This window comes from Metabacillus malikii (assembly GCF_030813355.1).
Classification (GTDB): domain Bacteria; phylum Bacillota; class Bacilli; order Bacillales; family Bacillaceae; genus Metabacillus; species Metabacillus malikii.
In genome coordinates this window covers 57,672-99,518 of record NZ_JAUSUD010000018.1, presented here as the reverse complement: position 1 = coordinate 99,518, position 41,847 = coordinate 57,672, and the positions used below count along the sequence as shown (strand labels likewise).

Annotated in this window: 35 protein-coding genes and 1 pseudogene; 21 read left to right on the top strand and 15 right to left on the bottom strand. The window is 37.2% G+C overall.

What is annotated here, in order from left to right; all coding sequences use genetic code 11:
• Positions 1-644 precede the first annotated feature (644 nt).
• Entirely contained in the window at positions 645-1,016 is a 372-nt protein-coding gene (locus J2S19_RS16285) for a DUF423 domain-containing protein (protein ID WP_307344218.1), read from the top strand.
• Positions 1,017-1,078: 62 nt separating this feature from the next.
• Here J2S19_RS16285 and gerQ read toward each other — a convergent pair whose 3' ends face one another.
• The 3 genes from gerQ to hemQ all read right to left on the bottom strand — a co-directional run bounded on the left by gerQ (position 1,079) and on the right by hemQ (position 3,031).
• Positions 1,079-1,582, bottom strand: a complete 504-nt coding sequence (gene gerQ / locus J2S19_RS16280; protein ID WP_370875160.1) for a spore coat protein GerQ — start codon at positions 1,580-1,582, stop codon at positions 1,079-1,081.
• A gap of 17 nt (positions 1,583-1,599) precedes the next feature.
• Positions 1,600-2,022 carry a cell wall hydrolase gene (locus J2S19_RS16275; RefSeq protein ID WP_307344217.1) on the bottom strand — a complete coding sequence of 141 codons (423 nt, stop codon included), beginning with the start codon at positions 2,020-2,022 and terminating at the stop codon, positions 1,600-1,602.
• A 259-nt stretch (positions 2,023-2,281) separates the two neighbouring features.
• Positions 2,282-3,031 carry a hydrogen peroxide-dependent heme synthase gene (gene hemQ / locus J2S19_RS16270; protein ID WP_307344216.1) on the bottom strand — a complete coding sequence of 250 codons (750 nt, stop codon included), beginning with the start codon at positions 3,029-3,031 and terminating at the stop codon, positions 2,282-2,284.
• A 291-nt stretch (positions 3,032-3,322) separates the two neighbouring features.
• Between hemQ and pta the strand changes: the two genes are divergently transcribed.
• Entirely contained in the window at positions 3,323-4,291 is a 969-nt protein-coding gene (gene pta, locus J2S19_RS16265) for a phosphate acetyltransferase (protein ID WP_307344215.1), read from the top strand.
• Positions 4,292-4,746: 455 nt separating this feature from the next.
• The gene (gene lipL, locus J2S19_RS16260) at positions 4,747-5,601 is read left to right on the top strand and encodes an octanoyl-[GcvH]:protein N-octanoyltransferase (protein ID WP_307344214.1); all 855 of its coding nucleotides are present in this window, start codon (positions 4,747-4,749) and stop codon (positions 5,599-5,601) included.
• 75 nt (positions 5,602-5,676) lie between these two features.
• Here the strand turns inward: lipL and J2S19_RS16255 are convergent, their stop codons facing one another.
• Both J2S19_RS16255 and J2S19_RS16250 read right to left on the bottom strand, forming a co-directional pair.
• Positions 5,677-6,489 carry an EcsC family protein gene (locus J2S19_RS16255; protein WP_307344213.1) on the bottom strand — a complete coding sequence of 271 codons (813 nt, stop codon included), beginning with the start codon at positions 6,487-6,489 and terminating at the stop codon, positions 5,677-5,679.
• Positions 6,490-7,074: 585 nt separating this feature from the next.
• Positions 7,075-7,836 carry an RsfA family transcriptional regulator gene (locus tag J2S19_RS16250; protein ID WP_307344212.1) on the bottom strand — a complete coding sequence of 254 codons (762 nt, stop codon included), beginning with the start codon at positions 7,834-7,836 and terminating at the stop codon, positions 7,075-7,077.
• 334 nt (positions 7,837-8,170) lie between these two features.
• Here J2S19_RS16250 and J2S19_RS16245 point away from each other — a divergent pair, with 334 nt between their 5' ends.
• The 4 genes from J2S19_RS16245 to J2S19_RS16230 all read left to right on the top strand — a co-directional run bounded on the left by J2S19_RS16245 (position 8,171) and on the right by J2S19_RS16230 (position 11,898).
• Positions 8,171-8,395, top strand: a complete 225-nt coding sequence (locus tag J2S19_RS16245; protein WP_307344211.1) for a YuzB family protein — start codon at positions 8,171-8,173, stop codon at positions 8,393-8,395.
• A 291-nt stretch (positions 8,396-8,686) separates the two neighbouring features.
• On the top strand, positions 8,687-9,988 hold the full coding sequence (locus tag J2S19_RS16240) for an HD domain-containing protein (protein WP_307344210.1): 1,302 nt from the start codon (positions 8,687-8,689) through the stop codon (positions 9,986-9,988).
• A gap of 44 nt (positions 9,989-10,032) precedes the next feature.
• On the top strand, positions 10,033-10,554 hold the full coding sequence (locus J2S19_RS16235; protein ID WP_307344209.1) for a YwgA family protein: 522 nt from the start codon (positions 10,033-10,035) through the stop codon (positions 10,552-10,554).
• Positions 10,555-10,755: 201 nt separating this feature from the next.
• The gene (locus J2S19_RS16230) at positions 10,756-11,898 is read left to right on the top strand and encodes a family 8 glycosyl hydrolase (RefSeq protein ID WP_307344208.1); all 1,143 of its coding nucleotides are present in this window, start codon (positions 10,756-10,758) and stop codon (positions 11,896-11,898) included.
• A gap of 54 nt (positions 11,899-11,952) precedes the next feature.
• On the opposite strand, the gene thmT is transcribed toward J2S19_RS16230, so the two are convergent.
• Positions 11,953-12,138: a 2-hydroxymuconate tautomerase gene (gene thmT, locus J2S19_RS16225; RefSeq protein ID WP_307344207.1), complete on the bottom strand. Its 186-nt coding sequence runs from the start codon at positions 12,136-12,138 to the stop codon at positions 11,953-11,955.
• Between the two features lie 150 nt (positions 12,139-12,288).
• Here thmT and J2S19_RS16220 point away from each other — a divergent pair, with 150 nt between their 5' ends.
• Both J2S19_RS16220 and J2S19_RS16215 read left to right on the top strand, forming a co-directional pair.
• Positions 12,289-12,963, top strand: a complete 675-nt coding sequence (locus J2S19_RS16220; protein ID WP_307344206.1) for a site-2 protease family protein — start codon at positions 12,289-12,291, stop codon at positions 12,961-12,963.
• A gap of 84 nt (positions 12,964-13,047) precedes the next feature.
• Entirely contained in the window at positions 13,048-13,563 is a 516-nt protein-coding gene (locus J2S19_RS16215) for a YwhD family protein (RefSeq protein WP_307344205.1), read from the top strand.
• A gap of 144 nt (positions 13,564-13,707) precedes the next feature.
• Here the strand turns inward: J2S19_RS16215 and J2S19_RS16210 are convergent, their stop codons facing one another.
• Positions 13,708-15,783: a transglycosylase domain-containing protein gene (locus tag J2S19_RS16210; protein ID WP_307344204.1), complete on the bottom strand. Its 2,076-nt coding sequence runs from the start codon at positions 15,781-15,783 to the stop codon at positions 13,708-13,710.
• 228 nt (positions 15,784-16,011) lie between these two features.
• Between J2S19_RS16210 and speE the strand changes: the two genes are divergently transcribed.
• Positions 16,012-16,842 (top strand): spermidine synthase, encoded by an 831-nt coding sequence (gene speE, locus J2S19_RS16205; RefSeq protein ID WP_307344203.1) that lies wholly within the window; start codon positions 16,012-16,014, stop codon positions 16,840-16,842.
• A gap of 66 nt (positions 16,843-16,908) precedes the next feature.
• A complete protein-coding gene (speB, locus tag J2S19_RS16200) occupies positions 16,909-17,790 on the top strand; it encodes an agmatinase (protein ID WP_307344202.1) in 882 nt (293 codons plus the stop codon).
• Between the two features lie 1,459 nt (positions 17,791-19,249).
• Here the strand turns inward: speB and J2S19_RS23745 are convergent.
• Together J2S19_RS23745 and J2S19_RS23740 are read right to left on the bottom strand one after the other, a co-directional pair.
• Positions 19,250-19,918: a methyl-accepting chemotaxis protein gene (locus J2S19_RS23745; RefSeq protein WP_370875162.1), complete on the bottom strand. Its 669-nt coding sequence runs from the start codon at positions 19,916-19,918 to the stop codon at positions 19,250-19,252.
• A gap of 108 nt (positions 19,919-20,026) precedes the next feature.
• Positions 20,027-20,548 (bottom strand): annotated as a pseudogene (locus J2S19_RS23740) (protoglobin family protein); the annotation flags it as partial.
• Between the two features lie 343 nt (positions 20,549-20,891).
• On the opposite strand from J2S19_RS23740, the gene J2S19_RS16190 reads away from it, so the two are divergent.
• Positions 20,892-21,323 carry a YwiB family protein gene (locus J2S19_RS16190; RefSeq protein WP_307344200.1) on the top strand — a complete coding sequence of 144 codons (432 nt, stop codon included), beginning with the start codon at positions 20,892-20,894 and terminating at the stop codon, positions 21,321-21,323.
• Complete coding sequence (gene argS / locus J2S19_RS16185) at positions 21,320-22,990, top strand: arginine--tRNA ligase (protein WP_307344199.1); 1,671 nt, start codon at positions 21,320-21,322, stop codon at positions 22,988-22,990. The genes J2S19_RS16190 and argS overlap by 4 nt, the downstream gene beginning before the upstream one ends.
• Before the next feature lie 55 nt (positions 22,991-23,045).
• Here the strand turns inward: argS and J2S19_RS16180 are convergent, their stop codons facing one another.
• From J2S19_RS16180 to cls, 5 genes are all read right to left on the bottom strand, one after another.
• On the bottom strand, positions 23,046-23,810 hold the full coding sequence (locus J2S19_RS16180; protein WP_307344198.1) for a hypothetical protein: 765 nt from the start codon (positions 23,808-23,810) through the stop codon (positions 23,046-23,048).
• Between the two features lie 498 nt (positions 23,811-24,308).
• The gene (locus J2S19_RS16175) at positions 24,309-25,040 is read right to left on the bottom strand and encodes a CPBP family intramembrane glutamic endopeptidase (protein ID WP_307344197.1); all 732 of its coding nucleotides are present in this window, start codon (positions 25,038-25,040) and stop codon (positions 24,309-24,311) included.
• A 16-nt stretch (positions 25,041-25,056) separates the two neighbouring features.
• A complete protein-coding gene (locus J2S19_RS16170) occupies positions 25,057-25,494 on the bottom strand; it encodes a MarR family winged helix-turn-helix transcriptional regulator (protein WP_307344196.1) in 438 nt (145 codons plus the stop codon).
• A gap of 126 nt (positions 25,495-25,620) precedes the next feature.
• Positions 25,621-26,577: a UV DNA damage repair endonuclease UvsE gene (gene uvsE, locus J2S19_RS16165; RefSeq protein ID WP_307344195.1), complete on the bottom strand. Its 957-nt coding sequence runs from the start codon at positions 26,575-26,577 to the stop codon at positions 25,621-25,623.
• 23 nt (positions 26,578-26,600) lie between these two features.
• Positions 26,601-27,794, bottom strand: a complete 1,194-nt coding sequence (gene cls / locus J2S19_RS16160; RefSeq protein WP_370875161.1) for a cardiolipin synthase — start codon at positions 27,792-27,794, stop codon at positions 26,601-26,603.
• Between the two features lie 291 nt (positions 27,795-28,085).
• Between cls and J2S19_RS16155 the strand changes: the two genes are divergently transcribed.
• The 3 genes from J2S19_RS16155 (at position 28,086) to pyrG (ending at position 33,114) form a co-directional block, all read left to right on the top strand.
• Positions 28,086-30,179: a (Fe-S)-binding protein gene (locus J2S19_RS16155; RefSeq protein ID WP_307344193.1), complete on the top strand. Its 2,094-nt coding sequence runs from the start codon at positions 28,086-28,088 to the stop codon at positions 30,177-30,179.
• Positions 30,180-30,503: 324 nt separating this feature from the next.
• The gene (gene rpoE / locus J2S19_RS16150; RefSeq protein WP_307344192.1) at positions 30,504-31,055 is read left to right on the top strand and encodes a DNA-directed RNA polymerase subunit delta; all 552 of its coding nucleotides are present in this window, start codon (positions 30,504-30,506) and stop codon (positions 31,053-31,055) included.
• A gap of 457 nt (positions 31,056-31,512) precedes the next feature.
• A complete protein-coding gene (gene pyrG, locus J2S19_RS16145) occupies positions 31,513-33,114 on the top strand; it encodes a CTP synthase (protein WP_307344191.1) in 1,602 nt (533 codons plus the stop codon).
• Positions 33,115-33,213: 99 nt separating this feature from the next.
• On the opposite strand, the gene J2S19_RS16140 is transcribed toward pyrG, so the two are convergent.
• A complete protein-coding gene (locus J2S19_RS16140) occupies positions 33,214-33,753 on the bottom strand; it encodes a DUF2529 family protein (RefSeq protein WP_307344190.1) in 540 nt (179 codons plus the stop codon).
• Positions 33,754-34,161: 408 nt separating this feature from the next.
• Between J2S19_RS16140 and J2S19_RS16135 the strand changes: the two genes are divergently transcribed.
• From J2S19_RS16135 to rpmE, 5 genes are all read left to right on the top strand, one after another.
• Positions 34,162-34,533 carry a response regulator gene (locus J2S19_RS16135; protein WP_307344189.1) on the top strand — a complete coding sequence of 124 codons (372 nt, stop codon included), beginning with the start codon at positions 34,162-34,164 and terminating at the stop codon, positions 34,531-34,533.
• A gap of 437 nt (positions 34,534-34,970) precedes the next feature.
• On the top strand, positions 34,971-35,828 hold the full coding sequence (locus J2S19_RS16130) for a class II fructose-bisphosphate aldolase (protein ID WP_307344188.1): 858 nt from the start codon (positions 34,971-34,973) through the stop codon (positions 35,826-35,828).
• Positions 35,829-36,633: 805 nt separating this feature from the next.
• A complete protein-coding gene (gene murA, locus J2S19_RS16125) occupies positions 36,634-37,923 on the top strand; it encodes a UDP-N-acetylglucosamine 1-carboxyvinyltransferase (protein ID WP_307344187.1) in 1,290 nt (429 codons plus the stop codon).
• 601 nt (positions 37,924-38,524) lie between these two features.
• Positions 38,525-39,796, top strand: coding sequence for a transcription termination factor Rho (gene rho, locus J2S19_RS16120; protein WP_307344186.1), 1,272 nt, complete (start codon positions 38,525-38,527; stop codon positions 39,794-39,796).
• 184 nt (positions 39,797-39,980) lie between these two features.
• Positions 39,981-40,193: a 50S ribosomal protein L31 gene (gene rpmE / locus J2S19_RS16115; protein ID WP_307344185.1), complete on the top strand. Its 213-nt coding sequence runs from the start codon at positions 39,981-39,983 to the stop codon at positions 40,191-40,193.
• Positions 40,194-41,847 lie beyond the last annotated feature (1,654 nt).

The following is a 41,847-nucleotide window of genomic DNA, read 5'->3' as shown; positions in this document are numbered from 1 at the left end:
TCTTACCGGTAAATAAAAACACAGCTAATTTCCCTTTGAACTGATTTTCAAGCTCCTGCGGTAAATAAGAATACGTCTAATTTCCCTTTGCTCCGTTTTTTTAGTCTTACTGGTAAATAAAAACACAGCTAATTTCCCTTTGAACTGATTTACAAGTTGTTGCGGTAAATAAGAATACGTCTAATTTCCCTTTGCTCCGCTTTTCTAGTCTTACCGGTAAATAAAAACACAGCTAATTTCCCTTTGAACCGATTTTCAAGCTCCTGCGGTAAATAAGAATACGTCTAATTCCCCTTTGCTCCGCTTTTTTAGTCCTACCGGTAAATAAAAACACAGCTAATTTCCCTTTGGACCGAATTTCAAGCTCCTGCGGTAAATAAGGATATGTCTAATTTTCTTCTGCTCCGATTTTCTAGTCTTACCGGTAAATAAAAACACAGCTAATTTCCCTTTGAACCGAATTTCAAGCTCCTGCGGTAAATAAGAATACGTCTAATTTCCCCTTGCTCCATTTTTCCAGCCTCTATGGTAAATAAAGATCCTGCTATTTTCCCACAATTCTTTTTCCTGAGTCTTAAACAGTCCCGCAACTTCCACCGACATTCAATCTAGGGTATGATGGTAGTGGAGGAGGTGTAGGATAAGTGAAATTATTTCTGATTTTAGGAGCAATTAATGGATTTTTGGCAGTTGCGTTAGGTGCTTTTGGCGCACATGGATTGGAAGGGAAAATACCTGAAAAATACATAAAAACGTGGCAAACTGGAGTTACGTATCAGATGTTTCATGCTGGGGGTTTATTTGTTATTGCCTTCTTAATCGACAAGCTAGGAAACATCGGGCAATTAACAGCGGCTGGATGGCTATTTTTTATTGGGATTATTCTTTTCTCAGGAAGCCTATATGTGTTAAGTGTTACACAAATTAGTGTCTTAGGTGCAATCACACCATTGGGAGGATTGTCATTCTTAGGAGGATGGCTCCTTATAGGGTATATTGCAATTCGTCATTTATAATGATGAGGACAGGCCAACAATTCAATCATTGGCCTATACTCATCATTTTTTTTTGGAATAATCTATCTTGGTTGATAAGATGCTAAATTAAATTGAAGGTCATATTGAAGCTCCTCGTCAAATGTCACATAGTCAAGGTATACCATAAGCAGTAAATAGCGCATACCTGTTTGTGGATCACTTAAGATTAAATGGTCACGCCCCGCTGCCTCAATAACCCCTTTGAATATTTTCGCATTCCACTCACGGTTATTTTCAAATGTCATATAGACAGTTGCAACTTTACCGCGATTTAAACGTAAAATATTTTCAATATATGATTCCTCGAGTGGGAGCATACCTGGGATATTTTGAGCCACACCTTGTTGTGGTTGTTGCTGTGGTGGAAAACCTTGCATTGGAAAGCCAGGTTGTTGTTGGCTAAACTGACCTGGGTAAGGATATGTAGCATAAGGTTGGAAGCCACCTACACCTTGCATCATTTGTTGCTGCTGTCCACCACCTTGAGCACCTTGTGGATTAAATCCGAATGTTTGAGGCTGAGTTTGACGCTTTTCATTTGCCATTTGTATCCCTCCTTAAATTAATAAACCCCTGGACAAGCTGATTGAGCGGGAGAATAAAAGCAATGTGATTTATATCGACCTGAGTTCCATTGGTTGAACCATTGGGCAGGACAAGTCCCAGATGGCTTGAAAAACCATAGTGCGAAGCTTGCAGGATGATGCCTTTGACCTTTGATTACCTTTCGAGCAAGATTTATTTCGTTTTCTCGTGCACGTTGATAAAAGTAACCTTTTTGAGTTGCTTCAAAACCACCAGGTGATTGAAACACCATTTTGCGAATTGTTGTAATATCTTTAAAATCTAAACAACCAGCTCGGACACGATTTACACCAGTATTTCCGACCATAAGCATGCCGAGATTACCATCACCCTCGCCCTCTGCACGTAATAGTCGAGCAAGTAATTTAACATCTTCTTCTGTATAAGGAATAACCCCCATTTTTCCTCACCTGCCTCTTTTTAATAAAATTCTCAGTTGACTGGTAGTAAAATGAAAAGGGAATCCTTTACTCAATCTTTGCTCATTTATAGGTATGTATAGAGAAAGAAACTTATGACTATGAGTGACAATTATGTGTGTGAAACTAGTAACGGAAAACGAGAACTTCGGGATAAAACTTTTTTGTATAACAGAAAAAAGCTAATTTCCTCAACATCGTGGTTGAAAAAAATCAGCTTTAAATAGTAGATAAAATTTATTAAATTTCGAAGAATGGTTGTAACTTATCAGCATCTAAATGAGTACCAACAAAAAATGCACCAAATTCTCCGTATCGAGCACTTACTTCATCGAAACGCATTTCGTATACTAATTTTTTGAATTGTAAAACGTCGTCTGAGAAGAGAGTGACACCCCACTCATAATCATCAAAGCCGACAGAACCAGTAATGATTTGTTTAACCTTACCAGCATAGGAACGGCCAATTAAACCATGACTTTTCATTAATTCACGGCGCTCATCCATCGATAAGGAATACCAGTTGTCATTTCCTTGACGGCGTTTATCCATAGGATAGAAACAAGCATATTGGGATTGTGGAAGCTTAGGATATAATCTTGCTCGAACATGTGGATTTTGATAAGGATCTTCATTGCTTTCCCCAGCTAAGTAATTGCTTAGTTCCACAACAGATACATATGAATATGTAGGAATCGTAAACTCTGCAAGCTTTGTTTTGTTAAATTCTAGTTCAATTTGATTTAATTCATCCATCGTTGGACGTAAAATCATCATCATGAAATCTGCCTTTTGGCCAACAATTGAATAAACTGCATGACTTCCTTTTTCCTCAGCTTCTGTTGTTGTCCATTTAGCAAGTAGTCCATTAAATTCCTGTAGTGCTTCTTGGCGCTCTTCATTCGTTAATAGCTTCCATGCAGACCAATCAATTGAACGAAAATCATGCAAACAATACCAGCCATCTAAAGTTTGTGCTGCTTCACTCATATATTATCCACTCCTAATAGTAATGTTCAATTTAGTACATGTTAACTATATCATAGTTTGTCCGATCGCCAATATGGATAAAGCTTGAACATTTTGAAATTGATAAGAGTAGGCACTTGGCTGAATGGAAAGAATATTTGCTGTAATAGACTAACATAAATATGTGAATATTTAGAAAGTAAAAACTTTTAACTGTAAGCGTTATATTGTTAGTCAATAGTTTGATTTTACTAGTAAGTGGAGTATGCTTAAAGTAGAATATTTTCTTTTTAAATCCAAGGAGGTTTTATTGTGTCAGATTTATTTACGACATTAAAAGATAAAGTGAGCGGACAACAACTTAAGATTGTGTTTCCAGAAGGTACGGACGAGCGAATTTTGACTGCTGTACATAGACTAGCGAGTGAACATATTTTACAACCGATATTAATTGGAAATCAAGAAGAAATTTCTAAAAAGGCTGCAGAATTAAATCTTTCATTAGATGGAATTGAAGTGAATGATCCCCGTCAATATTCAGAGATGGATGAGTTAGTAGCAGCTTTTGTTGAAAGAAGAAAAGGAAAAGCAACAGAAGAGGATGCGCGTAAAATCCTTTTAGATGAAAATTATTTTGGTACAATGCTTGTTCATCTAGGCAAAGCACATGGATTAGTAAGTGGTGCAGCTCACTCAACAGCTGACACAGTGCGACCAGCGTTACAAATTATTAAAACAAAACCAGGAATTAAGAAAACATCAGGTGTATTCATTATGGTTCGTGGTGATGAAAAATATGTATTTGCTGATTGTGCGATTAATATTGCACCAGATAGCCAAGATTTAGCTGAAATTGCAATTGCAAGTGCTGAAACAGCAAAAATGTTTGATATCGACCCACGCGTTGCATTGTTAAGCTTTTCAACTAAAGGTTCTGCAAAATCTCCAGAAACAGAAAAAGTGGCGGAAGCAGTAAATATTGCAAGAGAATTAAATCCTAACCTAGTATTAGACGGAGAATTCCAATTTGATGCAGCATTTGTTCCATCAGTAGCTGAAAAGAAAGCACCAGATTCAGTGATTAAAGGTGATGCGAATATATTTGTATTCCCAAGCTTAGAAGCAGGAAATATCGGTTATAAAATTGCACAGCGCTTAGGAAATTTTGAAGCTGTAGGACCGATCTTACAAGGCTTAAACAAGCCTGTTAACGACTTATCACGTGGTTGTAATGCAGAGGATGTATATAAATTAGCATTGATTACTGCTGCACAAGTATAATCAACACCAACTTAGGCGACATCTAGTATTATGTATGTGAAAACCACACTTATTTGTCTGTAGTTGAATACAATTGCCTATTTTAAACAGATTCTTTAATAATTGTGTAGTAATAGAAAAGACTCTTTCCTTACAACTGTAAGAATAGAGTCTTTTTGCTAGGCTCTTTTCTAAAAGATTGTGGCTTTTTGCACTAACCTTTTTAAGGGTTTGTTGGAGCGGAAGTGCGAGACTCCTGCGGGATGCGTGGGAGAGGTGAGACCCCGCAGGCGTTTACGCTGAGGAGGCTCACCACCCACCCTGCGGAAAGCGAGTACTGTAGCGGAGACAAACCCAAACGGCAACTCAGTTAAAAGCAACAATGTTTACGAAAACAGCCTTTTGCTATATTTCGTATGTTTTTAAGTTTCTTTGATATAATACGTCTATAAAATGTGTAAGGGTGACAGTAAAGTATGGATACAGCAACAAACTCATTAATGGTCCAACCAATTTGGCGCATAATTGACCAATCAAGTCTAGGCCCTCAATTTGAAGCAAAGCAATCTTTTGCAATTGACGATACTCTCTGTGCAAGTGTAGGAAAGTCAGAATCACCACCAACGGCTAGGACGTGGGTTCATCATGATACGGTCGTCCTCGGTATACAGGATACGAAGCTACCTTACTTGAAAGATGGGGTTGAGTATTTAAAAAGTAAAGGCTACCACGTTATCGTTCGAAACTCAGGCGGTTTAGCAGTTGTTCTTGATAAAGGTGTCATGAATATTTCGTTAATATTGCCTGACCTTGAGAAAGGAATTGATATTAACCGGGGCTACGATGCGATGGTTGAGTTAATTAAGAGCATGCTAAAAGAACATGGCGATAAGGTAGAAGCACGTGAAATAACTGGTTCGTATTGTCCAGGCAGTTATGATTTAAGTATTAATGGCAAAAAGTTCGCAGGTATTTCACAACGACGGCTTCGTGGAGGCGTTGCAGTGCAAATTTATCTTTGTGTATCAGGAAGTGGCGAAGAAAGGGCAGGTCACATTAGAGAATTTTATCGGCATGCCTTGAAGGGAGAACAAACAAAGTTTACCTTTCCAACGATTATTCCTGAGACGATGTCATCCTTAAATGATTTATTACATGAACACTTTACAATCGAAACGGTATTATTTGAGCTATTAACCTCATTGAAGCAATATAGTAATCAATTAATTCCTTCTTCATTAACAGGAGATGAGCAGCTTTTGTTTGAGACGAACCTTGTTCGTATGATTGAACGCAATGAAAAGGTCTTTTCAAAATTAGCTGATAATTAGTAGCGATATACCTTCAACCGAGTTATAAACTTTTTTATGGCTTGTAATCCTAAATAAAATGAAGAGGCTGTCTCATTAGATAGCCTCTTCATTATGTTCTAGCCTTTCTAGTATTCTTCTTTTTCGATAAAGCATCATTCCAGCTTCTGATAAGTCATTTATCATCGAACGATTTGTCAATGCCCCGAATACCATTCCTGCAATCGGAACCATTTGTAATAGCTTCTTCCAGCCAAACTGGTCACGGTATGTATACACAACCTCGCGCCAGCCTTGAAGCTGTGAAATGACTTCTTTGTTTGTCTCCTTGTCCCGCTTATAATAACTAGATAATTCGTTTAAGATTGCCTCTTTGCCAACTACGTCCGAAGATGAAAATTGAAGGCATTTAATGATAAAAACCCGTTCTTCACGTTGTTTAGGGTCATACCCGTAGGCAATTGCAATCTCTTGTAATGTTTTTAAGGAAAGACCAAGGATAACGGGGATATCAATCGCAAGTGTGAAGACTCCACCGAAACCTGTTGTTGCACCTTGGACTGTTGCTACCTGACTTCGACTTGTCTTTAAATCCTGGCTAACTGCATCCATTGTTTCTATTGGAAGTGTTGCAACGTCAGTTAGTTCTAAGTTATCAGTTTGTGCATGTTTTTGTAACTTTTTCATAACGACCTGTTCTTGGGTTAAATATTGACCACCAGTCTGTACATATTGACCAAGTTCATCTAATAAAACACCAATTTTCTTTTGGATAAACGCAGGAGTAAGTTTATCTAGTAATTTAAATGGAAGTCTCCCAAGCTTTTCCCAAAACCAAAGTCCCTTTTGATCCTGCTCCCACTCTTCAATCTTCAGAAGCTCCCCTTCTAACCAATCTTTTGTTTCCATATTGTACCTACCTTTGCTAATAAATCTATTCATAATAGTTAATTATACGCTACCTGACTTCAATTGGTTTCAATATATTAAGAGGTATTGTTGATAAACTTACAGTGATTTTCGATGAAAATGTTTAAATGACTCTAGCAAGCGCGATTTCACCTCCGTTGGTGATAGTCAATATAATAAGAACGGGTGTACTAAATATGTAAATATACAGTGTATAAAAGGATAATTTAATTAAATCGGGACATGGCGAAAATACCCTTAGTAAAATCTAAACATTTCATAAAGATTTTTTACTAAGGGATTGTTTATTTATCACATTATGTAAAGGTTGATTGGAGAGGAAGTGCGAGACTCCTGCGGGATGCGTGGGAGAGCTGAGACCCCACAGGCGTTTGCGCCGAGGAGGCTCAGCACCCACCCCGCGGAAAGCGAGTACTGTAGCGGAAATCAACCAGAACGACTACATCATATAAAGCACAATGCATACAAGTAGATTACTATGAGAAAAGTCACCAAGTCTAAATTAGAATCCTTTAATCTAGTGAGAATTGCTTTATGCTAATAATCCCATTTTCATAATCTCTATTATTCAGCTAGCTTCTCTAAATTACCATTACGGTCCATTTTAAACGTTGTCGGTGCTGAACGATCCTCTTCATCAAATAATACGAGTTTTCTTGCACGGTTCATAATCTTCATTAATGTCTCATAATCTTCTTGAACAGTAACAGTATCTTTCTCGAGTTTTTCTACCTTTTTCTTCAGATCTTCATTTTCAGACATAAGGTCTTGATTTTCACGTTTTAAACGCTGGTTCTCACTTAGTAATGCTTCAGAATGCTCATTTTTTGTTTTATACGTTTGTAAAAACGAAATGACTTGGTCCATTGTTAATTGGTTTGAAACTGTATATGGTTGACTAGTAGGAACTACTTGTTTAGTAGGTTGTGTTTGCAACGGTAAATTCGTTTTTACATCTTCATCCTCTGGCATTACCTCAGCCATATGACTCTCTAAAGCTGACATCATCGTCAGTTCTTCTTGCTCATCAATATCCAAACTAGGAACTTCTGGAGAATATAGAAGCTGTTTTTTAACAGGCTGACCTTTACCGAGCGCTCTCATCCGTTGCTTTCGTTGCTTCTTCGCTAATTGCAGTGCTTTTTCATAATCGTGACGAACAACAGCATTCCACCTGAAGCCACATGCAGCAGAAGTACGATTGAGCTTATCTCCAACCTCTTCAAAAGCATTTAGCTGTGTGCTTCCTTCGCGTACGTGTCTTAAAACTGTTTCCGCTAGTAATAAATCATTCTCTTGAGACCATGCGTCTTGTCTTTGTTTCATAAACTTTTCCAACTCCCTATATAAATAGATAATTCAAGTTAACTGTTATTAAGCATGGACAAGTTGCTAAAATTTTATTCATTTATGTTACGAGGATAGTAGATTTTTTTAATGAATGTAAAAATCTTTTAGCTTCAGAATCTACTACAAATGGCAAGATTGCCCACTGTTTACTTAACTTGCAATACGTATAAAATAGCGGTAAAATATGTTCTAGTGTAAAAATGAAAGATTCATTTATTACCTTTAACATCAAACCTTACCTTTTAATATGGCCATACGTTCGTATGCTTATTCTATAAATGAAGTATTTTTTAGAAAGGGATGTAACAACATGGCAAATGAGTTTAGAATCTGTGACGATTGCCAAGCAACGAATATTAAGACGTTAGTGCCACGTCTAAAGGAAATAGATGGGGAGGCACCAATCGATATTGCCTGTCAATCCTACTGTGGACCAGGTCGAAAGAAATCCTTTGCATTTGTAAATAATCGCCCTGTCGCAGCTCCAACAGAGGATGAATTAATCGAAAAAATTAAAGCTAAGCTAAAAAAATAACCATCACCTTGTAAAAACCATACAATGGTGATTTTTTATTTGCGGAAAAAAGACAGTGTAAAATCACAACTAAGCCTGTTGTTTAAAGCTATTAGCACGAACTAAATCATAAACAAACTTACTTAAAACTAAGTTTTTATAAACAAAAATCGTAATATCAAAACTGTTATTAAGAGAGAGAACTAGATATAATAGAAGCAGATTATCTTGCTTACAATTGGCTTAGGGCAACTTATGTTGGACGAGCCATTTTGTCGGTTTTTCTCAAATAAGAACGGAAGTGGGAAGACAATGGTAAATAAAAAGTTGTCTGAAGAAAAGGTGTTCAAAGATCCCGTTCATCGTTATATCCATGTACGTGATGAGTTGATATGGGACTTGATAGGTACAAAGGAATTTCAAAGGTTACGAAGAATTCGTCAGCTTGGCACGACATTTTTTACATTTCATGGTGCAGAGCATAGTAGGTTTAATCACTCGTTAGGTGTCTATGAGATTGTAAGACGAATTGTCGACGACGTATTTAAAGGACGTCCGCAGTGGAATGATGAAGAGAGACTGTTATGCCTTTGTGCGGCATTATTACATGATTTGGGTCACGGTCCTTTCTCACATTCGTTTGAAAAGGTGTTTCACCTTGACCATGAAGATTATACACAAGCAATCATTTTAGGAGATACGGAGGTTCACGCTGTTTTAAGTGAGCAAGGTGTCGATTTTCCTAAAAAGGTTGCCGAAGTTATTGCAAAAACCTATGAAAATAAACAGGTTGTGAGTTTAATATCTAGCCAGATTGATGCAGATCGCATGGATTACTTGCAACGTGATGCGTACTATACCGGGGTCAGCTACGGTCATTTCGATATGGAACGGATTTTACGTGTGATGAGACCACGCGAGGACCAGGTTGTGATTAAAAGCAGTGGGATGCACGCTGTCGAGGATTATATTATGAGCCGCTATCAAATGTATTGGCAAGTGTATTTTCATCCCGTAACCCGCAGTGCAGAAGTAATTTTAACAAAAATCCTACACCGGGCAAAATTGCTTCACCAACAGTTTTTTGCTTTCAAACATGAACCGTTGCATTTTTACTCGCTGTTTAAAGAGGAAATGACGCTTGAAGATTATTTAAAGCTCGATGAATCAGTCATCCTGTATTATTTTCAAGCGTGGCAGGACGAGGATGATGCAATATTAAGTGATTTATGTAGGAGATTTATGGATCGAAAGCTTTTTAAATACGTAGAGTTTAATCCGAATGTGCAAATGATGACGCTTATGGAACTAAACTCATTGTTTAAAAAGGCAGGCATAGACCCTGATTATTACTTAGTAGTCGATTCATCATCAGATTTGCCTTACGATTTTTATCGCCCAGGTGAGGAAGAAGAGCGACTGCCAATTCATCTACAAATGGCAAATGGTGAAATTCGAGAGTTATCAAGAGAATCAGAAATCGTTGATGCGATATCTGGGAAAAGAAGAACAGACCATAAATTATATTTTCCATTAGATATGCTTGAAGACTTTTCAACAAAGCGAGCTGCAAAGAAGAAAATACTAGAACTATTACACTTAACAAATAGTTAAAAACGAAAAGAGAGACATAGAAAGAGTTAGGAGATGACGGGGCTTTGATGAAAGAACATGCTAAGCTGATAAAGGTCATATCATCAGCTGGTGAAATCATTGGTCGGAAAAAGCTACAGAAAATGATTTATATTGCAAAAAAAGTGAATCTACCTTTTTATGAAAAATATAACTTCCACTTCTATGGGCCATATTCAGAGGAATTAACGTTACGTATTGAAGAGCTCTGCAATTTGGGTTTCATCAATGAAATACATGAAAAAAAGGGTGGCTATTTTCAGTATCGTTATTCTTTAACAGAATCAGGTCAGCAATTTTTAGGTCACTATGATGTGGACATGCCGCAGTTAAAGGCTTGTATGCTAGATTTAAACGAACAGAATTCACGTTTTTTAGAGCTAGTATCAACCATTTTATATTTTGAAGGCTTAGATGCTGATGAAGTAAGAGAAAAGATTTATACGCTAAAAAGTAAGCAGCGCTACACAGAGGAAGAAATCCAAGAAGCATATCAATATATTCATAAGATTAAAGAAATCGTTGGAGTTGAGCTCGCTAAACAATAGTTTGCGGGCTTTTTTAATGAATGTTATAAGCATATCTATTTGTCGAGAAAACGTCATTAGTGGTAAATCTATAGTTTTCAAAGCAACACCTATAGTTTTTAGGGTTACTGAAACGGAAAGTGACCGTTATAATGTAAGTGCTTACAAAAGAGCGCTTGTGGCTCTTAGTTTGTATATCTAACCTATTAGGGAGGTAAAGCTTTGACAGAAACTGCTGCATATTATAGTGGAAACTATCGCAATGTCTTTAAGGAATTAGGATTTTCAAATGAGGAAATTCAAGACCGGATTGATGATACGTGGAATAAACTCTTTACAGATGAGAATAAAGAAACACAAATTTATTATCCTGTAGGCAATGACAAGGCATATATGTTAGATACAGGCAATCTAGATGTGCGCACTGAAGGTATGTCATACGGGATGATGATGGCTGTACAAATGGATGAAAAAGATGTCTTTAATCGCTTATGGAATTGGACCTATCAATATATGTTTATGACAGAAGGGGAAAATGCAGGGTATTTTGCATGGTCTTGTAATCCGGACGGAACAAAACGTTCATATGGACCTGCTCCAGATGGAGAAGAATACTTTGCACTAGCATTATTTTTCGCTTCCCACCGATGGGGTGATGGCCAAGGTATTTTTAATTATGGAAAGCAGGCTCGAGATTTATTACGAACATGCTTACACAAAGGTGAAAATGAGATCGGGCATCCAATGTGGAATCTTGAAAACAAGCTAATAAAGTTCGTTCCGAATGTAGAGTTTTCAGACCCATCCTATCATTTACCCCATTTTTATGAGTTGTTTTCGTTGTGGGCGTACCCTGAGGATCAGGATTTCTGGAAGGAAGCAGCAGCTGCAAGTAGAGCATACATAAAGAAATCATGTCATAGCAAAACAGGGCTAGCTCCTGAATATGCGTATTATGATGGGACACCGAATAATGAAAATGGATATGGCCATTTTTTTAGTGATTCCTATCGTGTCGCTTGTAACATTGCTCTCGATTATGAATGGTTTAAGGATGAACAATGTCCTGTTGATGTCGCCTACCGAATTCAACAGTTTTTTGCCGATAAAGACCCGGAAGATTATCGTCGTTATACGATAGACGGGGAACCTTTTGAAGAAAAAGCATTACATCCGGTTGGACTTATTGCGACAAATGCATTTGCTTCGCTTGCGACAGATGGACCAAATGCAGAAAAGCTAGTTAAATTATTTTGGGAAACCCCAGTGCGTACCGGAGAGCGGAGATACTATGACAATTGTCTATACTTCTTTAGTTTACTGGCGTTAAGCGGTAACTTTAAAATTTGGAAGGCTAATAGTTAACTCAACTTACAATCAGTGGGGGTGAACAAAACCCCACTGACCTGAAGTTTCACTTTATTGATCACTCAATCTTTTCCCACCGACACCATAATGGTTCTTTGTCATTTCCTCAATAAATACAACGATTTTCTCATCAGGTGCACCAGTTGTTTCAGAGACAGCTGCAGTTACTTTTTCTACTAGTGCCTTCTTTTGTTCCTCTGTTCTGCCTTCAAGCATTTTCACTGTTACGTATGGCATTGTGTTCATCCTTCCTCGAATTAATTTTTGCCGATTTCACTTACTTTACATTACTACAAAATGTCATCAGCATGTAAATATAGTATACTTTAAGCGTGTACATTTGCATAATGAGTGATGTTCAGATATTATCAGTCAAAGGAGAGCGAGATGGAGACATTAGATCAGTTTTTAGCATTTCCTATCGAAATGATTCCTTATGTAGTCATTACATTAATCATTGCATTTAGCTGTCATGAGTTTGCCCATGCGTATGTCGCATATAAATTTGGAGACCCGACAGCTAAAAATCAAGGGAGATTGACACTTTCACCTTTATCCCATTTGGATCCATTTGGGACGATTCTTATTTTTATCGCAGGGTTTGGATGGGCGCGGCCTGTACCTGTTAATCGTTATTTTTTTAAAAGGCCTCGCTTAGCAGGAGTGCTTGTTTCTGTTGCTGGTCCAGTTAGTAATTTGCTATTAGGTTTCCTTGGAACGTTAATTTGGTACATCCTATTAAATACAAATAGTCTTTCAGCAGTACCCGACAATGTAGTTGGTGGCATTCAGTCATTTTTTAATATTTTTGTCTCACTGAATGTGATGCTGTTTATTTTTAATTTACTTCCTTTCCCGCCATTAGACGGTTATCGGATTATTGAAGATTTGGCTCCACTGCATATTAGAGCGAAAATGACACAATATGAAAGTTACGGTATTATCGTTTTTTTAATACTTGTCATAACACCTTTAGATCGTATTATATTAGCACCGATTTTTGATGTTGGCCGCTCGGCCGTGATGTGGATATTCCATTTCTTGTTAAACCCACTATTATAGCTTTAGTTGTTAATACTGGCTTTTAGCTTACATAACTTAGTAACATAAGATTAGGTATAAATGTTGTAAAGGAGGTCCTATTTTATGGAGGAAAAGAAAAAGAAGAAAAGCATTGGTTTTAATATTATTAAAAATGACCCAACTGATGGACATGGAGGTTTCGGTGTTGGTGCACTAAGTCTTGATAATGTCTCACCGGTCTTTGTTGACATTGAAGAGGGTGAAGCATTTATTGATATTGGTGCGATGCATGCTCGAAGCACTGTCGAAAAGGGAATTAAGTTTCTGAAAACGAAAGAGGAAGTCCCGAACGGTAAACCTTATTGGCTCGTCTGGGTAACAGTTGACCGAAAAGCAGAAGGGCCATACTATGCGGGTGTCGCAGCATGCGAAATGACGGTTGACCGTTCAATTCGAAGAGGGTATAAGTCACTTCCTGAACATGTTAACCGAATGGACAAATCAATGAAGCGCCACATTATCGTTGACCATATGGATGACCGTTCAAAAGAGATTCTTGCGGATTTCCTGCAAAATCATAACAGTGAGATGTGGGAGCTATCTGACCGTAAGCTAAAGGAAGATTTAAATGCGAAGTAGTTTTTGACGAAAGTGTGACGTTTTCGTGAACAAAATAGTAATATCTTGTGAATTTCTCGTAAAATTAGTAGACTAAAGTTATAGTTTATAAAACTAGGACATAAAAAACCCCGAGCGGATTTCGTTCGGGGTTTTTTACTGGGATTAATCCCACCATTTGAATAGCTTATCGAAAAATCCGCTATCCTGTTTATCATCACTTTTCTCCGCTTTATCTGGAGATGTTTTTTGTTCTGGCTTATGGTCTTTACAATATTCTGTAGGTTCTGTGCCAGCGATATAATAGGTGAACCGTTTGACTGGACAGTCTTTTGTTGCTAATTTTCCGCTAGCCGGATTTATATAAACACCTACAACGCCGTCTGGCGGACGAAATGCCTTCACAGATTGCCCTTCGAGAGCTTGTTCCATAAAGTTCGCCCAAAGTTTCTTCGCATAGCTTCTTTCCTGAACAAGATTGATTGATTTCCCTTTATCGTAACCTGTCCAAACACCTGCTACGAGCTGTGGTGTATAACCTACCATCCAGCTATCAGCTGATGTTGTGCCCGACTTGCCAGCATAGTCTCTTGTTAAAATTGATGCGACAGATTGGCCAGTTACAGATGTATAATCATTTAACCGCGAATCAAACATCCCTGTCATCATATGTGTTGTGACAAAGGCAGCTTCTTTATTTAAAAGCTGTTCACGCTCTTTATTACTCTTATATATAACTTTTCCGTCGGCATCTTCAATTTTTGTGACAAAAGTCGGCTCGATTTTTTTGCCGCCATTTCCAAGCATGCCGTAAGCATTAACTAAATCGATTAACTTTACAGGAGAAGTTCCCAATGCAGATGAAGGGAGCTGCTTCATTTTTGTATGAAATCCAAATTGCTCACTAGTTTCTACCAGCTTTTCCATCCCTAAAAACATATGTGTCTTAACAGCATATATATTATCAGATAATGCAATTGCTTGTAGTAATGTAATAAAGTCGTTAGCATAATATCCATTATAATTATTCGGTTTATACGATGCCTTGCCGTTATCATAGGTAAAGGTCGTCGGTTCACTTTTCATGACCGTTGATGGTGTAAACCCATTTGAAATCGCCGAGTAATATAACAAAGGTTTTATCGTTGAGCCTGGTTGTCTTTCTGCTTGTGTTGCCCGATTGTATGGGCTTTGTTCATAGTCGCGACCGCCTATTAACGCTTTTACATAACCGGTTGCAGGCTCGATGGCAACAAATCCAGCCTGAATCTCGGACTCCTCGTCGATCGTTTCCGTAACTAACTGTTCGGCCTTTCTCTGCATTTCTAAATCTAATGTTGTATAAATGCGCAGACCTTGTGTATGTATCGCTTCTTCATCAATTTTTAATAACCTTGCAACTGATTCAATCATCGCATCTTGATAGTAAGGAGCAATACCATTTAACGCTTGTTTCTCCTTAGTCGAGTAAGTTAGTTTTGTACTCAAAGCTGACTCCAATTCAGCCTCTGTGATGTATCCTTGTTCCCTCATCGTACGAAGAATGAGTGCTTGTCGCTCTTTTGCCTTTTCAGGATTAATAAATGGTGAATATAGGTTTGGACCTTTTGGAATCCCAACTAATAGTGCTGCCTCAGCAAGTGATAATTGTTTAGCATTTTTGCCAAAGTAATAGTTTGCTGCAGCTTCAATTCCATACACTCCATGTCCGTAATAAATCGTATTTAAATAGCCTTCTAATATTTGTTCTTTACTATAGTTTTGTTCAAGACGAATTGTATAGAGCGCCTCTTTCGCTTTTCTCTGCCACGTTTTTCCATGGTCCAAAAATAGATTACGTGCATACTGTTGTGTAATTGTACTCGCTCCTTGTACCTTCGCCATCGCTTTTAAGTCAGCGAGGGCAGCCCCGGCAATTCGTTTATAATCAAATCCATTATGTTGGAAAAAACTTTGATCCTCAATGGAAACCGTTGCATGAACAATATGTTCTGAAACATCTTCAAGTCCAACCCAATATCGACGTTGTCCATTATGCAGTTCCCCAATAATTGAACCATCGCTTGCATAAATAATGGTTGATTGTGGTACAGATAAGGAAGGAGGACCTTGTGATTTCGCGTAAAAAACAACACTAAGAATGAATGTTGAGAATAGAACTAATAATAATAGACCAATAATCGTTAAGGCGCGCAAAGTTTTTAGTGTCATTCGAATTCGCCTAGGTGTCATAATATCCAATCGATTCACCTCCGTTCAGTGAAATAGCCGTACAAAAACATACTGTTAGCCATTATGAGTAATTTTTTACTGTTTTAAACATCTAGTAAAAAAGTAATCATATTTTTCTTGCATTTTTGAATGATTCATCTATACTTTTTTTAGGTTTCTTCATCTGAGAGTAATAGAGGTATTTTCTAAAATGTATATACATCAACAGACTTTTATCGCATGAAGGGATGGAATACAATGAGTGAGTTATGGTACACAGAAAAACAAACGAAAAATTTCGGAATTACTTTAAAGGTAAAAGAAACATTACATACAGAAAAAACAGACTTTCAATACTTAGAAATGATCGATACAGAAGAGTTTGGCCATATGCTTTTTCTTGATGGAATGGTGATGACATCTGAAAAAGATGAGTTTGTGTATCATGAGATGGTTGCACATGTCCCGTTATTTACACACCCTAACCCGGAGAATATTTTAGTTGTTGGGGGCGGCGATGGTGGAGTAATTAGAGAAGTACTTAAACATCCACAAGTGAAAAAGGCAACACTTGTTGATATTGACGGTAAAGTAATCGAATACTCAAAGAAGTATTTACCTGAAATAGCGGGGAAACTCGAAGACCCTCGTGTTGATGTAAAAGTAGGCGATGGCTTTATGCATATTGCTCAAAGCGAAGATGAATATGATGTGATTATGGTCGATTCAACAGAGCCAGTTGGACCAGCCGTTAACCTGTTCACAAAAGGATTTTATGCGGGGATAGCAAAGGCACTGAAAGAGGACGGAATCTTCGTTGCACAAACGGACAACCCATGGTTTACACCAGATTTGATTGCGACGGTACAACGTGATGTGAAGGAAATCTTCCCTATCACAAAGCTATATACAGCAAACATCCCAACGTATCCAAGTGGATTATGGACATTTACAATCGGTTCAAAGAAATATGACCCACTAAAGGTTAGTGATGAACGTTTCCATAACATCGAAACAAAATATTATACAAAAGAGTTGCATAAAGCATGCTTTGTATTACCGAAATTTGTAAGTGACTTACTAGTATAGTTCGGTTTAAAGCATGTAATAAAGTAATGTAACAGACAATATAGACATAGACGGAGGAGAACGGTAATGAAATTTGATGAAGCTTATTCAGGAAATGTATTTATTAAAAGCCACACTAGTTATGAGGAAAGTGAAGCAGTCATATACGGAATGCCGATGGATTGGACAGTAAGTTATCGTCCAGGCTCACGCTTTGGTCCGGCACGTATTCGCGAAGTGTCAATTGGACTTGAAGAGTATAGTGCATATCTTGACAGGGAATTAGAAGAGGTAAAATATTTCGATGCCGGAGACATACCGTTACCTTTTGGAAATCCGCAAAGAAGTATTGAAATGATTGAGGAATATATTGACCGCCTATTAGCTGACGGAAAATACCCTTTAGGAATGGGTGGGGAACATTTAGTTTCGTGGCCAGTCATGAAGGCGATGTATAAAAAGTATCCTGACCTTGCAATCATTCATATGGATGCACATACAGATTTACGCGATGAGTACGAGGGTGAACCCCTTTCTCACTCAACACCAATAAAAAAAATCGCTGAGCTAATCGGTCCGAAAAATGTTTACTCCTTTGGTATCCGTTCTGGAATGAAGGAGGAGTTCCAATGGGCAAAGGAAAATGGCATGCACATTGCGAAGTTTGATGTACTGGAACCATTAAAGAAAGTATTACCAACATTAGCCGGACGTCCAGTATATGTAACAATTGATATTGACGTACTCGATCCTGCACATGCACCAGGTACAGGAACAGTTGATGCTGGTGGAATTACATCGAAAGAATTATTAGCCTCAATTCATGAAATAGCAGCATCAGACATACGCGTAGTAGGCTCCGACTTAGTTGAAGTCGCACCAATTTACGACCATTCAGAACAAACAGCAAATACAGCAAGTAAAATCATTCGTGAAATGATTTTAGGCTGGGTGCAGAAAAAAGGGTAAGGAATGATGTGTTTCAAAGAGATGTGGACTCTATCACATTGCTAAGTGTTAATGAAGACCAATAAGTGAGAAGAGTTACACGGAAATGGTCTTCATACGTTTGATGAAGACCAAAATGAGAGAAGAGTTACACGGAAATGTTCTTCATACGTTTGATGAAGACCAAAAAGTGAGAAGAGTTACACGGAAATGTTCTTCATAATTTTTATGAAGACCAAAACGAGAGGAGAGCTCTGCAGAAAAGTCCTTCATACGTTTGATGAAGACCAAAATGAGAGAAGAGTTACACGGAAATGTTCTTCATAATTTTTATGAAGACCAAAACGAGAGGAGAGCTCTGTAGAAATGTTCTTCATAAGCTCGATGAAGACCAAAACGAGAGAAGAGCTCCGCAGAAAAGTCCTTCATAAGCTCGATGAAGACCAAAACGAGAGGAGAGCTCCGCAGAAAAGTCCTTCATACGTTTGATGAAGACCAAAACGAGGGGAGAGCTCCGCAGAAAAGTCCTTCATACGTTTGATGAAGACCAAAAAGTGAGAAGAGTTTCACGGAAATGGTCTTCATAATTTTTATGAAGACCAAAACGAGAGGAGAGCTCCGCAAAAAAGTCCTTCATACGTTCGATGAAGACCAAAACGAGGGGAGAGCTCCGCCGAAAAGTCCTTCATACGTTTGATGAAGACCAAGATGAGAGAAGAGCTCTGTAGAAAAGTCCTTCATAAGCTCGATGAAGACCAAAAAGTGAGAAGAGTTTCACGGAAATGGTCTTCATAATTTTTATGAAGACCAAAACGAGAGGAGAACTCCGCCGAAAAGTCCTTCATACGTTCGATGAAGACCAAAATGAGAGGGGAGCTCCACCGAAAAGTCCTTCATACGTTCGATGAAGACCAAAACGAGGGGAGAGCTCCGCCGAAAAGTCCTTCATAATTTTTATGAAGACCAAAACGAGAGGAGAGCTCCGCAAAAAAGTCCTTCATACGTTCGATGAAGACCAAAACGAGAGGAGAACTCCGCCGAAAAGTCCTTCATACGTTCGATGAAGACCAAAACGAGGGGAGAGCTCCGTCGAAAAGTCCTTCATACGTTCGATGAAGACCAAAACGAGAGAAGAGTTCCACGTAAATGTCCTTCATGAGACCGTGAAGACCAAAATATATGATGTTCTCTTATGGCTTGGCTCTCATTATTACGACGATTCCGAGCGTTCCAATTAATAACCGAAGTAACCCGATTCAAATCGTTCGATGAGTCCAGAATACGAAAACTTTAAATCTATAAGGAACAGAGCGATAATCCCCATTTTGTAAGTGAGACTCAGTAATAATTTGAGACCAAATAAAATGGCCAGAACTCACCAAAACAATACACTGACTAATGGAAGAAATGTAATACAATTCTCTTTTTAATCAATGAATTATTTTGTGGGTTCTGACCTTTTAGTATTTAGGCACAAATATTAAAAATTCTGCAAAGATTGATTTAAATCATCGGCTAATTTGGCAACGCTAGATGATGCTTCACCGATTTCAGTTAGAAGCTGTGTAAACAATTGAATGTCTTTGTTGCTACGTTCGTTCTGTTCCTTGCTTGAGATGCTAGTCGATAAGATTTGCTCAAATCTTGTGACGGTTTCATTGACATTTTGGTTTGTTTCGATTGTTTTTGTATCAACGTCATTTATTTGTTCTACAACTTGGTCAATTTGTTCTATTGTTGAGCGGACTAAATCTGTAATGTTACTAGATGATTCTTTTGTTTGCTCTGCTAAATTTCGAACCTCTGAGGCTACGACAGAAAAGCCTTTCCCGTGTTCGCCTGCTCTTGCTGCTTCAATGGCAGCATTTAAAGCAAGTAAATTCGTTTGTTCTGCGATTGAAGTAATGACAGCTACGATTTCACCTATTTCTTTTGATGTAACGGCCAATGAGGAAATACTTTGTTTAATTTGATTGACACTATCCTTAAGGACTGTTGTCTGTTGGATGACTACATCTAATTGGTCTTTTCCGGTTAGAGAACTTTCTGTTGTTAAGATTGAAGTGTTTAAGCCTTCTTCAATATTCTCTTTAATTTTTTCCGAACGATGGATAACTTCCTCAACAGTTGCTCCTGTTTCCTCAGCCATTGAAGCTAAATCCTCAGTAATAGTTCCAATCGATTTCTTTACTTCTAGTTTTGCATTATTCTCTCGTCCGAGTAGCATTTGGTTTTGTTCAAATTGAAGTGCTGCTAAACAGATTTGTGCCTCTAAGTTAAAGATTTTTGCAGATACCTTATGTGCGATTACTAAACTTTCAGGATCATGAGCGAATGTTTTGTTGATAATTTCAGCAATGGCATCTATCAAAAGTTGGTTTGTACATAAATACCACTTTATTTCTACACCGATTGATAAGTAGTATTTAGCAAGCTTCATTCTACGTTCGATGTAATTAGATGTTATCTCCCCTGAAAAGAAATCAACAATATATTGTCGAGATTCTTGTTTGTTAATACCTAGTGCATTCATGTCGACAACTTTTCGAACACCGTCAAATGGATGGTTATATAGTGTATCATAAATTTTATCAAAGCCTGCGTCGATATGTGGTTTTAATGCTTTTGCGATTGCTAATTCAGTAACGGTAAGTCCAAGTAGTTCTAATTGCTGTAATATTTCATGTTGTCCATTTACATCTATAATACCTTTATGCTGCTTTGCTGCTTCCAACAATGATTGAGTTTGGGATTGAACTTTCTTTTTAAATAGAGACATGTTTTTCCTCCAGATAATCTTCTTTGTCTTTATATCGGTCAAAAGTCCTAATTAGTTAACATGTTTTAGAGAAAGAATTGAAAATGTGTAAGGGTATTCAATAGAGTGATGATTATATATGTGAATGTGGATAGCTGGGTAACAAAAGTTGCAAATAAAAGAACTATCTAGAATGTTAAATAGCCTAGAGTAACATCTTTACAAGTTTTAATGAAACTCCCTTTAAAAACGTCGAAAAGAATAACTATTCAAAACGAGAAATGACCTTTTCACTACTTGCACAGTTGCATTTGGTTCCTTATACTATTAGAGTTAAAGGAGTAACAGAAAAGGGAGTGTTTCCATGTCAAACAGCACACCTATTCAAATCCATGTATTATCGGAAATTCGTAATGAGAAAGACCGAGATAACGAAAAAATCGAGGTAACGACAGTAGGAGAATGTATTTTAAAGGGTTCGACTAAATATATCCGGTATGAAGAAGAACATGAGCTTGGTTCGGTAAAAACAACAGTGAAAATAGCAGCAGATGAAGTTGTTGTAATGAGGACTGGGGCAGTATCAATGAAGCAGCGATTTATTGAAGGTGCAGTGACAACAACTGATTACACAACACCTTTTGGGAAGCTTCAGCTTGAGACAATTACAAATGCTGTATCCCATGTAAGTGATTTGTCTGAAGGTAAGCTCGTTCTTCAATATGATTTGCAAATAGATGAAAAGGAAAAACATATACATACATTAGAAATGACATATAAGGAGGAACAACGATGAATATTGTCGAGCAAGTGAAAGAGCGGTTAAAGGATGAAGTAAAGGCTGCTGTAATAAAAGCTGGTTTAGCAGAAGAATCACAAATTCCAGATGTATTACTTGAAATTCCAAAAGATAAAACACACGGTGATTATTCTACAAATATGGCTATGCAGTTAGCAAGAGTTGCTAAAAAGGCACCTCGGGCAATTGCTGAAGGAATCGTTGAACATTTTGATAAACAAAAGGGTTCAATCGATAAAATTGAAATTGCTGGACCTGGATTTATTAATTTTTATATGAACAATCATTATTTAACGGACTTAATTCCTGCGATACTAACTGCAGGTGAAACTTATGGGGAAACAAATGTAGGAAATGGAGAAAAGGTACAAGTCGAATTTGTATCTGCTAATCCAACAGGAGACTTACATTTAGGACATGCCCGTGGTGCAGCTGTTGGTGATTCATTATGTAATGTGTTAGCAAAAGCTGGTTATGATGTCTCTCGTGAATATTATATAAATGATGCAGGAAACCAAATTAATAACCTTGCCCGTTCTGTTGAAGCACGTTACTTACAAGCGTTAGGCAAAGATGCAGACATGCCAGAGGATGGCTATCATGGTGAAGATATCGTAGCGATTGGTAAAAAGCTTGCAGAAGAATATGGCGACCGCTTTGCAAATGAATCAAGTGAGGAACGATTAAGCTTTTTTAGAGAGTACGGACTTAAATATGAAATGGGTAAATTAAAAGCAGATTTAGAGGAATTTCGTGTTCCTTTTGATGTATGGTATTCTGAAACATCTTTATATCATAACGGAAAAATCGACCAAGCTCTCGCAAAGTTAAAAGAGAAAGGTCATATTTATGAAGAAGAAGGCGCAACTTGGTTCCGTTCAACAACATTTGGTGATGACAAAGACCGTGTTTTAATTAAAAATGATGGCTCATACACGTATTTAACACCAGATATTGCTTATCATAAGGACAAGCTTGACCGCGGCTTTACAAAGTTAATTAATGTGTGGGGCGCAGATCATCACGGCTACATTCCACGTATGAAGGCAGCAATTGAAGCGCTAGGGTACGGTAAAGATACGTTAGAGGTTGAAATCATTCAGCTTGTTCATTTATATAAAAATGGCGAGAAGATGAAAATGAGTAAACGGACTGGAAAAGCTGTTACAATGAGAGATTTAATTGAAGAAGTAGGTTTAGATGCTGTACGTTATTTCTTCGCGATGAGAAGTGCGGATACACATATGGATTTTGACTTAGATTTAGCTGTGTCTACATCTAATGAAAACCCGGTTTACTACGCACAATATGCACATGCGCGGATTTGTAGCATGCTTCGTCAAGGAGAAGAGCAAGGTTTAACATATGACGATAACCTTACATTAGCTGAGATTTCATCTGAAAAAGAATATGATTTATTAAAAAAATTAGGTGAATTCCCACAAGCGGTTGCGGAAGCAGCTCAAAAACGGATTCCACACCGAATCACAAATTACATTTATGATGTAGCTTCTGCATTACACAGCTTTTACAATGCAGAAAAAGTATTAGATGCGGATAACAAAGAAAAAAGCCGTGCAAGATTAGCACTAATGAAAGCAACACAAACAACTTTAAAAAATGCATTAACATTAATTGGCGTTTCCGCACCAGAAAAAATGTAATGATACCAAAGGGTCAGACCCCCAACATATTAAGGGGTCTGACCCCTTTTTACTATCAAGAACAAACTTGTAGTTGCCGTGAATTTACCTCTTGTATAAACTCACTAGGTGAGTCTACCTTTATATGAATCGAGTAAATAGGACGTTCTTTTCCAAAAAAGGTCTTCTTGATGATTGGTTCTTTTAACATAATTTCAACATTATGCCCTTCCATATCAATTAGCAGCATATTAAAAACGGACTTATCTTTTTTATGCTCTTCCATAGATTTCGTTGCTTTAGCAGCATATTGAATGTTCTCGATTAGAATTACTTCATTTGACCGAATACCTAAATGTAAGTATAGCTTCTGACTAGTAACAGTAATCGGCTTTGCTAGGACGGCCTTGTAATCACTAATGAAGTATAGTAAGCAATACACAACTAAAATAGTATGAATCCATGAAATGATTGGAACTAAGTGATGCAATAAGAAAAACACACCTATCCCTTCGATAACAGCTGTTAAGAGAATAGCAGCTAAGAAGATTTTATAGCTTGAATTTTTATGATAGCTATAGTGAGAACCGTTTCGTAAGGGGATTCTATCTACCTTTTTGAAGAGGTAATAATACATTATTAATTCCTTCGTTATGATTGAAGCAAACGGTTGTTTAAATCTTTTCATGAATGTAGTGGTGATTTTTTCTTCAAAGGGTAATGCCTTATCTTGTGCCCGATACAATTTAACTATGCTTCTAATCTGATAAATAAGGAAAGAAATCAGTAAGAGTTCTATTATAATAACAAGCTCTATCGGTATAGAATGGAAAATCCCCATATCTTCCAGCTCCAGTCATTTGTAATCTTTACTAACGGCAGTTTTCGTAAACATTGTTACCTTTTCGTAGTTGTAGCCTTGGGCTGTTTGCGGTGTGAAACCTTGCTTTCAAGCGGGTGATGGTGAACCTCCTTAGTAAGAATCGTGCATTTTCGCTCCAAACCAACCTTTAATTTGATAAATTTAGTGCAAAGAGGCAGGGACATAATCAAAACAACCTAGTTAAATACGAACATTGTTTTAGGGGTTCTATGTTACAAATTCTGTAGGGGTTGATTGGAGCGGAAGTGCGAGACTCCTGCGGGATGCGTGGGAGAGGTGAGACCCCACAGGAGTTTACTCCGAGGAGGCTCACCACCCACCCCGCGGAAAGCGAGTACTGCAGCGGAAATCAACCAGAACGTCTACCATGTAAAAACAACACGAAGATTAAATTGGAATCTAATCTAATAGTTCGTATTTTTCTTATGATTAAAACCTTTTGTCCCACCCTCCTCTCTAAAGGTTTTCTTCATTGTTTGCTGCCTTTGCAACATAATCGAGAAGAAAGTGGAAAATGATTAATGGGATGATACTCTCAAAAACGAAGTAAATCAATCCGAAGAAAATACCAACGATTGCTGTACGAACTACACCGCTAATGCCTTGATATGTGTGAGCTAACCCAAACAAAATACCAGCAAGAACAACGTGTAGCCAAACAGATAATTCTGGGAATAACTCAATAAAGACAAAGAGTAAAAAACCTCGGTAAATGATTTCTTCTGTTACTCCAGCGGTTAACGAAACATAGCCCCAAAGCTTCTTTTCATGAGGAGACTGCGGAAGAATCTCTTGGTAGGGCATACTTTCAAATTGAGATGCTACCTTTTGGCGAAACTGTTCACTCATTTTTAACAAAATAAATTGATAGATGAGGGCTACTACATAGACAAGAAAAAGGACAAGTATGACGATGCTAGGCCATTTTCCTAATGCACTAGTATTAAAAGTAGGCATTGTAATCCCGATTGAAGAATAGGACAACGGTGAAAGAGCAACAACGATGAGGATAACAATGGCAGGGAGCCAAAGACCAATCATTATATCTTTATAATATTTAGTTCGCCTGTTTGTCTCTTCGGGCTTTTCTAACAAATCTCTTTTAAAGCGCTGATAAGAAATATAACCCCAAATAGGTTCATAGGTTAGCAGGAAACAAAGAAATAGCATATAGAAAGTGAAAAGCATAATCTTATTCCTCCTTTTAAGTAGAAGAAGTTACGATAGAGTGTAGCTCCTTTAAAATGCGATGATATTCAACGATATCGTCGGCCGGTAACTTGAGGAAGTATTTCTTAAAGATGTATGTATCGACCTTCTCCATCTCTGCAAAAAATTGTTCCCCTTTCTCAGCAAGTGTGACAAGAGTTTCTCGTCGGTTATCAACATTTACTTCCCTTTTTAAATACCCGAGCTGTTCAAGCTTTTTTACAAATTGACTTGCTGCACTCGGTGTGGCATCAATCATTTGGGCGATTTCCCCCATTGTTGGTTGTTGCTTTTGATGGACAAAGTTAACGATGACAGACTGTTTTGAGGATAGTTCATACTTATCCATTATTTTTTGGTATTCCCGTATGAACACCATTTTGATGTCGTGTGAAAACCGTTCAGATTCAATTAATAGTTCTAGCGGATCCAAAATAGGCACCTCTTTATTTAAGTTATGTTAATAGTTAAGTATACTTAACTAATTTATACCAGAAAAAAACATTGGATACAATTGTATCCAATGTTAATTCACAATTTATTCATATGATTGTTTTTACTACCAATCAATTGTCGCTTCACCAATCCGTTTTATCCCGCGAATTTTTGCTATATCTTCACAAAGCTTTAGTGCAGCAAAATCTTTTTGCTTCGCTTCTATCATAAAATCTACATCTACATTTATTTCCTTTAAATGAGTTAGGAGCGGAAGTAAAAATTCGGCATCAACATAATCTGCATGGCTGCGAAATTCTTTTTCAGATTTTGGAGATGATACATGAATTTTTGGTTTTAGACTAACCCATTCCCATGTCTTAAATATTTCTGGAAGCAGCTCAGGTAGCTTTTCATCATCATGATGATTTGCCATATAATGATGATAATCGAAAAGGAGCGGAATTTTTTCCTTTTGACAAATCGCTAATGTTTCAGATGTTGTATAAGTTTTATCATCATTTTCCAATGTCATCCGCTGTTTAATATGACTCGGGAGCTTTTTTAAATTAATGTGAAATCGTTCTGTTGCAGTCTTTTTATTCCCATAGGCGCCACCTACATGAATATTGATAATTGATTGTTCAGCAAGGCCCATCGCATCTAAAACGTCATAATGATAGGACATATCCCCAACAGCATTTTCCGTAATATGTCGTTTATCACTTGTAAATAGTGTAAACTGATTCGGGTGAAAGCTTGTTCGTAATTGATATTGTTTTACCAGAGTGCCGATTTCAGTGAACAAGTCTTTAAAGGGCGTACGGTAATCCCACTTTACTTCTGGGTGTGTTGCTAATGGGACAAGCGACGATGAAAAGCGGTATAAATAGATTTCATGTGCGATATTGTAATGAATCATTCGTAATGTATGCTTTAAATTTTGCTCTGTTACGTAGAGAAGTTGGCTATGTCTCTCGTCCTCACTTAGCTTTTTCCACCTTGTAAACGTTAATGTCTTTGCGGGTGAGCAATCCCATAGTGAAAGAGCGTGTGATACATAGCCGAATCGAATAATCATCCAATTCCTCCAGTTGTTTCACGTTATAGAAAATGAGAGATCAAGGTTGCAATGCCTTCGGTTATTCGCTTGTGGAATGGCCGCTTTTTATAATCGTCATATGTCAGTAATTCGCAATGGGTCAAATCCTCATCTACATATTTTTTCAGTTCGTTAATAAATACACTGTCATATATGACACAGTTCATTTCATCATTTAAATATTGACTTCGCTTATCAAAATTAGCAGTTCCGATATCACAAAGCCTATCATCAATAATAATGACCTTCGCATGGTAAAAGCCTTGATAAAACCGGTAAACCTCACAACCAGCAGGAATAAGTTTCCCATAGTATGGAAAAGAAGCTTCCTTTACAAATGGGTGGTCTGATTTCATCGGAACCATAAGACGTACCCTTACACCTCTTTTTAAAGCAAGAAGGAGTTCATTTAATAACTCTTTACCTGGAATAAAATAGGGTGTGCAAATGAAAATCTCCTGCTCGGCAGATTGAATAAAATCAATGACATGTTTTTTCAAATGGATGCCATATGTGGCAATATAATGATGTGTACTGCTGCCCTGATATTGTTCTGGAAAGTATGCAGTTTTATCTAAATAATTTTCACCTGTTGAGTCAAACCAATCTTTTAAAAATTGTCTTTGAAGGTCAGTAACACCTTCTCCAGTAATTTTTAAATGATAATCACGCCATAATCCAAACTTCAGCTTGTGCCCTAAATATTCCTTTCCAACATTAAAACCGCCTAAGTAAGCAGTTTTTCCATCTATAACAGAGATTTTTCGGTGATTCCTTGCCTGGCTCGTATAAAAAATAAATGGTAGCCTGACTTTGTGTGTGTATGAAAACTTAACACCTTTAGTTTTTAATTTTGAAATTGTTTTTTTCTTTAATCGATAGCTCCCGATATGATCAACTAATAGCTTCACATCAACACCTTGTGAGGCCTTTTCGGCTAATAACGATAAAAAGTCATGACTAATCTGGTCATTACGTACAATGTAAAAGAGAATGTGGATACTTTCTTTACTCTTCTGTATCGTGTGAAATAAATCTTTAAACAGATGATTTCCATCGACAATTAATTCAAAGTCACTTTGGCGAAGTGGAGTTACCTCATACTTTGATTTTGCCAGATGGTCTTTTCTCCCTAGATAATAGTCGATTGAGAACCATGCAATGATTGCTACTATGAACAAGCCAATTAACAGAATTAATGCCACCTACAAACCTCCTAGCAGCATATTTTTTGTAGTATTAGCAAATTGACAAAGATTATCCGTTAAAAATCACTAAGGCTATGTATTAGAGGCAGTTTGTTTAGAGTGGATTAAACCCTTACTCTAAATTACGATAAATAATCACAAAGGTAAGAAAACAATTGACTGAATGCTCATTCATTATTTATCATAAACGTATAGTTGCTACTCATATATATAATGGCAGACAAGAATGTAATAAAAAACACGGGAGTGACAAAACGAAGAAGAAATAGGGGGAGAAGCATGAACGTACTATTATGGCTGAATTTCAGCGCATTTACCGTTGTAACCGCTTACGCAATCTATTTGTTCGTTTATTTAGTTCGTACAAGAACCAAATATATAAAATTGGGGAAAAAAATTGAATTTGAAAAAAGAGTGAAAGAAAGATTTGAAAAGATATGGATAAATGTGTTTGGCCAGAAGAGGCTGTTAAAAGATAAAAAAAGCGGAATCATCCATGTCATGTTTTTCTATGGTTTTATCCTCGTTCAGTTCGGTGCAATTGACTTTTTGATTAAAGGGCTCGCACCCGGTAAACATCTTCCACTAGGTCCGTTGTATCCAGCGTTTACCTTCTTTCAAGAATTGGTCACGTTCATCATATTAGTTGCTGTCATTTGGGCATTTCATCGTCGTTACATTGAAAAATTAGTTCGACTGAAGCGAAACTTTAAATCAGGATTAGTATTAATTTTTATTGGTGGCCTCATGCTTTCCGTGCTCTATGGTAACGGTATGTCGCTTGTTTGGCACGAGGAACCTGCGAGCTGGTCAGAGCCAATCGCGTCTGTTGTTGCTCTGTCATTTCAATTTGTAGGAGATTTAGGCGCTATTATCCTCTTTTATATTGCTTGGTGGTTACACCTGCTATTGTTGCTAACATTTTTAGTATATGTTCCTCAATCAAAACATGCCCACCTTATTGCAGGACCAATCAACGTTTATTTAAATCGCTTAACAAATCCAGGAAAACTTGAAAAAATCGACTTTGAGGATGAGACACAAGAAACATATGGTGTTGGGAATATAACAGAGTTTAATCAAAAGCAATTAATTGATTTATATGCTTGTGTTGAATGTGGTCGTTGTACAAATATGTGTCCTGCAACAGGTACAGGGAAATTATTATCACCAATGGATCTGATCGTGAAGCTTCGTGACCATTTAACATTAACGGGTGCAGCTGTTACCGGGAAACAGCCATGGGTGCCTACTACCTTTTTTAAACAAACAAAGGGCAACCAACTTGCAGTGATGGCTTCAAGTACAGGGGCTTCCGAGTCGGCTGCATCACAAACTCATAATCAATCCTCTTTAATAGGTGACGTCATAACGGAAGAAGAAATTTGGGCTTGTACAACATGTCGCAATTGTGAAGACCAATGCCCAGTCATGAATGAGCATGTCGACAAAATTATTGATTTACGACGATACCTAGTCTTAACGGAAGGTAAATTAGATGCCGATGCACAACGAGCGATGACAAATATCGAAAGGCAAGGGAATCCGTGGGGGTTAAATCGGAAAGAAAGAGAGAGTTGGCGTCAGTTAAGTGAAGATGTAGTCATTCCAACAGTAAAAGAGTTAAAAAAATCTGGTGAAGAGTTTGAGTATTTATTCTGGGTCGGTTCAATGGGCTCATTTGATAATCGTAGTCAAAAAATTGCCATTTCATTTGCGAGATTATTACAAAAGGCGGGAGTGAAGTTTGCGATATTAGGGAATAAAGAAAAAAATTCTGGTGACACACCTCGTAGACTTGGCAATGAGTTTTTATTTCAGGAATTAGCAACAAAAAATATTGAAGAATTCGCAAAAAATGATGTAAAGAAAATTGTTACAATTGACCCGCATGCCTTCAATATATTCAAAAATGAATACACTGACTTTGGTTTAGAGGCGGAAGTATATCACCATACTGAGCTATTAGCAAGATTAGTAGAAGAAGGAAGGTTGCAGCCGGAATTCCCTGTTTATGAAACAATCACATACCATGATTCCTGCTACCTTGGTCGCTACAATAATGTCTATGATCCACCACGGGAAATCTTAAAGGCTATTCCTGGTGTAAAGGTTGTAGAAATGGGCCGTAATCGAGAAAACGGCATGTGCTGTGGGGCTGGCGGAGGTTTAATGTGGATGGAGGAAGATACAGGTTCAAGGGTCAATGTCGCGAGAACAGAGCAAGCCCTAGCTGTTAATCCGTCTATAATTAGTTCAGGCTGTCCATACTGTCTTACGATGCTAAGTGATGGTACAAAGGCTAAAGAAGTCGATACAGATATAAGCACATATGATGTAGCTGAAATACTAGAAAAATCAATTTTCGGTTAGGAGGGGGGACAGTCCCCCTTTTGGAATCATCTGCCGAGATAAATATTCGTACATAACGCCCTCATTCTAATTATTTTTTAAGAGTATCAAGATTTTGTACATTTTTACGTGATAAATGTGGCATAAACCGCTAGAATTTGTTTATAATGAATGGTATGATTTGCAGGCTTGCCTTTTTCGTAAACTTTTCTTTTAAATAGTTTGTGAATTGTAGGCATCCATACATAATAGACATGAAGTTTTTGTCAGTGAAATAATAAATACAGCTCGAACCAAATGGACTTGAGCTTATAGATTGAGATACCGAGAAAGGGAGTGCCGTACTTGAGTCTTAAGCAGTTACCAGAAGAGCAACTAAAAGAAATGGCAATGGTTGAAGTTGCCTATGAACTATTTTTAGAACAGAGAAAGCCTTATATATTTAGCGAATTAGTAGATGAAGTAGCTACTTTGCTTGGTTTATCAAAACAACAAGTAGAAGACAAAATCGCTCAATTTTATACAGATATAAATATTGATGGTCGTTTTATTTGTGTGGGTGAAAACATGTGGGGATTACGTACATGGTATCCATACGAACAAATCGAAGAAGAAATTGTACCAACGACAACAAAACCTAAGAAGAAAAAAGCGAAAAAAGCTGTTGATGAGCTTGAAGATGACTTTGATGAAATTGAAGAAGATTTAGATTTTGATGATCTAGATGACTTTGATGACGAAGATGATGAAGACGAAGAAGAATTTGATGATCTAGATGACGTCGACTTAGATGAAGACGATGATGATGACTTAATTGAAGATGAAGATGAAGAATTTGACCTGGATGAAGATGACGAGGATGAAGACTTTGATGACGACGAAGAGGAAGAAATTTAAGTTAGAACATCTTGACTTTCCTTTTCCAACTAGGTAGAATCTATTTTGGGCTCTTAAAAAAGCAATCGTTGTATACATTATACATTTATGCTCCCTTTCAACTTGTTTGGAAGGGGGCTTTCTATTTTTTGGCTCGTTTTCTAAGAAATTGTGGCTTTACATTAATTTTATAAGGGTTGGTTTGAACTGATTGCGAGACTTCTGCGGAATTCGAGTACTCGTGCTGCAACTAACCCAAAACGACAACTTAATTAAAAGCAATAATATTTACGAGAACAGCCTTTAAATTATTTCTATATAAATTTTTATCAATGAATGTATCTTTTAGATTTGATTAGCAAAAGAGAAAGAAATAGAAAGCTATTCAAATTTAGTCCCTTAATCAAGATAGTGGGTGAATACGCCATAGTGCGTTTAGTACAAAATAAACATATTAAGCTTCTATAGGGGGAAGACCATGACAAAGTATATTTTTGTAACTGGTGGAGTTGTATCATCTTTAGGAAAAGGGATAACAGCTGCATCACTAGGTAGATTATTAAAAAACCGAGGCATGAGTGTAACCATTCAAAAGTTTGACCCATATATTAACGTGGACCCAGGAACAATGAGTCCTTACCAACACGGTGAAGTATTTGTAACTGGTGATGGAGCAGAAACGGACTTAGACTTAGGTCACTATGAACGTTTTATCGATATTAACTTAACAAAATTCAACAATGTGACAACTGGTAAAATCTATTCAACAGTACTTAAGAAAGAACGCCGTGGTGACTACTTAGGTGGAACTGTCCAAGTCATCCCGCATATCACAAATGAAATTAAAGACCGTGTATTCCGTGCAGGGAAAGAAACTGGCGCAGATGTCGTTATTACTGAAATAGGTGGAACAGTCGGTGATATCGAGTCATTACCATTCCTAGAGGCAATTCGTCAAATTAAAAGTGACATCGGCCGCGATAATGTAATGTATATTCACTGTACACTTGTTCCTTACATCAAAGCAGCTGGTGAAATGAAAACAAAACCTACACAACATAGTGTAAAAGAACTTCGCAGCTTAGGTATTCAACCTAATGTGATTGTCGTTCGTACTGAAAAACCAATATCACAAGATATGAAGGATAAAATTGCTTTATTCTGTGATATTGATAAAGAATCAGTAATTGAATGTCGTGATGCAGAAACATTATATTCAATTCCTTTAGATTTACAAGAGCAAAACCTTGATACAATCGTATGCAAACACTTGAAATTAGACTGCAAAGAAGCAGATATGACTGAGTGGAAAGTGTTAGTTGATAAAGTAACAAATCTATCAAAAACAACGAAAATCGGCCTTGTCGGGAAATATGTTGAACTTCAAGATGCATATATCTCAGTTGTCGAAGCACTTCGTCATGCTGGTTATGAATATGATTCTGATATCGAAATTAAATGGGTAAATGCAGAAAACTTAACAGCGGAAAATGTAAAAGAAGAACTCCAAGATGTTGATGGCATTCTTGTCCCAGGTGGATTCGGTGACCGTGGTGTTGAGGGGAAAATTCTTGCAACACAATATGCGCGTGAAAACAAGGTACCATTCCTAGGAATTTGCCTAGGTATGCAAGTAGCATCGATCGAATTTGCTCGTAATGTACTAGGATTAAAAGGTGCAAACTCATCTGAAATTAATCCTGATACACAATATCCGGTTATTGACTTGTTACCAGAACAAAAAGACATTGAAGACCTTGGTGGAACATTACGTCTCGGCCTATCTCCAAGTAAATTAAAAGTAGGTTCAAAAGCATACGATGCATACAAAGAGGAAGTTGTCTACGAACGTCATCGTCATCGTTATGAGTTCAATAATGAATACCGTCAAGCAATGGAAGAAGCAGGGTTTGTTTTCTCTGGAACAACACCGGACGGTCGTCTCGTTGAAATTATTGAAGTGAAAGATCACCCATGGTTTGTGGCATCACAATTCCATCCAGAATTCACATCAAGACCAACAAGACCACAACCACTTTTCCGTGACTTCGTTCAAGCTTCAATCACTGCGAAAAATTAAGAATCAAAAAAAGCTAAGTAATCATTGGACAAGCAGTTCAAAAGATTCCTTAGCTTTTTTATTATATTTAAAAAAGCAACTAGCTTAAGCTACCTGCTTTTAATCATCTTCATACTCACTCATGATTTCATTAAGCGTGAATGAGATTGCATAATATACATATAATGATGTCATTAAGGCTGGAAAACCATATCTGACACCGTCATCTCCAGGGATAAGTGGCTGGTGTAACTTTGAGTCAATATGAAAGTCAGTTATTGAATCTAAGCCGTGCTCAGCATTTTTACTTATTGCTGAAACACCAACTGTTTGAATCCCTTGTTCTGATAAAGTTTTAGCAATCGAGATCACCTCATCATCTGTAGAAAGATGACTAAATAGAAGGACACGGTCAGCAGATGAAAGTTTTCGAAGTGAACCAGTCTCATCAAAGAGGTGCTTTGCCCGCTGTAATCGCTCACTACCTTGTAATGCTTCCCTAACGATTCCATCGAGTTCTTTATGTCCATAAACATATAGGTTTCCCTCACCAACAAGTGCTTGTGCTAATAGTCTTGCGCTATCCTCAATATTCATTGTTTCTTGATCCATAATTCTATTAAAATGGCCCGTTAATTGGGTTGTGAAAATTTTCATCATCGCTTTTAAAGCTCCTTTTCGTGTATGCTAGTATATAGTATTATAACGAATCAATTGCTAGCGGGAAAGCAAGGTGGCTTTAGAGTGGGAAATAATGACGAACAAGTAAAGAAAATGTCGACAAACAACTGAAGAGTTTTGCAGGAGAATGACGTTTTAAAAAGAATGTATTAAGTTGTGGAAAAATAATAATTAAATAATTGTTTATGTGCTGGAGGTTAATTTAGGATATGTGAAAAGGTATGTTTGAAATATATACAGGCAAAATTCACAAAATCCAAAGGTTGTATGTAACTGTTTCCGCCGATATATAATTAGTTAGTTGTTCGAAGTGGTAGCATAATCTGTTTCCCCTGCCATTTTACCCCTTAATACATAAGTAATAAAAATCAGCAAAGAGGTGTAGATATGTTAAAGGAAAAAATATTAATTGTCGATGATCAGTACGGTATACGAATTTTATTAAATGAAGTGTTCCAGAAGGATGGTTACCAAACATTTCAAGCAGCTAACGGATTTCAAGCATTAGACATAGTAAAAGACCACTCTCCAGACTTAGTGCTCCTCGATATGAAAATTCCAGGGATGGATGGAATTGAGATATTGAAGCGAATGAAAGTAGTTGACCAAGAAATTCGGGTTATTATTATGACAGCTTACGGTGAATTAGATATGATTCAAGAGGCAAAGGATTTAGGAGCATTAACACACTTTGCAAAACCTTTTGACATTGATGAAATCAGAGAAGCTGTCCGAAAGTATTTACCCTTAAAGGCCTAAAAATTTTATAAATAAATATGCCTTATAAAATATTGACATAAATTTTGGCAAGAGGGATTTCCTCGTAGGAGTCTTTTTCTTAGATACAATATTAATGCAATGAAAAGTCACTATTCTAAAGAGTTTTTGTTCAGCTATATAAAGGGTTGATTGGAGCGGATGTGCGAGACCCTACCCCGCGGAAAGCAAGTACTGCAAGAAGGAATCACTCCAATACGGTTAATATGTAAGGGTAAGTACATCTTATGTAAAAATAATTAAAGCTAATATTTACGAAAACATTTGTCGAAATGTTGCCGAAATTTAAAGAAATTGGTATGCTTATTAAGTGAAAAGTGATCATGCGGATTCTACATATTTGTAAATATTCTGGTCAAGCTAGGTATGATATACTTTTCTGTATCAGAAAATAAGGTTCATTAGGAGGATTTTTCGATATGCCTTTAGTTTCAATGACAGAAATGCTAAACAAAGCAAAAGACGGCGGATATGCAGTTGGTCAATTCAACATTAACAACCTTGAATTCACTCAAGCAATCCTACAAGCGGCACAAGAAGAGAATTCACCAGTAATTCTTGGTGTTTCAGAAGGTGCTGGACGTTACATCGGCGGATTCAAAACAGTTGTAAAAATTGTTGAAGGTCTTTTAGAAGATTATAAAATTACTGTTCCAGTGGCAATTCACCTTGACCACGGTTCAAGCTATGAAAAATGTGTTGAAGCAATTGAGGCAGGTTTCACATCTGTAATGATCGATGCTTCACACCACCCATTTGAAGAAAACGTTGAAACAACTAAAAAAGTTGTTGATTACGCTCATGCAAAAGGTGTTTCAGTTGAAGCTGAATTAGGAACAGTTGGTGGACAAGAGGATGACGTAGTTGCAGAAGGCGTAATCTATGCTGACCCGCAAGAATGTAACGAACTTGTACAACGTACTGGTATTGACTGCTTAGCACCAGCATTAGGTTCTGTTCACGGACCATACAAAGGTGAGCCAAACTTAGGATACAAAGAAATGGAAGAAATTGCAAACTTGACTAATATGCCATTAGTTCTTCATGGTGGAACTGGTATCCCAACTCATGATATCCAAAAAGCAATCTCTTTCGGTACTGCTAAAATCAACGTTAACACTGAAAACCAAATTGCATCTGCAAAAGTTGTTCGTGAAGTGTTAGCTGCGAAACCAAATGAATATGACCCACGTAAATACTTAGGACCTGCTCGTGATGCGATTAAAGAAACAGTAATCGGCAAAATGCGTGAATTCGGTTCTTCAAACAAAGCTTAAATCTAAACGTAAGGACCTAACCGCCTTAGTTAGCTAAGGCGGTTAGATTCTAAGTAGGATAGTAAGCGCTGTCATAATACAAAGCTGACCAGAATATATGAATAGAGGACGGACAGGTACAGGCTTGTTCGTCTTCGTATATCATTTTTAAAGCTCATTCTTTTACATTAATTCACCAATCCATCATCCGACAACATTCCGCGAAAAATTTATTCATCAACACAAGATATCCCCGTTAAATTATGAAAAAATCGGATTTCTTAACCTAAAACATTGTTGTCCATCATAATAGATGGTTTAATAATAAGTGAAAGAATGAAAAAAATTAAAGATATAAAGTACCTATTTATCATCGAAGTTTTTTAAATGGTTCCATTACCGTGTTTGTCTTCAGAACACAAGCCTAGGTTAAACAATGTATAAGTTTGTTTATAACTAATTGTTATATCTAGCGTAAATGACAACTAAATTAAAAGAACATACAAACGGGTATTGCTTACATAAAAGAAAGTTATTTAACAACCTGTTATGATGTATTTACTTTGATGGAATAGGAAATAAAAGAAATAAACAATTAATTATATGGAGAAGGTAAGTTTATAAAGCGGAGTAATCGCAATAATGACTTTACCTGACCCTTTTAGTAAAAAACACAGTGCTTTTTTTAGTAATTTTAATATGTTGACAACAGTAACTTAATGTTCGGAAAACATGATGGCTAATGAAGAATAATGCGTATTAGATGCGCAATAATACACCTCCATGTTCGTTCCGGAAAGTCAACTTCATAAGAAGGGAGACTATCATGGAAAAATTAAAAGTAGCCGGTGGAGATTTTTTAAAAGGTACAGTCAATATTAGCGGAGCAAAAAACAGTGCTGTTGCATTAATACCAGCAACAATATTAGCACAATCACCAGTTACCATCGAAGGGTTACCTAATATTTCTGATGTTTCAATATTGGGCGATTTATTAGAAGAGATTGGTGGTAAAGTATCGCTGGAAAATAATGAAATGTATGTCGATCCTTCAAATATGATTTCCATGCCTTTACCGAATGGAAAAGTAAAAAAACTTCGCGCATCCTATTATTTAATGGGAGCAATGCTAGGTAGGTTCAAAAAGGCAGTAATTGGATTGCCTGGAGGCTGTCACTTAGGACCACGTCCAATTGACCAACATATAAAAGGCTTCGAAGCTTTAGGTGCACATGTAACAAACGAGCAAGGAGCGATTTACTTACGCGCGGATGAGTTACGAGGCGCAAGAATTTATCTAGACGTCGTAAGTGTCGGTGCAACGATTAATATCATGCTTGCTGCTGTTCTTGCAAAAGGGCGAACGATCATTGAAAATGCAGCAAAAGAGCCAGAAATTATTGATGTCGCAACATTGCTAACTAGTATGGGTGCAAAAATTAAAGGTGCAGGAACCGATGTTATTCGAATAGATGGTGTTGAACAACTGCATGGTTGCCGTCATTCAATCATTCCAGACAGAATTGAAGCTGGAACGTATATGATTATGGGAGCAGCAATGGGAAAAGAAGTGATGATTGACAACGTCATTCCACTCCATCTTGAATCCCTTATCGCGAAATTAAGAGAAATGGGCTTACATATTGAAACGAGCAATGACCAAATTTTAATCATTGGCGGTCAGAAAGAAGTGAAAGCTGTAGATATTAAAACACTTGTATATCCTGGATTCCCAACGGACTTACAGCAACCATTTACGTCCCTTTTAACAAAAGCATCGGGTACAAGTGTTGTAACAGATACAATTTATTCTGCTCGATTTAAACATATTGATGAGCTAAGAAGAATGGGTGCAACAATTAAAGTGGAAGGCCGCTCAGCAATTGTAACAGGCCCAACTAAGCTACAAGGTGCCAGAGTAAAAGCGAGTGATTTACGTGCTGGTGCAGCGCTTGTCTGTGCGGGATTAATGGCTGACGGAGTAACAGAAATTACAGGCTTAGAACATATTGATAGAGGCTATAGTCAGCTTGAGGAAAAGCTAACAGGCCTAGGTGCAACGATTTGGAGAGAAAAGCTATCAGATAAAGAAATTGAACAATTACAAAATTCATAAGCTATATTTTTGAGAAAGTAGGGAGACCTGCTTTCTCATATTTAAAACTGATTTGAGAACTATAATGTAGAAATTCACTAAATAACTATATAAAAAACATTTAGAAAGCTTTAAAAAACCTCAAACTTCTAATAGATTTTCCAAAAAAGATTGATTAAATTCGAAAAATAGGGTAAAAATAAAGAGTGCTGCAAAGAATGCGAAAATGCATTAACTACTTCAAGCTCACCTTCATTTTCCTTCTGATTCCAATTGTACTAGAATCTTCCTAAGTACAGCTGATAGTAAATCTCTATAATCTAACTATTTGCTATCTGACTAGTTTTCTTTCTAAAGATGATGTTAAGTTTTAGTGTTAATGACGACCATATATAAGTGGGAGTGCTAAATCCACTTATTTTCAGGTACTACATAAACCTACAAGTTTAACAGAATAACTTCATGATTTGAAAAACGATAGATGGAAAACGCTTAATTGATGTAAAGTGAATAAAGGTTAGTAGCCAAGAAGTTTGCGTTAACTTTCTTAGTGCAAACGGGTAATGTCTAATGACTTGCCACAACTAGTTAATAAACGAAAAATAAAAAGAGTGGTGTTTTTATGAGTCAGGTTTCAATTTCTGCATTAGAACATATGAAACTGAAAGAATTGTACGAGCTTGCTCGCCAATACAAAGTATCGTATTACAGTAAGCTTACGAAAAAAGAATTAATTTTTGCCATCTTAAAGGCGAATGCCGAGCAAGAGGATTTATTATTCATGGAAGGTGTACTAGAAATCATCCAGTCAGAAGGTTTTGGCTTCTTACGTCCGATTAACTATTCACCTAGCTCTGAGGATATTTATATTTCTGCGTCACAAATAAGACGTTTTGATTTAAGAAATGGGGATAAAGTATCTGGTAAAGTTCGTCCTCCAAAAGAAAATGAACGCTACTACGGCTTGCTTCATGTAGAAGCAGTTAATGGTGAAGATCCGGAAACAGCTAAGGAACGTGTTCACTTCCCAGCATTAACTCCTCTCTATCCAGATAGACAAATTTACCTTGAAACAAAACCAAATTATTTATCTACACGAATTATGGATTTAATAGCACCTGTTGGTTTTGGACAACGTGGATTAATCGTTGCACCTCCAAAGGCAGGAAAAACGATGCTATTAAAAGAAATTGCGAACAGTATTACGCAAAATAATCCAGAAGCAGAGTTAATCGTGTTATTAATTGATGAAAGACCTGAGGAAGTAACGGATATTGAACGCTCTGTTGCAGGTGATGTTGTTAGTTCAACATTTGATGAAGTACCAGAAAATCATATTAAAGTAGCGGAGCTTGTGCTTGAGCGGGCAATGCGTCTAGTTGAGCATAAAAAAGATGTTGTCATTTTAATGGATAGCATTACACGACTTGCGCGTGCATATAACCTTGTTATCCCACCAAGCGGACGTACATTATCAGGGGGTATTGACCCAGCTGCATTCCACCGTCCGAAACGTTTCTTCGGTGCTGCCCGAAATATCGAAGAAGGTGGAAGCTTAACAATTTTAGCAACTGCTTTAGTAGATACAGGATCTCGAATGGACGATGTGATTTACGAAGAGTTCAAAGGTACTGGAAATATGGAGCTCCACCTTGACCGTTCACTCGCTGAAAAACGTATCTTCCCAGCAATTGATATACGTCGTTCTGGTACGAGAAAAGAAGAACTTCTCATTCCGAAAGACCACTTAGAGAAATTATGGGCAATTCGTAAATCGATGTCTGATACACCAGACTTCATTGAAAAGTTCTTAAGAAAGCTACGTCAAACAAAGTCAAATGAAGAGTTCTTTAGTAATTTAGATGCTGAAATGAAAACAGCTCGAAACCGCTAAAAACTTGCCAAGGTAATCCCTTTAATTTCCATGATAAATCAATAACTTCAACTTGCTTTTACAAGTGGACCTTGTTATAATTTCATCATGTGCTTTTCTAGAGTTGAGAAGTCAATATGGACGAACTTATTCTAGAATATTTAACTCTGTTTCAGATGATTCAGGGCGGAAGGAGATGAAAAGAATGAAAACAGGTATTCATCCAAACTATAATAAAGTTATGGTGACATGCGCATGTGGTAACGAATTCGAAACTGGTTCTACTAACAAAGAGATCCGTGTTGAGGTTTGTTCTGAGTGCCATCCATTCTACACTGGACGTCAAAAATTTGCAGATGCAGGTGGACGTGTAGATAAATTCAACAAAAAATACGGCATTAAACAACAACAACAATAATAAAGATTTTCCAAACAGGCAAAGTGAACTTCACTTGCCTGTTTTTTTATGCTTTTTTATGGTCTAACATTTTGAGATCTTTTATCTCATTAAAAAGCATAGTTTAGTTAGCAATCATCTATAGCTCTATATGTCTAACTACACATAAGTTCAATCAAAAATGTAAAAGTAAACTACGTTATTATTTCGGGTCTTCATCGAACTCGTGAAGACCTTTTTACCATGTAGCGTTAACATTATTGCGTATCATCAATCTTATGAAGCAAGGGCCTTAAGGCCTGTAGCACGGTAAAAGAAGTCTAATGGTAAAAATGCAGAGCCTTTATTGCCCGTTGAGACAGAATAAGCAGTCTAAAGGTAAAATAGCAGAGGTTTTATTGCCTGTTGAGACAGAATAAGCAGTCTAACGGTAAAATAGCAGAGGTTTTATTGCCTGTTGAGACAGAATAAGCAGTCTAACGGTAAAATAGCAGAGGTTTTATTGCCTGTAGAAACAGAATAAACAGTCTAACGGTAAAATAGCAGAGTCCTAATAGCCCGTAGAAACAGAATAAGCAGCCTAACGGTAAAATAGCAGAGTCCAAATCGCCCGTAGAAACAGAATAAGCAGCCTAACGATAAAATAGCAGAGTCCTAATAGCCCGTAGAAACAAAATAAGCAATTTAACGGTAAAATAGCAGATTCCTAATTGCCCGTAGAAACAAAATGAGCAGTCTAACGGTAAAATAGCAGAGTCCTAATAGCCCGTAGAAACAAAATAAGCAATCTAACGGTAAAATAGCAGAGCCTAATTGCCCGTAGAAACAAATTAAGCAGTCTAACGGTAAAATAGCAGATTCCTAATTGCCCGTTGAGACAGAATAAGCAGTCTGACGGTAAAATAGCAGATTCCTAATTGCCCGTTGAGACAGAATAAGCAGTCTGACGGTAAAATAGCAGAGTCCTAATTGCCCGTTGAGACAGAATAAGCAGTCTAACGGTAAAATAACAGAGTCCTAATTGCCCATAGAAACAGAATAAACAGTCTAACGGTAAAATAGCAGATTCCTAATAGCCCGTAGAAACAGAATAGGCGGTCTAACGGTAAAATAGCAGAGTCCTAATTGCCCGTAGAAACAAAATAAGCAATTTAACGGTAAAATAGCAGAGCCTAATTGCCCGTAGAAACAAAATAAGCAGTCTAACGGTAAAATAGCAGAGCCTAATTGCCCGTAGAAACAAATTAAGCAGTCTAACGGTAAAATAGCAGAGTCCTAATAGCCCGTAGAAACAGAATAAGCAGCCTAACGGTAAAATAGCAGAGTCCAAATCGCCCGTAGAAACAAAATAAGCAGTCTAACGGTAAAATAGCAGAGTCCAAATTGCCCGTAGAGACAGAATAAGCAGTCTAACGGTAAAATAACAGAGTCCTAATTGCCCATAGAAACAGAATAAGCAGTCTAACGGTAAAATAACAGAGTCCTAATTGCCCATAGAAACAGAATAAACAGTCTAACGGTAAAATAGCAGACCAAATAGCCCGTAGAAACAAATTAAGCAGTCTAACGGTAAAATAGCAGAGTCCTAATAGCCCGTAGAAACAGTAAATGAGTCTAATTGGTAGTATAGTAGACCCTTTTTCTCATGCACCGACAACATTTTAGTCTTTATTAA

Bases quoted from the DNA above. Each gene is read 5' to 3' on its own strand.
- gerQ (WP_370875160.1), bottom strand. From the start codon at position 1,582: ATGGCAAATGAAAAGCGTCAAACTCAGCCTCAAACATTCGGATTTAAT.
- J2S19_RS16275 (WP_307344217.1), bottom strand. From the start codon at position 2,022: ATGGGGGTTATTCCTTATACAGAAGAAGATGTTAAATTACTTGCTCGA.
- hemQ (WP_307344216.1), bottom strand. From the start codon at position 3,031: ATGAGTGAAGCAGCACAAACTTTAGATGGCTGGTATTGTTTGCATGAT.
- lipL (WP_307344214.1), top strand. From the start codon at position 4,747: ATGGATACAGCAACAAACTCATTAATGGTCCAACCAATTTGGCGCATA.
- J2S19_RS16255 (WP_307344213.1), bottom strand. From the start codon at position 6,489: ATGGAAACAAAAGATTGGTTAGAAGGGGAGCTTCTGAAGATTGAAGAG.
- J2S19_RS16250 (WP_307344212.1), bottom strand. From the start codon at position 7,836: ATGAAACAAAGACAAGACGCATGGTCTCAAGAGAATGATTTATTACTA.
- J2S19_RS16245 (WP_307344211.1), top strand. From the start codon at position 8,171: ATGGCAAATGAGTTTAGAATCTGTGACGATTGCCAAGCAACGAATATT.
- J2S19_RS16240 (WP_307344210.1), top strand. From the start codon at position 8,687: ATGGTAAATAAAAAGTTGTCTGAAGAAAAGGTGTTCAAAGATCCCGTT.
- thmT (WP_307344207.1), bottom strand. From the start codon at position 12,138: ATGCCATACGTAACAGTGAAAATGCTTGAAGGCAGAACAGAGGAACAA.
- J2S19_RS16220 (WP_307344206.1), top strand. From the start codon at position 12,289: ATGGAGACATTAGATCAGTTTTTAGCATTTCCTATCGAAATGATTCCT.
- J2S19_RS16215 (WP_307344205.1), top strand. From the start codon at position 13,048: ATGGAGGAAAAGAAAAAGAAGAAAAGCATTGGTTTTAATATTATTAAA.
- speE (WP_307344203.1), top strand. From the start codon at position 16,012: ATGAGTGAGTTATGGTACACAGAAAAACAAACGAAAAATTTCGGAATT.
- speB (WP_307344202.1), top strand. From the start codon at position 16,909: ATGAAATTTGATGAAGCTTATTCAGGAAATGTATTTATTAAAAGCCAC.
- J2S19_RS23745 (WP_370875162.1), bottom strand. From the start codon at position 19,918: ATGGCTGAGGAAACAGGAGCAACTGTTGAGGAAGTTATCCATCGTTCG.
- J2S19_RS16190 (WP_307344200.1), top strand. From the start codon at position 20,892: ATGTCAAACAGCACACCTATTCAAATCCATGTATTATCGGAAATTCGT.
- argS (WP_307344199.1), top strand. From the start codon at position 21,320: ATGAATATTGTCGAGCAAGTGAAAGAGCGGTTAAAGGATGAAGTAAAG.
- J2S19_RS16180 (WP_307344198.1), bottom strand. From the start codon at position 23,810: ATGGGGATTTTCCATTCTATACCGATAGAGCTTGTTATTATAATAGAA.
- J2S19_RS16175 (WP_307344197.1), bottom strand. From the start codon at position 25,040: ATGCTTTTCACTTTCTATATGCTATTTCTTTGTTTCCTGCTAACCTAT.
- uvsE (WP_307344195.1), bottom strand. From the start codon at position 26,577: ATGATTATTCGATTCGGCTATGTATCACACGCTCTTTCACTATGGGAT.
- J2S19_RS16155 (WP_307344193.1), top strand. From the start codon at position 28,086: ATGAACGTACTATTATGGCTGAATTTCAGCGCATTTACCGTTGTAACC.
- pyrG (WP_307344191.1), top strand. From the start codon at position 31,513: ATGACAAAGTATATTTTTGTAACTGGTGGAGTTGTATCATCTTTAGGA.
- J2S19_RS16140 (WP_307344190.1), bottom strand. From the start codon at position 33,753: ATGATGAAAATTTTCACAACCCAATTAACGGGCCATTTTAATAGAATT.
- J2S19_RS16135 (WP_307344189.1), top strand. From the start codon at position 34,162: ATGTTAAAGGAAAAAATATTAATTGTCGATGATCAGTACGGTATACGA.
- J2S19_RS16130 (WP_307344188.1), top strand. From the start codon at position 34,971: ATGCCTTTAGTTTCAATGACAGAAATGCTAAACAAAGCAAAAGACGGC.
- murA (WP_307344187.1), top strand. From the start codon at position 36,634: ATGGAAAAATTAAAAGTAGCCGGTGGAGATTTTTTAAAAGGTACAGTC.
- rho (WP_307344186.1), top strand. From the start codon at position 38,525: ATGAGTCAGGTTTCAATTTCTGCATTAGAACATATGAAACTGAAAGAA.
- rpmE (WP_307344185.1), top strand. From the start codon at position 39,981: ATGAAAACAGGTATTCATCCAAACTATAATAAAGTTATGGTGACATGC.